The sequence below is a fragment of the uncultured Clostridium sp. genome, from assembly GCF_963515715.1.
Lineage (GTDB): Bacteria > Bacillota > Clostridia > Clostridiales > Clostridiaceae > Clostridium_AW.
Window position 1 is genome coordinate 1 of record NZ_CAUPZS010000030.1, and the last position, 53055, is coordinate 53055.

Genomic DNA, 53055 nt, shown 5'->3' on the forward strand with positions numbered 1-53055 from the left:
CAAGAGCATTCTTCGTACTACCAATAGTTGGTGCATTCTTAATTGACTTTACAAATTCACTTATTATAACAGCTTTTGTAAACTTCTTTAAATAAATAAAAAATAAAAGAACCAATGAAAAATTGGTTCTTTTATTTTTTATTAATAATTTATTTCATATCCATTTTTATAGGTTGACATAGCAATTTCTTTATCTTCTTTAAATACTTTTTCATTTTCATATTGTAAATTTTTATTTGCAACAGCAAGCATTAATTTTATTCTATTTAGCTGATTTACTTCGCTAGCACCTGGATCATAATCTATTGCTGCTATGTTGGCCCCCGGATAAATGGTTTTAAGCTTTTTTATCATACCTTTGCCAGTTACGTGATTAGGCAAACATGCAAAAGGCTGCATACAAATGATGTTTTTAACTCCACTTTCTATAAGTTCCATCATTTCCGCTGTGAGTAACCACCCTTCACCTGTCTGATTTCCAACAGAAACAACTGAAGATGCCATTTCCGCTAACTTATTTACTCTTTCAGGTTCATGAAATCTTTTACTATTATTTAATGCCTTTCTCATATGCTTTCTATACAGTTCCATAGTTTTTATTGCAAAGTTCGAAATAAACTTTGCTGTTCTAGTACCAGAAAGGTTGGAATATTTATAGTTAGAATTATATGCACAATACATAAAAAAATCTAACAAGTCAGGCACAACAACCTCCGCACCTTCATTTTCTAAAATATCTATTACATCATTATTGGCAGTAGGGTGAAATTTAACTAATATTTCTCCAACTACTCCTACTTTAGGTTTTAATATATTATTCACTTCTAAGTTATCAAAGTCCCTTACTATGTTATATATATTTTCTTTATATAATAATATATTTCCATTTCGTACATTTTCCTTGCATTTTTCCATCCAACTATCATAAAGAGCATTTGCAGAGTTTGATATTTTTTCATAAGGTCTAACTTTATATAGAACCCTCATAAGTAAATCTCCATAAACTAGTGCCATTAACCCCTTATTTACTAATGGTAATGATAACTTGAATCCTGGATTTTTTTCTAATCCAATCACATTAGCAGATATTATAGGAACATTTTCAAATCCAGCCTCTTTTAAGCCTTTTCTTAAGAAACCAATATAATTTGTAGCTCTACATCCCCCTCCTGTTTGGGACATAACTACGGAAGTATTATTAATATCATATTTACCAGATTTCAATGCTTCTATTATTTGTCCTATAACTATAATAGATGGATAACATGCATCATTATTTACATACTTTAACCCTTCTTCAATAGCAGCTTTATCAACAGAAGGTAATATATCTAAATTAAATCCTGAAGAATTAAAAGCTTCTTGTACTAGTTCAAAATGTATAGGAGCCATTTGAGGACATAATATGGTATGATTTTTTTTCATTTCCTCGGTAAATATTATTCTTTTCCTTGGTTTTGTAATCCTACTAGGAGAGAATCCATTTTTATCTCTTTCTTTAAGAGCTGCAATTAAGGATCTTATTCTAATTTTAACTGCTCCTAAATTACTTCCTTCATCAATCTTAAGAACTGTATATATTTTTCCAAAAGAATTTAATATTTCTCCAACTTGGTCCGTTGTTACGGCATCTAAACCGCATCCAAAAGAGTTTAATTGCACCAACTCCAAATTTTTTTGTCTTGCTACAAAGCTAGCTGCAGCATATAATCGAGAATGATACATCCACTGATCTACAACCCTTAAAGGTCTTTCTATTTCTCCTAAATGGGCTATAGAATCCTCTGTTAAAATGGCTATTTTAAAGGAATTAATCAACTCTGGTATACCGTGATTTATTTCTGGATCAACATGATAAGGTCGTCCTGCTAAAACTATTCCTTTTTTGCCTGTGTTTTTTAAATATTCTATTACCTCTTCTCCCTTTTTTCTTATATCTTCTTTAAATCTTTTATCTTCTTTATATCCTTCTGAAACCGCCTTTGCTATTTCATCCTTAGTTACACCTAAATCCATAAACTCTTCATATAATCTATTTATTAATTTCTTTTCATTATTTATTGGCAAGAATGGATTCATAAAATTTATATTTTTTTCTTTTAATATATCCATATTGTTTTTTATTACTTCTGGATAAGAAGTCACCATAGGGCAATTGAAATGGTTATTAGCTTCTTTGATTTCCTTTTGTTCAAACGGTATACATGGATAAAATATAAAGTCTACTCCTTTATCAACTAAACTATTTATATGCCCGTGAACTAATTTGGCAGGGTAGCAAGCTGACTCTGATGGTATGGTTTCCATGCCTAATTCATATATTTTTTTTGAAGAGATAGGAGATAATTCAACTCTATATTTCAATTTGGTAAAAACAGTAAACCAAAACGGGTAATTCTCATACATATTTAATACTCTTGGTATACCTATTACCCCTCTTATTCCTTCACTTTTAGATAGAGATTTATAGCTAAATAATCTTTGCAGTTTATATCTGTATAAGTTAGGTATTTCTTCTTTAGTTGTCTCTTTACCTGCCCCTCTTTCGCACCTGTTTCCAGATATAAACTCCCTTCCATCTCCAAAATCATTTACTGTCAACATACATTGGTTGCTACATAACTTACATCTTCTCATAGTAACTGTTACATCAAAATTCACTAAATCTTTAATTGTAGCCAATTTAGATTTGTATCCATCCACATATCTTTCCTTAGCAATTAATGCCGCTCCAAAGGCACCCATTAATCCTGCTATATTAGGTCTAACAGCTTCAGCCCCAGAAATTATTTCAAAGGCTCTTAACACAGCATCGTTATAAAAAGTTCCCCCTTGAACAATAACCTTTTTTCCCAAATCCTCTGGATTTTTAATTCTTATAACCTTATATAAAGCATTTTTTATTACTGAATATGATAATCCTGCTGATATATCTCCTATAGTTGCCCCTTCTTTTTGGGCTTGTTTTACTTTTGAATTCATAAACACTGTGCATCTAGATCCAAGATCTACGGGATTTTTACTTAACAATGCACTTTGGGCGAATTTTTCTATATCCAATTTTAAAGAATGCGCATAAGTTTCAATAAAGGATCCACAGCCTGAGGAACAAGCTTCATTTAACATAATGCTGTCGATTACTCCATCCTTAATTTTTAGACATTTCATATCTTGCCCACCAATATCTAGTATAAAGTCTACCCCTGGTAAAAAAAATTCAGCTCCTTTGTAGTGGGCTATGGTCTCTACTTCACCTTCATCTATTAATAATGCCTCTTTAATCAATCCTTCTCCATACCCTGTAACAGTAGAGTTTACTATCTTCACATCATTTGGCATTATACTATACAATGTCTTTAAAACATTTATAGTAGATTTAAGTGGATTACCTTTATTACTTCCATAATAGGAGTATAGTAATGCCCCTTCATCATCAATCAATACTACTTTAGTAGTAGTTGATCCTGCATCTATTCCTAGATAACTTTTTCCCTTATAATTTCTTAATTCTTTATTTTTAATTTTATGGCTATCATGTTTTAGTTTAAAACTTTTTAATTCATCTTCGTCTTTAAATAATGGAGATAATGCATTGATATGTTCGTTTATTTCACATTTCATATTCTCGAGTTTATTTAAAAGTTCTTTAAAAATAATAGGTGTTTCTTCTTTTGAAGACATTGCCGCTCCTATAGCAACAAATAATTGAGAATTTTCCGGAAAAATCACTTGTCCTTCTTTTAAATTTAAGGTCTCTATAAATCTTTTTCTTAATTCAGATAAAAAATATAGAGGGCCACCTAAAAAAGCAACATTCCCCCTTATTACCTTGCCGCAAGCGAGTCCACTTATGGTCTGATTCACAACAGCTTGAAATATTGATGCAGCAATATCCTCCCTAGCAGCTCCTTCATTTAACAGTGGCTGAACATCTGTTTTAGCAAATACACCACATCTGGCTGCAATAGGATATATGGTTTTATATTCTTTTGCCAATTCATTTAATCCTTTAGCATCAGTTTGGAGCAATGCAGCCATTTGATCGATGAATGCCCCTGTACCTCCAGCACAAGTTCCATTCATTCTCTGCTCTACCCCTCCTCTAAAAAATGTTATTTTGGCATCTTCTCCACCTAACTCTATAGCCACATCTGTCATAGGTATGATATTTTCAACCGTACTTGTACAAGCTATAACCTCTTGAATAAAAGGAACATCTAGCCACTCAGATACTGCTAAGCCACCAGACCCTGTCACTTTTATTGTAACGCTTTTTTCATTAATAAAATCATATACTTCATTCATAATTTTATTAATAGTGTTTTTAATGTCTGAAAAATGTCTTTCATATTTGCTATAAACAATTCTGTCATTACTGTCTAATATGACAACTTTAACGGTAGTTGATCCCACATCTAGACCTAAATGTAATAATTTTTCCATAATGCTATCACCTTTTATCAATATAATTATATAGAATATATGAAAATCACCATATATATAAAATATATGGCTATTATATACTTTGAAGAATATTTAATCAAATGACAGTAATGATGGATTAATCATTAATAAGCTTATAAGTTCATGCTTTTTATGATAAATATACATCCATCTATTATAATCTTATTCTTGCTTTTATTATTTAAATTTTTCTTTATTTTACTTATACATTTTATTCGCTAAATCCTAATATATACCACAATTATAACCCATTATCTATAATATTAAAAGTCTTTAACAATATCTTAACATCTCTCATATACTAGAATATAATTCCTTTAATTCTAAAAAGATGGGAGTTGAATTAAATGAAAGTAGAAATTAAAGATGTTTATATGAACTATCATACCCTGAAAAATTCCACAAGAGCATTAGACAATATTACTTTTTCAGTAGATAGCGGAGAATTTGTAAGCATAGTAGGTCCCTCAGGATGTGGGAAATCTACTATTCTTAATATTGTAGCTGGTTTATTAAAGCCTTCTTATGGAGAAGTATATATAGATGGTGAATTAGTTACTACCGTATCTCCTAAAATTGGGTATATGTTTCAAAAAGACCAGCTATTTGAATGGTTAACCGTATTTGATAATGTAACTCTTGGGTTGAAAATTCATAAAAAATTAACGGATGAAAATAGACTAAAAGTAATGGGACTACTAAAAAATTATAACCTATGGGAATTTAGAAATCACTATCCAAAAGAACTATCTGGCGGAATGAGGCAAAGGGCAGCTCTTATTAGAACTCTAGCTCTAAATCCGGATGTATTGTTGTTGGACGAACCTTTTTCTGCTTTAGATTATCAAACACGTCTTAATGTAAGTGACGAAATATATGAAATTTTGAAAAATGAAAAAAAGACCGTAATTATGGTAACTCATGATCTATCTGAAGCTATTTCCATGTCTGATAGAATCCTAGTACTTACAAATAGGCCGGCAAAAATAAAAACAGAATTTAAGATGAATTTTTGTATAGACAATATATCTCCTTTAAAATGTAGAGAAGCTCCAGAATTCAGAACTTATTTTAACCAACTATGGAAGGAGTTGAATTCTCAAGTATGATCGATTTTAAAAAAGAACATGAAAACTTCGTTAGCAGCGTAAAAAAAAGAAATTTAAGTATTATTATGGTAAGAATATTACTGCTCATATGCTTCTTTTTACTTTGGGAGATTTCAGGAAACTTAAAATGGATCGATCCATTTTTGACTAGTACTCCCTCAAGAATGTGGAAAAGCCTTATAAAAATTTATGATGAAGGCACATTATTTTTGCATATTTGGGTAACTTGCTTCGAAACCATATTAGGCTTTTTATTAGGAACCTTACTAGGAACTTTTGTGGCTATACTTTTATGGTGGTCTGATTTTTTATCAAAGGTATTAGATCCCTACTTAGTTGTATTGAATGCTCTTCCTAAGGTAGCTTTAGCCCCAATAATAATCTTTTGGGTGGGAAATGGTACGAAAGCTATAATTTTAGTTGCCTTATTAATCTCCATAGTAGTAACAATAATTGGTGTGTTAAATGGCTTTAAAGAAGTTGATGAAGATAAAATTAAACTATTAAAAACCTTTGGCGCTTCTAAATTACAAATTTTGATACATTTAATAATTCCTGCATCTATACCAACTTTAATATCAGCTCTAAAAATAAACGTTGGACTTTCTTGGGTAGGTGTAATAATGGGAGAATTTTTAGTAGCCAAAGAAGGGTTAGGATTTCTTATAATTTTTGGTGGACAAATATCTCAATTAGATATGGTTATGATGAGCATCATAATACTATCAGTAATTGCATATATAATGTACGAAATAGTAGCATTTATAGAAAAAAGACTAATTAGGGGACAGTAAAATGTATTTACATGTATATTAATTTATTATCTGGATAATATCTCTAATGAATATTCTTATCTATATAACAATATAATTTACAATAACGAATAACTTCTAGAAAATTAAGGGAGGTTTCCAGATGAACTTTTTTCAAAAAGCAAATGATTATTATAATTTAAAGGATTATAAAAAGGCTATACTCCTATATCAAAAATCCATTGAAGCAAAAGAAAATGAAGCTGCTTCAATGTACAACTCTGCTGTTTGTTTTATTAAACTAAAAGAATATACTGAAGCCATTCCCCTTCTTAAAAAAGCTATCTCTTTAAAAGAAGATAGTAAATATTATTTTAATTTAGGTTACTGTTATGCTATGACAAGAGATAATAAAAAGGCTTTAATATATTTTAATACCGCATGGGCCCTAGACAATGAAGATGAAGATTGCGAAAAAGCTATAAATTTAATAGTTAATAGTTATAAAAATAATCCTAAAAAAAGATAAGCTTGTGAAGAAATCGCTTCGCAAGCTTATTTTTCCCATTCTCCTGCAGTTTTTGATGCTCTGTGATCTGCGTCAAAATTTTTATTATCAAAATAATTGCCGCCCTTATAAAAAGTCACATCAACATTTATCCATCTATCCTCTTCTGGAATATATATCTGATTCCAAGCATGATTAACCCAACTAACTCCATTGAATCCTTCCCCAGTTATTAGTCTTACTTTCATACCATTTGCTCTACCCATTGCCACAAGCAAGCAGGCATAATCAAAACATATACCTTTTTTGCTTTGAAAAGCGTATATGGCACCAGATTTAATATTAAAGTCACCGTCTAACACTTTTTCAGCCTTATCATAATCATAAGATATATTGTTTCCTATCCAATTATATATTATTTTAGCCTTGTCTATTGTGTCAGTTTCTTTAGATACTAGATTTTTAGAAAAAGTATCGATATCATCATTTGATTTAATTCCTTCATTTAAAGTTATTCCATTATAATAAACTATAGTTTTATTATTGACTATATCCTTTGAGTTCTCTTCAACTACTATTTTTAATGAATTATTTATCATACTTGGAAGCTTTCTTGCTAACTTTGATTTAGTAACGGGTATAACAACTTTATAGCATACATAGTTATAAGTTTTTGATGAACTTAAGTATTGGTTAAACATGGCATTATTATAAAATAATGATGTTAAATTTAGCACTAAAGTTATGAATAGCAAATAAGCTATTGCTCTAGGTAACTGAAATACTGCTCCCGCTAAACTTCTAAATACATTACTTTTTCTTTTTAAAAAAGTCTCAACATTATCTAGTAGTGGATAAAAAGTAAAATCATTAAATAGGTGCAAAATTAAAAATGTAATTTTATATAAAATAAGCATTAAGATTGGTATTAGAATCATATATACTATAAAAGGTTTGTCTTCTATATAATTAATTAGACCTTGTGGAATCAACTCATAGATCGCCCTATACACGCCATCATCGTGTTGGATAAATATTTTCCTTCCATAATATATACCTAAAAAAAGTGATAAAATAAAGGAAAGGGTTCTATTTAATTCTTCTATATCTATTTTCAAGTCTTTAGAAGAAAATTTAATCAATAATCCTTTTACAATTGGATATAAAAATATTAAAACTAATAAGGCTGTTATAGGATTAATATTCGGCATCTAACCACCTCAATCATAAAAATCCATTTTTAAAGTTTGATTTAAAGCTCCTTTTATAATATCCCAACTATATCCTTTTCTAAACAGATAATCTCCTAATTTTTTATATATAATTCTCCTGTCATTTTCTGTTTTCATTAGTTGGTTATATTTTTTTTCCGCTAGTTTTAAAATAGCTTCCTCTTGAAATTCTGAATCCACTTCATCAATTTTCTTATTTATTATTTCCTCTTTAATACCTTTAGATATTAAAGCAAATTTTATTTTATTTACCCCTTCTTTTACTATCTTTTCCTTAATGTACATTTGTGCATATTTATCATCATCAATAAAATTATATTCCTCTAAAAAATTTATTACCCTATTTATAGTTTTAGCGTCATACCCCTTCCCTAATAGTTTATCATATATTTGCTTTTGCGTTTTGTAAGTTTTTCCCAAAAACCTCAAACTATCGCCTTTGCATTTAACATAGTTATCTTCTTCTATGATTTCCTCCAAATTTTGTAAATTTATATTTTCGCCTTGTTTAAGCTTGAACCTATACACTATTTCAGCACTACATGCAAAAGAAAATTCATCATCTATATATACATTTACTCTATTCTTATTTCTTTTGCCTACTTCAATCTTAGTAACTACCCCATAGTATCTCCTCCTTGCCTTTCCTTAACTTTCCTTTTGTAAAATATGAATAGTAGGATGATTTAGCACTTTTTTGCTTATATCATATATATCTTCTTTCTTAATATTTTCTAATTCTTTCATATCTTCTATGAAGCCGTGAATGTTATCTCCATCTATCATTTGGTGGATAACGTAATTACTTAAGTCCGTAGGATCCTCTAAAGTAAATACAACTCCAGTTTTCAAAACTTTTTTCATAAGTTCTATGGTATTATCGTCAAATAAAATATTCCACTTCTTTATATCTTCTATACAACTTTCAATTACTTCCATACTTTCCTTTAACTTATCTTCTTCTACTGATGTATATATATATAAAGTTTTAACATAATTTGTTGTATCTAAACTAGTATATACGTCATATGCCAATCCTTTTTCTTCTCTTAACTTCCTAAATAATATTGAATTATTGCTATCCCCCAACTTATGGTTTAATACTCTTAAAGCCAATTCTTCCTTTTTACTTAACCCGTAAAAAGTATATAAATATAGAATAGTACTCTGCTCAATGTCCTTCTTGTGTGAAATAAACGTATCCTCTATATTTTTTTCTATTATGCTATCTTTTAAAGGAATTTCTCCTTCTTTCCAATCTCCAAAATAGTTCTCTATAATTTCACATACATATTCATGCTCATAAGGTGAAACTATAGTTATACAACAGTTATTGGCAGTGTAATGAGTATTGTAAAATTTTAACAAATCCTCTCTACTAAAACTTTTTACATGTTTTTCTGTTCCTAATATATCATATTTAAGTGGACTATTTTTGAATGCTACTTCATTCATTCTTCTAAAGCTATAATCTTCAATGTCATCTTTACTTGTCCTAATTTCAGCTAATATAACTCCTCTTTCCTTTTCTAATTCCACTTCTGGAAAAACAGATTGTTTTATCATATCACTCAATATTTCTATTGAATTATTAAATTCTTCTTTAAGAGCAGTAATGCTATATACAGTACAGTTATGATCCGTATAGGCATTGTACTCTCCTCCTAAAGCTTCTAAATCATTATTAAGCTTTTCATTATCCCTATTTGTAGTTCCTTTAAATAACATGTGCTCAACAAAATGAGAAATACCCTTTTCTGATTTTGTCTCAAATAAGGATCCAACCTTTACTCCTGCATGTATTGAAAAGATTTGAGTTTCTTTTTTTATAGTTATCAACTCAACTCCATTAGATAATCTATATTTATTTGAATCAAACATTAAATACTCTCCTTTAGAAAAAATAATATACTTAGATTATTATAATTTATATTTGGCTAAAATAAAATAATTAATAAAAATTTGACTAAACTATTTTCATGTATTAAAATGTACACGTATTCTTTAAAAGAATATGGACAGTTCGTAACCATCCTGTCCCTAATTAAAACTATGGAGGAGGAAACTTTACATGAAAAAAAACACTAAAAATTTAGCAATCAGTTCTCTTATTGCTGCAATTTATGCAGTAATAACAATGTATTTGACTTATCCCATGAGCTACCAAGCCTCTCAATTTAGAGTAGCAGAAGCTTTAACAGTGCTACCTTTTTTCTCATCAGCTTCAATTTATGGACTTTTTATAGGTTGTCTTATATCAAATTTATTGAGTCCAGTAGGACCCTTAGACATTATCTTTGGTTCTCTTGCTACTTTACTATCGGCTATCCTTACCTATTATATAGGTAAAAGTAATTTAAAGTATAAAAAATATTTAGCTCCTTTACCACCTGTGGTTCTTAATGCCATAATAGTTGGCCCTTTATTACATTATACTTTAAAATGGCCCTTATTACTAACAATGCTTCAAGTTGGCTTGGGACAATTATTGTGCTGTTATGGATTAGGTCTTCCGCTATTATTTGCTATTGAGAAAAACAGTGAAATGAAAAAAATATTTACTTAATATAAAAAAGGATTGATTACTATGACTAAAATATCTTTTAAAGGGAGTGCAATGCTTAATCCCGTTCCTGCGGTTTTAGTTACTTCTAGAAATAAAGATGGTAAAGATAATGTATTTACTGTAGGATGGGTAGGAACTGCCTGCACACATCCACCTATGATAACCATATCTATAAGACCTGAGAGGCTTTCTTATGAATATATCAAAGAAACTAGGGAGTTTGTAATTAACTTACCTACTAAATCTCTGGTAAAGGAAGTAGACTACTGCGGAGTAAGATCTGGTAAAAATATAGATAAAATAAAGCATTTAAACCTCACCTTAGAAAATGCCGATACTGTAAATGCGCCTATTATTAAAGAGTGTCCTATTGCCCTTGAATGTAAATTAAAAGAAATAATACCATTAGGATCTCACCATTTATTTTTAGCTGAAGTATCCTCTGTAAGCGTAGAGGATAGCTTAATAGACGATAAAGGGAAAATACATTTTGAAAATGTAAATTTAATATGCTATTCTCACGGTGAATATTTTCCTATTCCTCAAAAACCTATTGGTAAATTTGGTTTTTCAGTACAAAAACGAAAGAAAAAATAATTTAATTCTTTATACACTCCATTTCTCATAAAATAAATTAGGAGGGATGGAGATGTCAAAATTCAAAAAATTACTATTAATTTTACTTTTTATACTGCTAATTGAGATAATATTAATATACTTAGGATATAAAAATTCAAATAAACATATAAATACAATTTATTTATGTAAGCTGATAAGGTTTTAAAACCTTCAATCCCTTCTCTTAAAATAGAATGAACAGTATAGTTTTACACATACTGTTCATTCTACTATTTAGAGAAAAATACCACTTTAGCTTCTATTTTTTTTCTATCCAATTCTAATAACACATAGGAATACCATCTTTCTTTTAACTTTCTAGTGGGAGATCCAGGGTTTATCATTAGAATTTTATTTCTTGTTTTAATAATAGGTTGATGACTATGACCAAATATTATAATATCTATCTTACTATCCTTAAATTCATTGTATGCCCTATCCATAGCAGTTTTTTTATCTCCATGGCCATGATACATTCCTATTTTATATCCTTCAATATTTATTATGGCTTTTTCTCTTAAATACTCTCTTACATTACTACCATCGTTATTACCATAAACCCCAGCAAACCTTTTTTTCTTTTCAATATTTTCTATTACATTAATAGAATTAAAGTCTCCTACATGGATTATCATATCTACATCACTGAAATATCTATCGATTATCTTCAAGATATCCTCACTGCGTTTAGTAAAATGCGTATCAGATATAACTCCTATTTTCAAATAACCACCTTCTATTAAAATATATGACAATATATCTTATGAATTATTGTGGCAATATGATATTGTTATATACTACTTTATTGTAATCCTAAGTTTTCTATTCTTATAACATTTTCAACTTTAATTATATCTTGTGATGAGCTTACTTTGTCCATAGATTTTTTTATATTGCCTTCTTTAGTATTATGAGTTATGAATACTAAAGAAACACATTCTTCTCTTTTTCCCTTTTGTATAACAGATAACATACTCACATTATTCTTTCCAAATATTGAACATATCTCTCCTAAGACTCCTGGCTTATCCTTAACGGTCATTCTAATATAATATTCACATTCTACTTCGTTTATATCTCTTATTTTAGGAATAGTTGCTTCTTTAAACTTTGAATAATATAGAGGATTATCTCTATTTTTTAAAATAGAAACAATATCTCCTACAACTGCGCTTCCTGTAGGTAACTCACCAGCTCCCCTTCCATACAACATCAGTTCTCCTACTGCATTACCCTTTATCAGTACTGCATTAAAAGAGTCATTTACATTGGCTAAGGGGTGGTTAGCTGATACCATTGTAGGATGTACTCTTAATTCTAGTTCTCCATCTACATTCTTTGCTATTCCTAATAGTTTTACAACATAACCTAACTCTTTTGCATATTCAATATCTATAGGTTTAATACTTGTTATTCCTTCTCTATGAATATAATTTACATTGACTATATTATCAAAAGCTAAGGATGATAATATACCTAGCTTGTACATTGCGTCAAATGCTTCTACATCAGAAGTTGGATCTGCCTCTGCGTATCCTTTTTCTTGGGCTTCTTTGAGAGCTTCTTCAAAGCTTACTTTTTCTCTAGCCATTTTACTTAAAATATAATTTGTAGTTCCATTAATTATTCCTATAATTTCTTCAATCTTGTTAGCCACTAAATTTTCATTTAATCCATTTATTATTGGAATTCCTCCACCTACGCTTCCTTCATAAAAAAGCATTACTCCTTCTTCTCTAGAAGTTCTTAAAAGTGTGCTACCCTTAGTTGCCACAGCCATTTTATTTGCTGTAACTACGTGCTTTTTCTTCTTCATACTTCTTATCATATAGTCTACTGCCGGTTCTATTCCCCCTATTACCTCTACCACTATATCTATACTGTCATCTTCTAATATTTCATTAAAATCAGTAGTTAGTATATCCTTCGATACATTTACTTCTCTTTGTTTATCTATATCTTTTACTAATATTTTGCTTATACTAACTTCATAGCCTGATCTTTTTTTCAATTCAGTACTATTCTCTTCTACTATCTTCCAAACTCCTCTTCCTACATTTCCAAATCCTAAAAGCCCTATATTTACTTTTTTCATTTCTATCCCCCCATACTTTTAATTAAATGAATTATATATAGCTCTTATAGCTCTTTCAAAATCGCTATCTTCTATTCCAATAATTATATTGATTTCGCTTGACCCTTGGCTTATCATCCTTACATTTATATTTTCCTTGGCTAATGTCATAAAAATTTTAGCTGATGTACCAATGGTTCTGGACATACCCCTTCCTACAACAGCAATTAACCCCATATGTGGGTGAATTTCCAGTGAATCTGGACGACATTTTAACTCTATTTCCTTTAATATTCTATTTAATTTCCCATCAAGTTGATTTTGTGCAATTACAAGGGATACTGTATCTACTCCTGAAGGCATATGCTCAAAGGATACATTATTATCCTCTAAAATTGACAATACTTTTCTACAATAGCCTTGTTCTACATTCATCATACTCTTTTCAACGGTTATTACTGCAAAATCTTTTTTACCCGCTATGCCAGTTATAGTGCCACTATAACTAACTGGATCTAAATCATCGATTATTAATGTTCCCTCATCTTCTGGCCTATTAGTGTTTTTGATATTTATTGGTATTCCTGCTTTTCTCACTGGGAAAATAGCATCTTCATGGAGTACTGTTGCTCCCATATAAGATAATTCTCTTAATTCTCTATAACTAATCTCCTTAATATTTTTAGGATTTTCTACAATTCTAGGATCAGCCATTAAGAATCCTGAAACATCTGTCCAATTTTCGTACAAACTTGCTTCTACTCCTCTAGCCACAATGGCTCCTGTAACATCTGATCCTCCTCTTGAAAAGGTCTTTACTTCCCCATTAGGCATTGATCCGTAAAATCCAGGTATAACTGCCTTTTCCACCTTATCAAGCCTTATATATATTTCTTTATTAGTTCTCTCTTCGTCGAAAATACCGTTAGGCTTGAAAAAGATTATTTCTACTGGATCAATGAACTCATATCCTAAATACTTTGCCAGTATAAGTCCATTTAAATATTCTCCTCTGCTAGCAGTATAGTCTTCTGAAGCTCCTTTTTTTATTTTATCTTTTATTTCATCCAAATAAGTTTGAATATTTAAATCTATATTCAATTCTTTTACTAAGTGCCAATATCTATTTCCTATAATTTCAAATATATAATCAAAAGAAATATTTTGCTCAGCATGGGTGTGACATAAATAAAGTAAGTCAGTAATCTTTTGGTCTTCTTTATGTCTTTTGCCTGGAGCTGAAGGTACAACAAATCTTCTTCTCTCATCTTTTTCTATAATCGATTTTACCTTTTTAAATTGACAACTATCAGCAAGAGAACTTCCACCAAATTTAGCTACAATAATATTTTTCATAAATATTCACCTACACTTCATAAATTTTAATAAACATTTACTCTAGCTCCCAAATGATCAATTTTTAATTCTCTAACCTCCCACTTGTCTTCTAAGGTGATTAGATATTTATTAATTTCTTCTAAAAAGTAGTGGTTACTCTCTTCCACCAAAACCATAATTGTAGGTCCAGCACCACTTAAAAATACTCCTAAGCTATTTAGCTCTTTGCAATACGCCGTTATGCTATCATAATTTCTTATTAGCTTACTCCTATAAGGTTGATGTAATTTATCTTCACAACTAACCCTTAACTGTTCAAAGTTGCCATTTACTAATGAGGATATAGTTAATGCTACTCTTCCAACATTAAAAACTGCGTCTTTATAATCTACTTTACTTGGTAACACACTTCTCGCTTCACTAGTAGATAATTCAAAATCAGGAGTTAGTGCACAAAATTTTATTCCTTCTTTTAAATGTAACTTTTCATAGTATACTTTTTCATTTTCAAATATAGCTGTAGTGATACCGCCAACTATTGCTGGAGTAACATTATCTGGATGACCCTCTATTTCTGTTGCTAGCTTTATTATTTCCTCTTTGCTTAAAATATCTCCAAGAATTCTATTAGCTCCTATAAGTCCCCCTGCTATACAAGTAGCACTACTTCCAAGCCCCCTTGATTGAGGAATATTTCCATGGATTTTAATATTAAATTTTTTGTTTTTATATCCCACTTTATCAAATAGTTTTTTTGCACTTATATAAGCTAAACTATTTTCATCTTTAGGATTTGAATTATCATTTTCTTCTATATATAATTTATTATAAAAATTTAATGCTACTCCTAAGCAATCAAAGCCTGGCCCTAAATTAGCACTAGTAGCAGGTACAATTACTTCCACCATACATATCACCTACACCCTTAAATAATCTTTTATAGTATTTCTCATTTCTTCTTTGTTGCATTTAATTTTATGAACTATATCATCCTTTTCTAATTTTTTTAAAGAAGATGGAACTTCTATTCCAGTGTAGGAAGATAATTTATCCCCTAACTTAAAGGCTTCTAAATTTTCATCAATGCCTAAGGCAATACATATATCCTTAGTAAATTTAAAAGGACTAGCAGTGCTAACTAATACAGTCTTTGTATTATCTTTTTTCCCCTCTTTGTAATCTCTGTAAGCCTTGTATCCTACTGCAGTATGAGTATCTATTAAATATGATTGATTTTCATATATCTTTTTAATAATTTCATAAGTTTCTTCATCTGTTGCAAAGCTTGAATAAAAATCATTTAATGATAACATCATATCCTCTGATAGAGTATACTCACCTTTTTCTTTCAAATTCATCATCATTTTTTCTACTTTTCCCTCATCGCTTATATGGTATAACAATCTTTCTAAATTACTAGAAATAAGAATATCCATAGAAGGAGAAGAGGTTATTTTAAACTCTCTATTCCTATTGTAATTCCCTTTATTAAAAAATTCCCAAAGCACATTATTTTCATTAGATGCGCAAATTAATCTGTTTATTGGTAAACCCATTTGTTTAGCATAATAAGCTGCTAATATATTTCCAAAATTCCCAGTGGGAACAGAAATATTTATACTTTCCCCTAAGGCAATGTATCCTTTTTTCAACATACTTGTATAAGAATAAATATAATAAACTATTTGTGGTAAAAGCCTTCCTATATTTATTGAATTTGCAGAAGACAAAATATATCCATTGTCCTTTAACTCTTTATTGAATTCTCTATCTTCAAATATTTCTTTAACCCCATTTTGGGCATCATCGAAATTACCATTTATACCTACAACTAAAGTATTTTCTTCTTTTTGAGTTATCATTTGAAACTTTTGTATTGGACTGACACCATTTTCAGGATAAAATACTATTATTTTTATTCCATCAACGCCACCAAACCCTTCTAATGCTGCCTTCCCTGTATCTCCTGATGTTGCCGTTAATATGACTACATCTTCCTTTATTCCTACCTTGTTGCAAGCAACCCTCATTAAATATGGCAGTATAGATAGTGCCATATCTTTAAAGGCTAGAGTAGGACCATGGTATAACTCTAAATAGTATTCATCCCCTTTTTTCACTAAAGGACTTATCTCTCTACTTTCAAACTTATTATCATAAGCATTGTTCACACAGTATAATATTTCTTCTTCAGTAAAATCTGTAAGATACTTTTTTAGCACATATACGGCTAATTGTTTATAATCATACTCGATCAATTCATCGAAGGATAAATCTATTTTAGGAAAATATGTTGGAATATATAATCCCCCATCATTAGCTAGTCCATTAATAATAGCCTGAGAAGAACCTACCTCTTCATTTCCCCTAGTGCTTTTATATAAAAGTTTCATTGTTACCACCTCATAATAAATACTTATAGATTATATATTATATTGTTCGCATGGCATAGTCAAGTGTTTTTTATGCAAAAACATATTTATTATAATCATAGGAAGAGAATATTAAAAAGGCATGTAAAGCATGCCTTTTTATATATAGTTTGTTATTTTTTATTCTTGCCTAACTTTTTAGATTCATTTGAGGTACCTATTTCATTTGAAGTTTCCACTCTCATTTTTGCTAGTTCTTTTTTAGTTTTTTGCCCAGCTTTCTTGTTATCTTTACTGTTCTTATTGTTCTTGTGTGCCATTTTATTTCTCCTCTCTGCTTATGATGTACAGTTATAATGTAACCAATATTTAATTTTTTATTAGTTCCTCCACCTTGCCACCATACTCTATTCCAGCGCATACTCCTTTATCTTCATATAAAATTGCCCCTGTTTTATTACATTTAAGTTTTAAATAAACTTCCCCAGTTAATGTTTCTTTAGCTAAAGGTATCATTTTATCTTCTCTTGGGCCATTACATAAAAAATATTTATCTTTATCACTCTTTGCAGTTATATATAAAGAATAATTCTTATTTTTAGTTTCAATAATAAAATCTTCATTGTATCTCCATATTTTTAAATTACTTTGATTAATTGTTGTAAATTTATAAAACTTGTTTCCAATGGATAATCCTATTAAAAATCCATCAAAGCTGCCAAATAAAAATGGTACTTGACCTATAGAGCAGCTTATGGAAGCTTTATTGCTAATGAAATTATTACATTGCATCCATATCCATCCATAAGGAAAATCCCTTCCCCAGTTTTTTTCAATATATCCTTTTCCTCCTGTGAAATCTATATGTTCACCGTTTATATTGAGACATCCTTGAAGATTCATGTCCATAACAGATACTTGACTATAACATTGCATAAATGGTAAATAATTATAAAAACCCATACTTCCAGGATTTATTATCGTATCGGGCCACTTTAAGATATCTTCAAACAAAACTTTTCCTTTAATATCTACATGTTCATTTTTAATATTTAGCTTAATGCCCTTTATAGAAAATATATTTTCTCCAATATTTATTGCAAACTTATCTTCCCTACATTTAAAATTTTTCACCTCATATTTATTGTAATAATATTCCGCTTCTTTTCCATATAATAACTGAATAAATGCATGAGAATAATTTGAATTATTCCCCTTAAAAATTCCTGGAATAAATGAATAGGCTCTTTCCTCTTTACTATCTACTAATTTAAAATACCATCCTTCAAAAAAATTACCTTTTTTACCTTTCCCATGATATAAATCTGGATTCAGCTTTTTCCTCATTAGACTTATCTCCCCATTCTTATGTTATATACATAGTTTTACCAATATACTTTAATATTAATCTTAAGATTGATTAACCTATAATTTTATATAATAAAAAAAGGTGTCTGTAATAGACACCTCTTTTATCCAACAATTAATGGTATAAAGTCATCATCATATTTTTCTAACATATATGAATCATATTTTTTATTTCCCATTAATTTTAATATTATATCTTCTTTTTTATATCCCTCTTTGTGAAGTTTACAGGATTTCATAAGCTTTTTAGCTCTATTCTTATTTATATATAGTACTTCTCCAATTTCTTCAAGGGTGTAATATTCTTTATATAAAATCTCACACAAATGTCGTTGCATTTCCATCTTATAGTGCATATCTACTCTCCAATTTTTGTGAGGGCCATTACCTCCCCTGTGATGCTCAGAACACAAGTATTTATAATTCAAACTAAAGTCTATTCCTCCCTGGCATCTATTAACTATATGATGTATTTCGGCCTTTCTACCGCATACTTCACATTTAGCCAATAAATTCCCTCCTTCTAATTTTATATTTCACTATTATTATACTACTTTTAGTAAGAATTTTAAAATACCAATTATTTCAAATTATCATATACTTCCTTCAAATTTTCCCTCATAGCATCTATATATCTTTTTTCCCCTCTATTTTCTAGAGTGTAAATAACTTTAACTCCAGCACCAACTTCTTTAGCTAAGGTTTCTGAGACCTTTGTACTTATATTTTCTTCAACAAAAATAGTTTTAATTCCATTTTGTTTACAATAGTCCACTAATTCTTTCATTTTTTTAGGAGTTGGTTCTCCTTCCGCAAATACGCCTTCTACACTCCTTTGTTCTAATCCGAAATCTCTACAAAAATAACCAAAAGCTTCGTGTCCAGTAACAAAATTTTTATTTTTCACTGATTGAAATTTAGTTTTATATTCATTTAAAAGCTCACTAACTTCTTTATTAAACTTATTAAAATTTTCTTCATAATAATTTTTGTTATCTCCATCTACCTTAATTAAAGCATCTTTTATATTCTTTGCTTGAACTATGGCAGTGCTTAGCCCTAACCAAGTATGAGGATCATAGCTTCCATCATGATTATGGTCATGGTTATCCTCCTCTTCTTCTGAAACTATTATAGGATCAACCCCTTGAGAGGCTTCAACTATTACTGTATCTTTATCTATTGTTTCTAATAATTTGTCTACCCAATGTTCCATGTTAAAACCATTATAAAGAAATACATCTCCTTGGTTTATATTCATTATATCTTTTGCTTTTAACTCAAAATCATGAGCCTCTCCGCCCTCTGGCACTACTACCTCTATATTTACTTTATCTCCACCTATGTATTCTGTTATCTCCCTCATTGGATTAAATGTAACTATTACATTAACTTTAGATTTATCTTTGTCTCCATTTGACACCTTTTTACTATCACAACCACTTAACGTAAATAGAAATATTGCAATTACTACTAATATAATTTTATTTTTCATCTTATACCACCTTCCGCAAAAACGAATGCAAATGATTTGCATTATTCGCTATATATCATATTATTATTAACTTTTTCCATTGTCAAGTATATAGTACAATTATGTTGCAAATAATTTGCATATGGGTATATAATATTAATGTTAGAATTTTTTACGGAGGCATTTACCATGATAAATATAGATAATTTATGTTTTTCCTATAATGGTTCAAGTCCATATGGGTTAAACGGTATTAATTTACACATTGAAAAAGGATCATATGTATCTATTATTGGAGAAAACGGAAGCTACAAAAGTACTATGCTAAAATTAATATTAGGTCTTATAAAGCCTTGCAAAGGGAATGTAAGTATAAATACCAGTAAAATAGGGTATGTTCCTCAGAGAGCTAACTTCAATACTGATTTTCCAATTACTGTTTATGAAATATTAAAATGTCATGCTGCCAATTTAAAAATAAAAGATAAAAGTGTAATAAATCAATGCTTAAGCCAAATGTGCATATTAAATTTAAAAAATTCTCTTATAGGCAATCTATCTGGTGGACAACAACAGAAGGTTTTTATTTCAAGGGCATTAGTTGGACACCCAGATTTGATTATATTAGATGAACCTTCAACGGGAATAGATTTAAAAAGTCAAGATGAAATATATACATTCCTTAAGGAATTAAACAGAAACCATGGCATTACAATAGTATCTGTAGAACATAATTTTAAAGCCGTAACAGAAAACTCTACTCATATAGTTAAAATGACCAATGGTGAAATGAACTTTTATACTATTGAAGATTTCTTAAGTAGTATAACGGAAAAGTAATTAAGGAGGAATTATGCTACAATATTCTTTTATACAAAATGCTATTATAGCTGCTTTGCTTATTTCTATTATATGTCCTTCTGTGGGAACTTTTTTAGTGTTAAAAAGATACTCTACCATGGGAGATGCACTAGCACATTCTTCCTTTGCTGGAGTTGCCCTAGGACTTGTGTTAAGTTTTAATCCAATACTATCTGCATTTATCTTTACTTCAATTTGTGCCCTGCTAATAGAATTACTTAGGAATTACTATAAGCAATATGAAGAAATTATTTTAGTTATAATAATGACTTTAAGCGTTGGAGTTGCCATAACATTAATAAGTTCTGGTAAAGCAAAGGGAAACGTGAACTCCTTCTTATTTGGAAGCATACTAACGGTTTCTAAAATAGACCTATATACCATGCTCATATTGAGTGTAATTTCTTTTATATTATTATATTATTTATATAATAAGCTATTATATATAACCTTTGATGAAGAAGGTGCAAAAGTTATAGGGATAAATGTTAAATTTGTAAACTATGTATTCTCTTTACTTGTAGGAGCAACCATATCCCTATCCATAAGAATAATGGGTATACTAGTTATTTCTTCTATAATAGCTATACCAGTGGCTACAGCCTTACAATTAAAAAAAGGATTTAAACAAACCTTTTTTCTATCTATCATATTTGGTTTTATTAATATATTGCTAGGATTAATACTATCATTTTACATAGATTGTGCTCCTGGTGGAACCATTGCAATTACATCTGTAATTTTATTATTACTAATAATTATCTTTAAAAGAAATAAAGACTAATTTAAAGTTATATAATAATTATTATTTAAAATTAATTGACTTCAAATAATAATTATTATATAATAGTATAAATAACATTAGAAGGATGGTGTTTATGGATAATATAACTGCTATATTTAAAGATAAAAAATTAAAATTAACCCCACAGCGCATTGCAGTGTATAAATATTTGAAATCTACAAAAGAACACCCTTCTGCCGAAATAATATATAAATCATTGCAAGATGAATACCCTACAATGAGCTTAGCTACGGTATATAAAGCATTAAAAACATTGGTAGAAGTAGGCCTTGTACAGGAGATTAATGTAGGTGAAGGTAATTTTAGATATGATGGAAATATCTGTCCTCATTCTCACATCCAATGTCTTCAATGCGGTAAAGTAGATGATATAGAAATATGTTTTCAGGATTTAAATGAGAAAATCTCTTCTTATACAGATTATGATGTTCTTACAAATCAAGTTTATTTCTATGGAATATGTAAAGATTGCAAACAAAAATAGTGGTAAAATTACCACTATTTTTGTTTATAAACTTCTTTCAATATGGTCTCCCATTCCTTGCCATTATATTTCCCGGATAAAATCTCTTCAATTTTAGCTGTCAATGCAATGTATAAATTTTCAGGTAAATTATAAGAAAATAACACACCGTTTTCATTATTCTCTTCTAAATGTCTTCTAATTGTGGTACCAATGCCTGTAAGGTTTTTGTTTGCCTCTATATTCCCTGTTATATAACCTTTGCCTAAAAGTTTCTTTTGAGTTTCATCACTATATACAAATTTAACAAACTCACCAACTTCTTCGCCATTTCCTCCATTTACAGGTGAACATAGTAAAGCATTAACAATAACTGGAACACTCCCTTTAAATGATACCATAGAATCATAATCTTCTACTAACCCAATATTATATTTATTCAATTCATTATAATAATAAGATGTGGATATAATTAGTGGAATATCTCCATTAACAAATTTTTTTATTGTACCCTCATTACCTAATTCAAAAGTATTTTTATTTATAACTCCTTTTTTATATAAATTCTGTACATCATCTAACAGACTTTGAAATTCTTTTCTTTCCTTATAAAAATCCTCTGAAAAATCATATATACAGTCTATTTTATACATATTTTCTTTATCTCTAACTACTAAAGAGGATATTGCACTATAAATATCTAGATCTTCCGTTAAAATTACAGGTACTCTAATAGATGATTGATTTAAATTTTTAAGAAGCTCGTATAAATCACTTACTTTTGTGGGAGTTGGTAATTTAAGTTTACTTAATTCATCTTTGTTATAAAAAATCTCTATGGTATAGGGAATTATGGACATACCATAATATTTATCACAATACCTTCCATAAGATTTGAATGTATTATAATATTTTTGATTAATCTTATTTTTTTCATAAAAATTTGATAAATCATTTAAATACCCTCTTTTCTGTAACTCTATCATATTATTTCTAGAAGTTATAATTATGTCTCCTATTTTTTCTTTTGACACATCCTCCACATTTTTTATTCCATTGGAGTTATTAATTTTCACATTAATTTTAGGGTTTTCCTTCTCGAATTCTTCCACTAAAAATTTTATTGTATTTAAACTGTGTTTATCTTTTATGTCAATGAATATATTTAATTCTTTCTCATTTTTTTTATTTTCTCCTTTATTTTTACATCCCCAAAAATTAAAACTAAATATAAATATTATAAACAAACATAAAATTTTTTTATAATTTATAGCCTTTAGTTTATTAAACATATATCTCACCCCAAAAGTTTATTTATCTTATTTTGTGCAAAACAAAATAAATATATAATCCTTTTGAACAATTTATAATTATAAAATAAAGGCAAAAAAAACAAATGGGACCATATGGTCCCAAGGGGGATGGGGGGTTCTAGCATCAAATAAAGTTATGTGACTCTATTTAGTGCCATGGAGATTTTATCTCCATTTTCATTTATTATGATAACCACTTTATAAAGTTTTATTCATTATTTTCATTTATTTTATAAATATTTAAAATATTTTTTGCTTGATTCACTATATCTTCCTTTAATGATTGAGGTTCTAATATCTCAGCTCCATAACCAAAGCTCAATATCCATTTTTTCACACTGTCTATTTCATAAATGTACATAGTTAATATTATATCTCCATTATCTAGCTCTTCTATTTTTTGAGAGCTACACCATCTGCTATTTTTTATATATTTATTGTAGTCCTTAGTGAATTTTATTTTAACAAATATTTTTCCTTTATCAAAAACTCCCCAATTTTCCATCATAAATTCTTTTAGTGAAAAATTTCTTGGCTTTATATAAATATCTTGTGTAGGGGTAAAATTAATTATTTTATCAATTTCATAAGTATTAACTTTATCTGATAGCTGAGAATAAGCTATTAAAAACCATTTTCCTTCCTTAAATAATAATGAATATGGATCTATTTTTTCCTCTATGGAATATTTTTTCACCATTTTAAAATATTCTACCTTAATACTTTTCCCTTTTTCTATGGATTTATTTATCATAGTTATTTTCTCTTCTAAATTGATTTTATCTCCAAACTCCTCTATATTTAAAAAATTTTTTTCAAGTAGATTTTTTAATTCATAATCTTCTTTAAAGGAAGAATTTTTAATCTTGGATACAGCATTAGTTAAATAATTTTTAAACGGCAAATCACTATTTTCACATATATTTTCCATAGCAATTAAAGCCTGTAATTCTTCCATTGTCAGTTTAGGAGGCCTGATATATACGCTATCGTCTATATAAAAACCACCGTATCTTCCTTTTATGGTATGCACTGGAATATTTGCAGCATTTAAATTATTTATATATCTATATATAGTTTTTTTATCTACTTCTAAAATTTCAGCTAATTCTGAAGCTGTAGCAGTTTTTTTATACTGTAAATTAATAAGTAATTGAATTAAATGACCTAATTTAGACATATTTAATACCTCCTAAGTTTCTATATAGATAAGTCGTTATTAAACTTATATTTTTAAGTAATTTTTATGATTTTTAAAAATTTCTATAATATTTTTCAAATTTCTATAGTGTTTTTTTGAAAATATTATATTTTTATGAAAAAAACTTGTAATATTTATTTATTTACTTAAATATAAATATTTAAGGCCACTAAAAGGAGGTATTGTTATGTTCATGTCAAATGACCGTGATAAAAATATAAATAAAATAGAAACCTTAATAGGAGAAGGTTGTAGTATTACAGGTTCCTTAAAAGGTGAAAATCTATTGAAATTAAATGGATACTTAGAAGGTAATATTATATGGCAAGATGATGTCTTAATTGGAACTACAGGATATTGTAAGGGAGATCTTATATGTAAAAATGCATACATAAATGGTAAGATTGAAGGTAACGTAACTTGTGAGGGCATATTAACAATAGAAGATACCGGACAAGTTATGGGTGATATATCAATTAGAAATATAATTGTAAAAGAAGGCGGATTATTAGACGGGAAATGCTGCATAATAAAGTAATAGAAAGACCTCTGTCTTTCTATTAAATAACTTTATTTAGTTAATAATCTTCCAATTGAATATAATTGTATTATTCTATCAACAATTGCTCCTCTTTCTGCATTTACCATAGGTTTTATTGCATATAGTAGTTCTAATGTCTGATCATTACTGTTATTTTTTGAATTTATGTTACTTTCAACTGCTCTATTGTTTACTGGGTTGGATGAATTACCTAAATTACCTAAATTACCTAAATCCCCTAAATTCCCTAGATTAAAATTAGCCAGTAAATTTGATAGCTGTTCTTGATCTATATTATTTAACATATCCATTATATTATTGCCGTTGTTACCGTTGTTACCATTATTATCATTAATAAAATCTCCATTGTCTCTATTTCTACCGTCTCTACTATCGCTATCTCTATCTCTGCCTCTATCTCTGTCTCTGCCTCTATCTCTATCTCTATCTCGTTTATGTTTCTTCTTCGACATCTTCCCCCTCCTCTACTAAATGGTTATATTTATTATAAGGAGGGCAAAATGCCCTCCATTAAATTTTCTTAGCAACAAAAGTTACGTCTTCCGCCGCAGCAGAAATCAAAGTTATTTCCACAACAAACTAGTAGGAAGAATGCGATTATGAATAATAAGCTATTGTCTATTAAACACTCTTCACGCTCCTCGTCATGGCGACGTCTTCTGTTACAACTAAATTGTAGAACTATTAATATTAATATTAACAGACCGCTACCTGTGCCACCACATGATCCGCCAAATCCACCAAATCCATCAAATCCATCAAATCCTCTAAATGAATCACAGCAGCAGCGAGATCTACGTGAACAACAACATCTTCTTTTTGACATGCTAAACCCCCCTTTCTTTTGGGCAATGGTTATTTTTGTTTTCTATTCTTCAACTTCAGTCCCTAAACTATCAGCATCTAAACTTAAGATATTTCTACTAAAATCGTTGTCTCTTATACAATCGTCGTCTCTTCTTCTGCAATCGTCGTCTCTTCTGCATGAGCAGAATACTAATAATAGTATTACTATTATGAATATGAAGTTACTACCTAAGAATCCACTTCCACATCCGCTTCCAAATCCAAATCCGCTTCCAAATCCAAATCCACTTCCACATCCAAAGCCGCTTCCAAATCCGCAACCACGTCTTCTACAGCAACATTCGCAGCAAGGGTCACAGCAGCATTCGCAACAACATTCGCAGCAAGGGTCGCAGCAACATTTACAGCGTTTGCGTCTTTTTCTTTTTCTTTTTCTTCTGCAGCAACAATCATCACATCCACATCTGTCACATCCACAGCCGTCAAATCCAAATCCGTCAAATCCACAGCCGTCAAAACCTTGATTACAACCGCAGCCTAATAGTAGTAGCAATATTATTATAAATATGATCGAGCTGCCTCCAAAATTTCCAAAGTCTCCAAAGCCTCCAAATTTTCCAAAGTTTCCTAAGTTTCCTAAGGCGTCTAAAGATCCTTTTGGCAATTTTAGATTTGTATTTTCATCTCCAGCAAGTAATCCATTTAATAGGCTGTTGAAATCCACTATACCTCCTCCTTTCAGAAGACTCTTTGTATTTCTTTTGTTTCTAATATATACTATTCTGTTTTTTCTATTTTGACACACAAAAAAATAAAAAAAATAAAAATAGATGAAATTAATTTCATCTATTTTTATTCTTTAAATTGATTAACCTAATTTTTGAAATAAGATTGTAAAAGCCGATATTGAATTGAAGAATCCATGATTAAACACCGCATACCAATATCCATGTTTATGAATTAAGTAACAGTTAAATAATCCTATCCAAAATATTGCTGGAAATGACTTTAAATTAAAATGTACCATACTAAAAATTAAACTAGTTAATATGGAAGATATATATATACCCAATCTGTGCTTAAATATTTTTTCAAAAAGTAACCATCTAAAAACAAATTCCTCAACTATTGGTGCAAAAATAACTATTATAGGCATATTTATAATATATCTTTTTAATGATAACTCTGTCATTCTAGTTATTACTTCTTGCTCTTTTATGGGAATCTTAAAATTATAAAATACACTTAAAGCAACTATAGCTATAATCAAGGTACAAATATAAGATAATATAGAATATTTTATAGCCTTAAATAATTTGAAATCATTAAGACTAAATCCATAATCATAATAATCCTCTTCCCACTGCTCTCTTATATATTTAATACATATTAATACTAAAATAAAAGGTAATAAGTTCTGTGTAAATAGACTAAGAACTAAATATATAATACTCATAATAAAAAGTAGAAATTTACTTCTACCTTTACTTGTCCAAAAAACCCAAAATACTGCCAATGGAGGTATATAAAGTACTACAAAAACAATAAGATTTTTAATAAGATTTAAATACACTTATATCACTTCCTTAAGAAATATAAAATATGGCATGTAATACTAATCTTTTGTATTACATGCCGGTTAAAACTTAGCTTAATGATGAAAAAATATTTGTTAATAGCTCTTCTTTACCTTGTTTTTTCAAAGTAGAATGATAAATAATTCTATCATCACTTATTTCCAAGGTTTCTTTTATTATTTTTTTACTTTGAGCTAGCTCATTCTTATTTAATTTATCGCTCTTAGTAGCCACTACTATGTAATCATATCCATAATGTTTTATCCAACTATGCATAATTCTATCATCCTCTGTTGGCTTATGTCTACAATCAACTAACAATACCATTTTTTTTAATTGAGGTCTATTATTTAAATAGGTTTCAATTGTCTTTCCCCAAGTAAGTTTTTCTTGCTTTGAAACTTTTGCATATCCGTATCCAGGAAGATCCACAAAATAAAAATCATTATTTATTAAAAAAAAGTTTATTAGTCTAGTTTTACCAGGTGTACCACTTACTTTAACTAATTTTTTTCTATTAGTTAAGCTATTTATTAATGAGGATTTACCTACATTAGATCTTCCAACAAAAGCAATTTCAAGCCTCTCATCTTTAGGATATTGTGAGGGAGTCACCGCTGATGTGATAAATTCAGATTGCTTTATTTCCATTTTCATCCCTCCATTTTATTCTACTAAAGCATTTTTTAATACTTCTTCTACATTATCTACTACAATAAATTTAATATTATTTTTAATAGTTTTAGGTATTTTTAATAAATCCTTTTCGTTTTCTTTAGGTATTATAACAGTATCTATTCCTGCTCTAAATGCTGCAAGACTCTTCTCCTTTAAACCACCAATAGGCAATGCTCTGCCTGTTAAAGTTACTTCTCCTGTCATAGCTACATTATGTTTTACTTTTTTACCACTTAATGCTGAAACCATAGCTGTCACCATAGTTACACCTGCTGAAGGACCATCTTTAGGTACCGCTCCTTCAGGGGCATGAATGTGAATATCCTTATTTTTATAAAATTCCGGATCTATATCATATCTGCTAGCATTACTTCTTACATAACTATATCCAGTTCTCGCAGATTCCTTCATCACGTCCCCTAGTTTACCTGTTAATTCTAATTTACCTGTGCCTGCCATTACTGTTACTTCTACTGGAAGAGTATCTCCACCATAACCAGTCCAGGCCATTCCCATAACTACACCTACTTGATCTATTTTATTAGTCTTTTCGTAAGTATATACCACTGGCCCTAAATACTTTTGCACACCATTAACATTTATGCTTATTTTTTCTTTATTCTTTTCAACCATTTCAGCAATTGCTTTTCTTGTAACAGAGGCAATTTTTCTTTCCAAGCTTCTTACTCCTGATTCCCTTGTATAGCCATCTATAATGAATTCTATGGCTGGATCAGATATTTGAATCTTATCTTCGTCTATATTATGTTCTTTTAGTTTCTTAGGCACTAGATGTCCTTTTGCAATATGTAATTTTTCTTCTGAAGTATATCCTGACACTTCTATTACTTCCATCCTATCCATTAATGGTCTCGGAATAGTATCAAGTGTATTAGCAGTAGTTATAAATAATACATTAGACAAATCAAAATCAAGCTCTAAATAATGATCCCTAAAAGTACTATTTTGCTCGCTATCTAAGACTTCTAAAAGGGCATCTGCAGGATCTCCTCTAAAATCATTACTCATTTTATCTATTTCATCCAATAAAAATAATGGATTCTTTGACTTAGCCTGCTTTAATCCATATATTATTCTTCCAGGTATAGCTCCTACGTATGTTTTTCTATGCCCTCTTATCTCAGCCTCATCTCTAACTCCGCCTAAAGACATTCTAACAAAATTTCTATTTAGAGCATGTGCTATGGATTTAGCTATAGAAGTTTTACCAACCCCTGGAGGTCCCACAAGGCAAAGTATAGGTCCTTTTAATGAGTTACTCATTTTCTTTACTGCTAAAAATTCAATTATCCTATCTTTTACATCTTCTAAGCCATAATGCTCTTTTTCTAGTATTTCTCGTGCTCTTTTTATGTCTAGATTTTCTTCTGTCTCCGCATTCCATGGCAAATCTAAAATCCAATCTAAATATGTTCTTATAACTCCACCTTCTGCAGAGTAGGAGCCACTATTTTTAAGTCTGTCTAATTCATATAAAGCTTTTTCTTTTACTGTTTTAGGTAACTTAGACTTATTTATTTTTGTTTTATATCTAGCTATCTCTTTTTTATCTTCGTCATCTTCCCCTAATTCTTCCTGAATTGCTTTTAGCTGTTCCCTTAAGTAGTATTCCTTTTGAACCTTATCTATTTTGTTTTTTACTTTTGTTCCTATTTTTCTTTCTATTTTTAAAAGATCTACTTCATTATTTAAAAACACCAAAAGTTTTTCTAATCTTTCTTCGATTAAATAGGATTCTAATAACTCTTGCTTTTTATCTCCTTTTAAAATTAAATAGGAACTTATAAGATCTGCAAATCTTCCTGGGCTTTCTACATCATCTATTGAAACTAATGTTTCTGAAGGTATGTTGCCAGATAACTTCATATATTCATCAAAGGTTTTTCTAAGCGAACGTAAAAGCGCTTCACATTTGTTTCCTTCATCACATATGATATCTTCTAGCTTTTCTATTTCTGCTTTAAAGAAAGGCTCCCTTTGTATATAATTATTTATCTGAGCTCTATTTTCCCCTTCAACCAGTACTCTCACTGTATCTCCAGGTAGCTTTAATATTTGTTTTATATTACAAATAGTTCCAACTTGGAATATATCTTTTTCTTCTGGCTCTTCTACTTTAGCTTCTTTTTGAGCTGCTAAAAATATTTTCTGTCCATTTAACATAGCTTCTTCCAAAGCTAAAATAGATTTTTCCCTTCCCACATCAAAATGCATTACCATATAAGGAAATATGGTTATACCTCTTAAAGGAATTAGAGGAAGAACTATTAGTTCTTTTTCCATGTTTTTCCCCTCACTTTACATAATGTACTAATATTTATAGTTAGACTAATATATTATAACCATAAAAGTATTTTTTTTCAACGAAAAAACAAATCAAAATTTCTCTTTTCTTTATTATTAAATTATAAAATCTCCTTTAAAAATTTAAGGAGATCTTATTTATTGTAAAAAATTTACTGAACTTTTAAAGCAGTAGCTGCTAAAACTTCACTAGATATTTGTAGAGATGAATTTTTAACTTTATTTTCACATTGAATCAACGACATTTCTAATACTTCATGTATATCTTTTACTGCTATAACTTCAGCCCCTTCAATGTTTTTAAAACTATCCTGCCAATTATCATGTGGTATTATTATTTTTTTAGCCCCAGCTTTTATAGCTGCTTGTATTTTGCTGTTTACTCCTCCTACTGGTCTAACTTCTCCATAAAGTGATATCTCTCCTGTCATAGCAACTTCATTATGTACAGGCACTTTATTTACAGCACTGTAAATTGCTGTAGCCATACTTATACCTGCAGATGGACCGTCCACTGGTACACCACCTGGAAAGTTAACATGTATATCATATTCAAAAAAGTTTATATCAAATACATTTTGAAGAGCTGTTAAAACATTCTCAAAGGAACATCTTGCCGTACTCTTTCTTCTAATCTTTCTATCATAGGCACTTACTTGTTCTTCTTCAACAATTCCTGTAACATTTAATTCACCCTTACGTATATGGCTTCTTTTAGCTGTTACCTCTATCTCCATAACTGTACCCATATTTGCTCCATAAACAGCCAATCCATTTACATATCCTATTCTTGGTTCTTCATGAATTTTTATTTCTGGTCTTGGTGAATAGTGACCATTTTCTATTATCCATTCTACATCTCCAATGGTTATATCTTTTCTACCATCATGTAATGCTATTCCTGATGCAAGTTGTACGAGATTTACTGCATCCCTACCATTATTACAATACCTTCCTATGGTTTTACAAGCTTTTTCTTCTAATGAATAACCTATTTTTTCTGTAGCATTTTTAGCTATAATTTCTATTTCTTCTGGCAGCAGAGCTCTAAAAAACACTTCTACACATCTTGAACGAATAGCAGGAATTATCTCCTCTGGATTTCTTGTAGTAGCCCCTATAAGTCTAAAGTCTGCTGGTAACCCATTATCAAATATATCTTTTATATGTAGTGGCATATTAGGATCCGCGGCATTATAATAGGCACTATCTAAGAAGACTTTTCTATCCTCTAATACTTTTAGTAACTTATTCATCTCTATAGGATGCAGTTCTCCTATTTCATCAATAAATAATACCCCTCCATGAGCTTTAGTTACAGCTCCTGGTTTTGGCTGAGGTATTCCTGCCACTCCTAATGGACCTGCTCCTTGATATATAGGATCATGAACAGACCCTATTAAAGGATCTGCGATTCCTCTATCATCAAATCTAACCGTAGTAGCATCTATTTCTACAAATTTTGATTCCTTATTAAAAGGGGAATATTCTCTTAGCTTTGCATCTTCTAATACTAATCTAGCCGCAGCAGTTTTCCCAACTCCTGGCGGCCCATATATTATTACATGCTGAGGATTGGGGCCACATAAAGCAGCTTGCAATGCTCTTATCCCCTTTTCTTGCCCTATTACTTCATTGAATGAAGAAGGTCTGCTCTTCTCTGTTAATGGCTCAGAAAGCTTTATATTCCTTAGCTTTTTAAGATTATCCATTTCCTTTTTACTTTCTTTATTAACAATAACTTTACTGCTTTGCTGACCCTTTAATGCATTAAAAAAATATAATCCCATAATTATAGTAATTATGAACTGAACAACTACAATTACATTTGTCATACAATTATCCTCCCATCTAAATGCTTAGTAAACTATTCTTTATTATGTACAATTTTCCCACTTCATATTCCAAATGAAAGGATAAAAAAAGAATAGGAATTTTCCTATTCTTTAAGCAGTTTCTGGTCCTTTTTTAGTCCTAGCTTTTTTAGTTTTAATTGGCGCCCTTTTTCCATCTTCTGAATGAGTTAACTCAGGATTTTTATTTTCTACCGTATCCTCATTAACTGTAACTTTTATTATGCTTTCTTCTGATGGTATTTTAAACATTATATCCTTCATTATATCTTCAAGTATTGCCCTTAGTCCTCTTGCTCCCGTACTTCTCTTTATCGCTTCTTCTGCAATAGCTTCTAAAGCTTCATCTTTAAATTCTAATTCTACATTGTCAATTTCAAATAATTTTTTATATTGTTTAACAAGAGCATTTTTAGGTTTACTTAATATACTTACAAGTGCATCCTTATCCAATGCGGATAATGTTACTATTATTGGAAGTCTTCCGATAAATTCAGGGATTAATCCAAATTTCAACAAATCTCCTGGCATTATTTCTTTTAGGAAAGTTCCCACATCCTTTTGATTTTTGGATAAAATATCAGCTCCAAAGCCAATTGAACTATTTCTTGTTCTTTTTTCAATTATTTTATCCACACCATCAAATGCTCCACCGCAGATAAATAATATGTTTGTGGTATTTATCTGAATAAATTCTTGATGAGGATGCTTTCTTCCACCTTGAGGTGGTACAGAAGCTATTGTTCCTTCCAATATTTTTAATAATGCTTGTTGTACTCCTTCACCAGATACATCTCTAGTAATAGAAGGATTTTCTGATTTTCTTGCAATTTTATCTATTTCATCGATGTATATAATTCCTCTTTCTGCCTTCTCTATATCGTAATCTGCATTTTGTATTAGCTTTAAAAGTATATTTTCTACATCTTCTCCCACATAACCTGCCTCAGTTAATGTTGTAGCATCTGCAATTGCAAAAGGAACATTTAAAAACTTTGCTAGTGTTTGTGCTAACAATGTTTTACCTGAGCCAGTTGGTCCTAGCAATAATATGTTACTCTTTTGAAGTTCAACATCATCGGAAAAATTAGAAGCATTTATTCTTTTATAGTGATTATAAACCGCTACCGCTAAAGCTTTCTTTGCATCATCTTGACCTATGATATATTGATCTAAATAATTTTTAATTTCCATAGGCTTTGGTAGTGATTCCATTTCTATATTAATATCTTCTTCGAACTCATCACTTATAATCTCTGAACAAAGCTCTATACATTCATCGCATATATAAACGCCTGGTCCTGCTATAAGCCTTCTAACTTGGTCTTGTGTTTTACCACAAAAAGAACACTTTAATTGTTTTTTATCATCGATTTTGGCCATATTCACACCTCACAGTAAAGGTTATTTTTTCTTAATCATAATTTCATCTATCAGACCATATGTTTTTGCTTCTTCAGCATCCATAAAGTTATCTCTTTCTGTATCTCTTTCTATAACTTCTAATGGTTGACCTGTATTTTCACTTAATATAGTATTAAGTTTCTTTTTAGTTTTTAGAATTCTATCTGCATGAATTCCTATATCAGTAGCCTGACCTTGGAAACCACCTAGTGGTTGATGAATCATTATTTCACTATTTGGCAATGCATATCTTTTTCCTTTCGCCCCAGCTGAAAGTAAAAATGCTCCCATTGAAGCTGCCATTCCAACACATATTGTCACTACATCTGATTTTATATATTGCATAGTATCATATATTGCCATGCCTGCTGTTATTGAACCACCGGGACTATTAATATATAGTTGTATATCCTTATCTGGATCTTCTGATTCTAAAAACAGCAATTGAGATACAACTAAACTAGCTGTTACATCATTTACTTGATCTCCTAACATTATAATTCTATCTTTTAAAAGTCTAGAATAAATGTCATAGGACCTTTCTCCTCTATTAGTTTGTTCAACAACTATAGGAACTAAACTCATAATTCTCTCCTCCTTTTTAGTCTCAATTGAACTTTAGTATATAGTTTCTTTATTAATATAATACGTAATTATTGTATAAATTATATTAATTAATATAATTAAAATTTAATTGCCAGAAATCCTCCTGGCAATTATCATATATTATGCTATAACTTTACTGTTGTCAACTAGTAATTTAACTACTTTTTCATTTATTACATCTAATTTTAATAAGTTTTTCTGAGCGTCCATTATTAGCTTTGCAGTGTTTTCTACTTCTTTATCACCATATTGTTTAGCCATTTCTTGAGCTCTGTCCATCATTTCTTCTTCTGTTGCTTCAACTTTTTCTGCTTTAGCTATTTCTCCAAGAACTAATTCTGTCTTTACTCTCTTAACAGCAGCATCATTCATGTATTCTCTTACTTTTTCTTCACTGCTATTAGTGTATTGATAATATGTCTGTAAGTCTAATCCTTGATATTTTAATCTCATTTCTAGGTCTTTTAGCATATTATCTATTTCATTATTTACCATTACTTCTGGTATTTCAATTTTTGCATTTTCACAAGCAAGGTCTATAACAGCTTCTTCAAATTCTCTCTTAGCTCTTGCATTACCTTCTTCTTCCATTTTCTTCTTCATATCTGCTTTAAGCTCATCTATAGTATCAAATTCAGATACTTCTTTTGCAAACTCGTCGTCAAGTTCTGGTAATTCTTTAACTTTTATTTCTTTAATCTTAACTTTAAATGTAGCAGGTTTTCCGTTTAAATCTTCTCTTCCATATTCTTCTGGGAAGTTAACATTAACTTCTTTTTCTTCTCCAACTTTCAAACCTACTAATTGTTCTTCAAAATTACCGATGAAAGTTCCTGATCCTATTTCAAGGCTATAATCGGATCCTTCTCCGCCTTCAAATGCTACTTCATCAACAAATCCTTTAAAATCTATAACTGCTATATTTCCTTTTTCTACTTCGCCTTCTTCTTTTGTAGCTATTCTTGCATTCTTTTCCTGCATATCCTTTAAGCTATTTAAAACTTCTTCTTCATTTGCTGGATAGCTGTTCTTTTTAACTTCTAATCCTTTATATTCTCCTAGTTCTACTTCTGGAACTACTGTTACATTTGCTGTATATATGAAGTCTTTTCCTTCTCCAATTTGAACTATTTCTATTGCTGGATAATCTACAGGCTTTATATCATGTTCTTTTAATGCTTCTGGATATGTATCATCACAACAAATGTTTATTGCATCTTCGTAAAAAACTCCTTCTCCATACTGTCTTTTTATAATGTTCATTGGAGCCTTACCTTTTCTAAATCCAGGTATATTGAAGCTTTTAGCATTCTTTGCATATGCTTTCTTCATAGCTTCATTGAATTTTTCACTTTCTACAGTTATTTCTAACTTAACTATGTTCTTTTCTATTTTTTCCATAGTAGCCTTCATTGTATTATTCCTCCTAAACTAACTAATTGCTTATATTAACCTAAATATTATAACACATATTTAAAGTTATTAACATATAAGTGAAAACAATTAATGCTAAATTTACAATTAAATTAGCATATTAATTTATAATTATATAGGAATAAATTATATTTTACAAATGATTTTTTATAAATTAAGTAAAGTTTTTACATGGATCATTTATTAATTAATAAAGTCATAAATTAACACTGTACTATTTTATTAATTCACCACTAGGCTTTAACGTGGCTTTTTCTCCATCTACAATTATACCCAATCCTTCTTCATTTAATCTATCTAATTTTATATCATTTCCTTCTGCATTTTGAACATACCTATGGATATTATTTTGTAAATTTACAATCCATATGTATTGTTTATCTTTATTAAGCCAAGGTAATTGAGTTACATAGGCTATGTTATCCTCATCTATAAATTTAGGAGAAGAACACCATATATAATTAGGATTTGCATTCAATTGTTCTTCTCTTGTTATGGAAAACTCCCCGCTAGTAGATGTATATCTAGCATTAGTTATATCCACAACTTTTCCTTCAATATTTATACGATAAATTCTTTGAACCTTTGAATCATATATCGTCATTAGTTTAGCTGAAGGACTTATATCATATATAACCTTGCTATCCAATGGATATATATATTTAAACTTTTTATCTTTGTCATTTGTTTCATATATGATTTTTACGCTTTCTCCATCACTTAGTTTAAAGTCATATCCTTCTTCTTTTTTAGTTTCCTCTTTATTTTCATTATTATCTTTACTATTATTATCTTTATTATCTTTACTATCCTTATTTTCTTTATCTTTTTCTGTATTATCAGTAGTAAGAGTGTTTTTACTTTCTTCTTTGTTTTTTTCTGTATTGATCTTATTTTTAGATAGAATACTTTTTATGTCAACACCTCGGTAAAACCAAGCTCCTACTACAATAAGCAAAATCGCTAAAAATGTTACAATGATTCTTATCCTTCTTTTTTTCATCTTTTCTTCATAATCTTTACTGAAAATACTTGGTTTTCCCACACTAATTCCTCCTAACTACCATAATAAAATTTATAGAAGTCATATTTATTATAACTCAATTATTCTAGAATTAATAATAATTTTTTGTAAATAATACGTATAATAAATAAAAAAAAGGGAATTCATAATCCCCTTATTTTTTATTAGTTAAAATATTCCTTCATTGTACTATAACTTATGGAAGTATTGTACTTAGCTGCCATATCTACTACAGTTAAGTATGCTTTTGCCGTATCCATACATGTAAATGTAGGTACCTTGTATTGTGCACAAGTTCTTCTTAATTTAAACCCTTCCCTATAGAGTTCATTTCCTCTAGTAGGTGTATTGATAACTAATTTTATTTCCCCGTTTTTTATCATGCTTTCACCCTGGATAAAATCCGCCTCTTCACAAGCTACTCCATTTTCTATTAGATATCTAGCTGTACCAGGGGTAGCATATATTTTAAATCCAAGGCTTATATATCCTTTTAAAACATCTACGCTTTCCAGTCTATGAACATCTTTTAAAGAAACATATAAACTTCCTTCATTATGAACTGGAATTCCTGCGCCCACAAAACCTTTATATAGGGCTTCTTCTAAACTTTTACCAATCCCTAATACTTCACCAGTAGATTTCATCTCCGGTCCTAAATATATATCTGCATTATTCAACTTCTCCCCTGAAAAAACCGGTACCTTTACTGCATATAAGTTTTTAGTTGGAGCTAATCCCACCCCATAACCACATTCTTTCAAAGTTTTTCCTAATTTAATTTGTACAGATATATTCACCATTGGTATTCCTGTTATTTTACTTAATATAGGAACAGTTCTAGATGCTCTTGGATTCACTTCAATTACATATACCTTTTCTCCATCATATGCGTACTGTATATTTAATAGACCCCTTATATTAATTCCTGTTCCTATTTTTCTTGTATATTCTACAATCTTATTAATTACTTCTTCCTTTAAGCTCAGTGTAGGGTATACTATCATACTATCTCCTGAATGAACCCCTGTCCTCTCCATATGTTCCATAATACCAGGTATGAGTATTTCCTCACCATCACATAAAGCATCTACTTCAATTTCAATACCTTTTATATATCTATCAATAAGTATTGGATGATCCATGGATAGACTTACTGCTTCCTTTATATACTTTTCAAGGCTTTCTTCGCTGTATACAACTTCCATCGCCCTTCCACCTATTACATAAGATGGCCTTACTACTACAGGATATCCTATTTTTTCTGCTGCTTTATAAGCTTCTTCTTCATTTGTAACTGCAACCCCTTCTGGTGAAGATATATTTAATTCATCTAAAAATTCTTTGAACTTATCCCTGTCTTCGCCTAAGTCTATTCCTTGAAATGAAGTTCCTAAAATTTTAACCCCTCTTCTATTCAATTCCTCAGCAAGGTTTATGGAAGTTTGTCCTCCTAATTCTAATATTACTCCTTCAACCTTTTCTTCCCTTATTACATCCATGATATTTTCTATATATATTGGTTCAAAATAAAGCTTGTCACCTGTATCAAAATCCGTACTTACTGTTTCTGGATTATTATTTATTATTATTGCCTTATATCCAGCCTTTTTAATGCCCCATATTCCATGAACGGAACAGTAATCAAATTCTATACCTTGTCCAATCCTTATTGGCCCTGAACCTATAATAAGTACTTTTTTATCTTCTGTAATTATATTTTCATTATCCACTTCGTAAGAGGAGTAGTAGTATGGCGTACTTGATTTAAACTCCCCTCCGCAGGTATCTACCATTTTATATACTGGATGGAGTGCATATTCCTCTCTTAATTTTTCAACTTCTTCTGTGGATATTCCCTTTAGTTCACTTATGAATTTATCTGTAAATCCAAGTTCCTTAATTTCTCTTAAAAGTTCTTTACTTAAGCTTTCTTTCTCAAGCCTTTTTTCCATATTGATTATATTTTCTACTCCATTTAAGAACCATAAATCAATTCCTGTAACTTCATTTATTAAATTTTTACTTAACCCTTTTCTTAACCCTTCTGCTATAGCAAATACTCTTCTATCATCTGTTAGTTTAATTATTTCTAGTAGTTCTTCTTTATTTATGTTCTCTAACTCTTTCATTTTCAAAGAGGTGAACTTACCATCTAGTGATATGATTCCCTTTAATAAAGAATTTTCAAAGGACCTACCTATGGACATAACCTCTCCCGTTGCCTTCATCTGCGTACCAAGAGTTCTTTCCGCCTTTGTGAATTTATCAAAGGGCCACTTTGGTATCTTAGTAACCACATAATCTACAACTGGTTCAAAACAAGCACTAGAGCTTCCTGTTACAGAATTCTTTATTTCATCTAAGCTATACCCTATTGCTATTTTAGCTGCAATTTTTGCTATTGGATATCCAGTAGCTTTAGAAGCTAGGGCACTTGATCTACTTACCCTTGGATTTACCTCAATTACTATATACTCCATGTCTGTAGGATGTAGAGCAAACTGCACATTACATCCACCCTCTAACTTCAAACTTCTAATTATATCTATAGAAGATTTTCTTAGCATTTGATATTCTTTATCTCTTAAGGTTTGGCATGGTGCTACCACTATACTATCTCCAGTGTGAATACCTACTGGATCAAAGTTTTCCATACTACAGATGATTATACAATTATCCTTCTTATCTCTTATAACTTCAAACTCTATCTCTTTCCATCCTGCCACACTTTGTTCCAACAATATTTGATTAATTGGGCTAAGTTTCAATCCTAATTTACATATTTCCCTAAGTTCTTGAAGGTTGCTTGCTATTCCCCCTCCAGTTCCACCAAGAGTGTAAGCTGGTCTTATTATAACTGGGAAGCCATACTCTTCTACAAAATCCTCACATTCCTCTATTTTTGTAGCTATTATGCTCATAGGAATTGGCTCTCCTATTTCTAGCATTAAGTTTTTAAATTCTTCCCTGCTCTCAGCTTTTTTAATAGCTTCAGAATTTACTCCGAGCATTCTTACATTATATCTATCTAAAACTCCACTATCTTTTAGCTCCATAGCTAAGTTAAGAGCTGTTTGCCCCCCAAAGCCTGCGAGTATCCCCTGTGGTCTCTCTTTTTCTATTATTTTCTCTAAGGTTTCTTCATTTAAAGGCTCTATATAAATCTTATCTGCTATATGATCATCCGTCATTATGGTAGCTGGATTGCTATTAACCAATACTACTTCTATTCCTTCTTCTTTTAGCGCCTTACAAGCCTGTGTTCCAGAATAATCAAATTCCGCTCCCTGCCCTATTATAATTGGGCCTGATCCTAATATTATTACCTTATTTAATGTTTTATCAAATGGCATAATCCTTCCTCCTTAAGCACTCTTTTTAACTTTATTTATCTCTATATTCTTAATGAAATTATGAAAAAGATAATCTGTATCCTCTGGACCTGCTGATCCTTCTGGATGGAATTGAACTGAAAACACTGGCAAGTTCTTATGCTTTATCCCTTCCACTGTATTATCATTCAAGTTATAGTGAGTTACTATTATACTTTTATCCTTTATACTTTCTCTATCCACCGCATAACTATGGTTTTGAGAAGCTATAAAGGTCTTATCTCTTTCCACATCATAGATTCCATGATTTCCACCTCTATGACCATATTTCATCTTATAGGTATTGCCTCCTAGTGCTAAAGCTATTATTTGATGTCCCAAGCATATGCCAAAGGTTGGATACTTCTTTATTATGCTTTTTACAGCTTTAACAGTATCCTTTAACACTTCAGGATTCCCTGGCCCATTGCTTAAAAAAATGCCATCTAAGTTTAACTTATCTATTTCCTCGAAGGTTGTATTCCATGGAAGTATTGTTATATTACAGTTTAACTTTTTAAATTTCTCTATAATATTACCCTTAATTCCAAAGTCCATTACCCCTATTCTAGGTCCCGTTCCTTTGATTTCCTCAATAGATTTCCTGCTAACCATTTCTACAAGGTTTAAGTCCCAATGGTAGCTATCTATATTGTTTTTAAACTCTTCTACACTTATTTCTTTACTAGATATGACACATTTCATTGTGCCAGCATCTCTTATTTTTTTAGTTATGCTTCTCGTATCCACTCCATGTATTCCAACTACATTCATTTTCTTCAGGAATTCATCTATACTTTCTTCGCTCATATAGTGGGATGGAATATTGCATAGGTTTCTTATAACTAACCCCTTTGCATATATTTTATTGCTTTCCATATCAAAGCTATTTATACCGTAGTTACCTATATTAGGGTAGGTCATATTTATTATTTGTCCAGCATAAGAAGGATCTGTCAATATCTCTTCATAACCTGTCATAGCAGTATTAAAGACTATTTCTCCTGTTATAGTACCTTCTTTACCAAATATACTTCCTTCATAAACACTTCCATCTTCTAAATATAAAAATCCTTTCATTTTCATCACCTCTTATTAAATTTTAAGGTGAGGAAAAATGGATTCATTCCAAATTCCCTGACCTTTTTAGCCTCACTGGACTAATTAAAAGGATATTATTATTACTTTGTATTTCTGCTTCCTGGTTTAACATGGGGTATTCCTTTTTTACATAATGGACATTCTTCTTTTTCATAGGATTTAACATCTATTTTCACAGCACTATATACTGGAAAAGGCATTTCTACCCCTTCATCCCTTCTATCTACTATGCAGCACAATCCTACTACTACCCCTCCTAATTCTTCTATAAGCTTAACAACTTCTAAGGAAGACTTTCCTGTAGTTATAACATCTTCGGATATAATTACCCTTTCACCCTTTTTTATCTCAAATCCCCTTCTCAAAGTCATAACTCCATTTTCTCTTTCTGAAAATATTCCTGGTTTCTTTAGCTGTCTAGCCAATTCGTAAGCTACCACAACTCCGCCCATCGCTGGCCCCACTACTAAATCCAAGTCTACGTTTTTTAATTGCTCGCTTACTGTTTTTAATACCTCTTCTGCCTTATCTGAGTATTGTAACAACTTTGCGCACTGACAATATTTATCACTATGTCTTCCTGATGATAGTAGAAAATGTCCTTCTAAAAGCGCTTCACTTTCTTTTAAAATCTGAATTATTTTGTTTTCCATAATTAAACCCTCCTAAATTATTCCTCTTATTTCTTCTAAACTCTTTATACCTTGAGTTTTCATGTAACTTTCTATTCCCTGAATTATTGTAAGCCCTGCATTAGGATCTATAAAATTAACTGTCCCTATTTGTATTGCAGTAGCTCCTGCCATTATAAACTCAATGGCATCTTGCCAGTTCATTATTCCACCCAATCCAATTACAGGTACATCTACTGCCTTGCATACTTCATATACCATTCTTAAAGCAATTGGCTTTATTGCTGGCCCTGATAGCCCTGCTGTTATATTGTTAAACACAGCTTTTTTATCCTTTATATCTATTGCCATAGCTTTGAATGTGTTTACTAAGGATAGTCCATCTGCTCCAGCTTCACAGCATTTATACGCCATATCTACAATATCTTCTGCATTAGGGGATAACTTAACTATTAATGGTTTATTGCATATATTCTTAACTTCCTTTACAACTTCATATGCAACTTTTGATTTTATACCAAAGGCCATGCCACCTTCTTTAACATTAGGACAAGATATATTTAATTCGATCATATCTACATCTGTTTTATTTAAAAGCTCTATCCCCTTTAAATAATCCTCTATTGTTCCACCGCCTAAGTTTGCAAGTATTACTGTTTCAAGTTTCTTCATCTTTGGATATTCATATCGTATAAACTCATCCACGCCAGGATTTTGTAGCCCTACGCTATTTAACATTCCTCCTGTAGTTTCAAAAACTCTCAATCCATGATTTCCACTCTTCTTATTGATTGTTAGACCTTTTGTGCTTATCCCCCCTAGTTTAGATGCAGGATAAAACTCATTGTATTCCTCTCCAAAACCAAAGGTACCAGAAGCTGCTATTACTGGATTCTTTAAATCTACTCCACATATGTTTACCTTCATATTATTCCTCTAGCTCCTCTCCTAAGAAAACTGGTCCATCTTTACAAGTTCTTTTATATCCATCCTTAGTTTTACATGTGCATACTAAGCATGCTCCAACTCCACAGGCCATATGCTTTTCTAGTGATACATAGAGAGGTATTGATTTTTCTTTACATTGCTTTATTAACTTATTCATCATTATTTCTGGACCGCAGCTTAAAACTACATCATAATCTTCTACATCTATATAATCAGTTACATAACCCTTTTCCCCTTCTTCTCCAGTTTCTGTAACTATTACACTCTTCTTTATATAAGGTGAAAAACTATTTACTGAGTAGGACTCATCTCTAAAGCCTGCGTAAAGATGAACCTCACACCCCTCTAATCCTTGTGTTAAATAACGCATTGGAGCTATTCCAATTCCTCCAACTACTATAGCAACTTTTCCCTTTATCTTCTCCATTGGAAATCCGTTTCCTAGGGGACCTGTCACCTTAACCCCATCTCCCTTTTGGAGCTTTTTTAATATCTCAGTACCTCTACCTACTATTTTATATAAAAAACTTATGCCTTCTCCATCTATTGAATAAATACTTATTGGCCTACTAAGTAAAGGTTCATTTTCCCATGCCCTTAACATATAAAACTGTCCTGGTTTTCCTTGAAATTTCCCTGAAAGTTTAAGTTCCCATATCCCATTACAGATTTCTTTGTTATACAAAACCTTCTCTTCTCTATACTCCATGATCTTATCCTTTCTTCTTATTATTATTTTTTACAATGCATCAAGATAGAATCTCTCATGTTTATTGCTTCTTTTCTTGAGTAATCTTCGAAATGATTAAATTCTCCACCAGCTCTCTTATAAGCTAAGAGTATTCCTCTTGAGGAATTCACAACCCCACCATTTCCATTCTTTAAATACAGCGCCACATCTTCTGCTCTTCCCCCTTGAGCACCATATCCAGGTATTAAGAAGAAGGTATTATTTAATTTATTTCTTATGCTCAATGCTTCATCCACATGAGTACATCCTACAACTCCACCTAAAGAACTATACCCATGCTCACCCATGCATTCTTTTCCAAGGGTATTTACTTTTTCCCCCACAATCTCATAAACTTTTTCATTATTATGAGTATCTAAGTATTCTATATCTTTAGCTCCTTCATTTGATGTTCTAATTAGTGCAAAGAGTCCCTTTTCCTTATTCTTTAAGTATGGAAGATATGGCTCTATACTGTCCATTCCCATATAAGGATTTAGCGTTATAAAATCCGTTTGGAAATCTCCTTCAAAGTGGGCTTTAGCATACATTTTTGCAGTATCTGCTATATCCCCTCTTTTTATATCTGAAATTGCTAAAATATTTAAGTTTCTAATATATTCTAAGGTTTTCTTATAAGCCATTAATCCTTCTAATCCTAAAGCTTCATAATATGCGATTTGTAGCTTGAAGCATGCGGCTACATCTTTTGTAGCATCTATTATCTTTTGATTAAATCTAAATATTGCTTCTCCCTCTGATTTATATTTATTTATAAATTCTTTAGGTAGATAATCTATTGATGTATCCAATCCTACACATACATGTCCTCTTTTCTCTACACTCTCATATAGTCTATCTATAATCATCTGCAATCCTCCTTGATACTCTCATATACTATTCTTCCACTCTTTATAGTTTTTAATATTTCACCATAAAACTTCATACCTGTAAAAGGTGTGTTTTTTCCCTTTGAGATAAACTCTTCTCCCTGTACTTCTATTTCCTTTTCTAAATCTACCAGCACTAAATCTCCCTCGACACCTATTTTTATTTCTCCTTTATTAAGCCCCATAATTCTGCTAGGATTCTTAGACATAACCTCTGATAGTTTATTTAGGCTTACTTTTTTTTCTGCAACTAGCTTTGTATAGCATACTAAAAAAGCTGTCTCTATGCCGGAGATACCTGGCGCACCCTTTAATTTATCCTCAAAACTATGAGGTGCATGATCTGTAGCTATACTATCTACCCATCCTTCTTCTATGGCTTTTATTAGAAAATCTACATCTGCTTTTCTTCTTATTGGAGGATTCACCTTATAATTTATATCATCCGTTAATGCTATATGGTGTGGTGAAACTTCGCAGGTTACATTATACCCGCCCTTTTTAGCTTCTATTATATATTCCATGGCTTCTTTAGTGCTTACATGGGCTATATGAACGGGACAACCTGTATATTTAGCTAGAGTTACATTTCTCCATGTCATTGTATTCTCTGCTAATCTCGTATCTTCTGCTACCAATTCTTCATTTTCACAGTGACACATTACAGTTATATTTTTAGCTTTTGCTTTTACCATAGCATTAAGCATTATATTGCTATTCATTACTTCTTTTCCATCTTCAGATATAATCTTTACCTTATCATCTAAAGAATCTATGTGACTTATTGTCATACCATCAAAGTCCTTTGTAATTGAAGCTATTTGATGAATATCTACTAAATTAACCTCTTTTCCTTTGGCCAATATATGATTTATTATTTCCATATCGCTACATACTGGGTTTGTATTTGCCATTAAATTTACTGCTGTATATCCGCCCTTCACTGCTGCTTTACTTCCGCTTTCAATGTCTTCTTTGTAGGTAAAACCCGGTTCTCTAAAATGTACATGTAAATCTACGAAGGAGGGCATTAAAACTTTACCTTCTCCATATATCACTTTACAGTCTTTTTTTATATCCTTACCTATTTCATCAATTACCCCATCTTTTATATAAACGTCCCCATAAAAATCTTGAGACCAATCTACAATCCTTGCTCCTTTTATTAACAATTCCATAGATAATCCACCTCAACTTTATAAACTTCTTCACAATATTCACATTTATACTCACCTTTTTTTCTATCAACTAAGTGAAATGTGTGTGGTATATATTTTTCTACTGAGGTTATACATCTTGGATTTTTGCATTTTAGTAAGCCCTCTACCTTAACTGGAAGATGAAGATTTACCTTCTCTTTTATATTTTCATTTTGAATTATATTTATGGTAATGTTTGGATCTATAAGCCCTAATACCGTAAAATCTATGTCTATATTATTCTCAATCTTTATAATATCTTTTTTCCCTAACTTTTCGCTATATACATTCATTATTAAAGCTACGGAGTAGTCCGCCTTACCTAACTCCAAATAATTGTAAATTTTTATCCCATATCCTGATTTAATGTGGTCAATTACTATTCCATTTTTTATGCTAGTTACCTTTAACATTACATCACCCCCAAAAGCTTTAGTATCAATGCCATTCTCACATACATTCCATACTGTGCTTGTTTAAAGTAGCAAGCTCTAGGGTCTTTATCTATTTCGTAACTAATCTCATTCACTCTTGGTAGTGGATGTAGTATATTCATATTTTTAGGTGCTTTTTTAATTTTTTCCTCATCTAATATATAACTATCCTTTAATCTTATATAATCTTCCTCGTTAAAAAATCTTTCCTTTTGTACTCTAGTCATATATAGGATGTCTAGCAAAGCAATTACTTCTTCTAAATTTTCTCTTTCATCATATTCTATATTGTTTTTCTCCAATATTTCTGTTCTTATATAATTTGGAATTTTTAATTCTTCTGGTGAAACCAAAATCATTTTGTTATTCTCATAGCGAGATAATGATTTGATTAAAGAATGTACCGTTCTTCCGAATTTTAAATCTCCACAGAAGCCAACGGTTAAATTTGATAAGCTGCCTTTTAAGGATTTAATAGTCATTAAATCTGTAAGGGTTTGAGTTGGATGTTGATGACCACCATCTCCTGCATTAACCACAGGTATGGATGAATACATGGATGCAATTTTAGGTGCACCTTCTTTAGGATGTCTTATAACTGCTATATCAGCGTAACAAGATATAGTTCTTATTGTATCTGCTATACTTTCTCCTTTTGACACAGAAGAAGAACTTGCTTCAGAAAATCCTATAACCTTTCCGCCCAGTCTCATCATAGCTGCTTCAAAGCTTAATCTAGTTCTTGTGCTTGGCTCATAGAATAGAGTAGCAAGAATCTTACCTTCACAAAGCTTTGAGTATTTCTCTGGATTTAGGTATATATTTTCAGCAAGTTCTAATAAATTTTCAGTTTCTTTAATTGTTAGATCCATAGGATCTATTAAATGTCTTCCCTTTAACATTATTACTCCTCCTTTTTAGTCTCTCTGTACTAACTTAAAGGTAATAAAAAAATGCCTTCCTCAAAGGAAGGCATAGATATACTTATACCAATATATAAATTATATACTATCCACCGCTTTCCTTTTAGGTCTCACAGGACCTCTTTTAAAGGCAACATATTGTTTTTTCTGTTACTTATAATAACACTGTTTTCTTTTATAGTCAATTGTTTTTTTATCTCTCTTCCCTAAAGTAAGAATCTCCTAAGGACTTAGGTGGAGAATTTTTAGAGTTTTTATTTATGGATATCATAACCATTACCAATATTGTAATTATATAAGGAAACATATCTATTATATACTGAGAAATGTGTATGCTTGAACCTTGAAGTCTAAAGCCTATAATATCAAGTCCCCCAAATAAATAAGAACCAAGTATTGCCTTATAAGGGTTCCAAGCTACGAATATAACTAGTGCAACAGCTATCCATCCTCTTCCTGCTACGATGTTTTCCTGCCAAGCTGGAACATAAACTAAGGATAAGTAGGCTCCTCCCACTCCGCAAAGGGCTCCCCCTAAAAGAACATGAAGGTACTTATATAAGTTTACATTTATACCTGACGCATCAGCACATTTAGGGTTTTCCCCTACAGATAAAAGGTTTAATCCCTTTGAAGTGTTAAACATATAAATTCCAAGTATTATTGCTGTAATATATCCTAAATAAACAAATAAATCCTGGGTAAATAATATTTGTCCCACATAAGGTATTTTGCTAAGTATTGGTACTGCTATAGGCTTGAAAAACTCTTTTATATTCTCTGATACTACATTACCAACTAAACTTTTACCCACAAAACTAGACAATCCTGTACCAAATATAGTTAAAGTCAACCCTGAAACTACTTGATTTGTTCTAAGCGTTATAGTTAAAAAGGCATAAATAAGACCACCGAACAATCCAGCTATGGCAGCTCCTAATATCGCTAGAATTGGATTATTGGTTTTAATACCTACCATAAATCCAAACATCGCTCCCATAGTCATCATACCTTCTAAGCCTAGGTTTAAGTTACCTGCCTTTTCACATATTATTTCTCCTAAAGTTGCAAATAAAAGCGGAGTACCTGCTACAACGGCTGCATGTAAAAATGATACATATGTGTTCATTTAGGCCACCTCCTTTAATGAGGATTTTCTTACCAACTTGTATTTCAAGAAAAATTCACTGCCAAGTATAAAAAATAATATTGTTGATTGCATTATTAATGCCACAGCCTCTGGTATATTAAATGCTGTTTGAATAAAAGAACCACCTTCTACTAATGCAGCAAACAAAATTGATACCCCTAGCATGACGATAGAATTTAAATTGGATAACCAAGCTACTATTATAGCCGTATAACCTACTCCACCTGAAACTTCTATTGATAGGGTGTTACTTACTCCAGAAGCTTGTATCATACCTACTAAGCCACATAGACCACCGCTCAATAACATAGCAGATAGCAATGTATTTTTTATATTAACTCCTGCATATAGGGCCGTTTTTTCACTTTCTCCTAAAACAGAAATTTCATAACCTTTCTTTGAACGAGTCATAAAAATATACATAAATATAACTAATAATAAGGCAATTATCCATCCAATATGAATGCCTAAAAACTCAGGCAATATTGCATTATCACTGAAGTTTGGTATTTTAGGAAATCCCTGTGCCTTAGGATCCTTCCATGGCCCATATTGTAAATAAGTAATAAATTTAAGAGCAATGTAATTCATCATCAATGTTACAATAGTTTCATTTGTATCCCATTTTCCTTTTAAAATAGCTGGTATTAAAGCCCACATAGCTCCTCCTACAATTCCAGCTAAAATCATAATAGGAAGAAGTAAAAATGAATTCATTTCTGGAAACTTTAATGCAAAGTAGGAAGATAAAAATGCCCCCATTATTATCTGTCCTTCTCCACCTATATTCCAAAACTTCATCTTAAAAGCTACGGATATTCCTAGGGCTGATATTAAGAGAGGAATAGCTTTTACTATGGTTTGTCTAAAACTATAGCTTGAACCAAAAGCCCCTTTAATCATAGTTCCATACACACTTAAAGGGTTAAAACCTAAAAATGCAATAAAAAGTCCTATAGCTAGAAAAGCAAGTATTATAGAAATAGCTCTTACCATAAATGCTTCTTTATTTGTAACTTCACCTTTTTTTACTATTCTAAACAACCTTGATCTCCTCTCTTTCTATTGTGGCTCCCCCCATAAGTAATCCTATTTTTTCTTTTGTGGCTTCAAAGCTCATCAATTCTCCCTTGATTTCACCGTTACACATAACAAGAATTCTATCACACAACTGTATTAATACATCTAGGTCTTCCCCTATGTATAATACTCCAACGCCTCTTTTCTTTTGATCATTGATTAAGTTGTATATAGTGTAACAGGTGTTTATATCTAAACCTCTAACTGGATATGCCATAATAAGCAAGCTAGGATTCATATCTAATTCTCTTCCTAGTAATATCTTTTGAATATTTCCACCGGATAAATTTTTTATTGGGTGATAAATGTCAGGAGTTCTTATGTCCAACTCTTCTTTTATTTGATTTGCTTTATCTACAGTTTCTTTTTTATTTATAAGTAAGCCTTTTTGATGATGATAGGATTTTAAAAGTAAGTTATCTACCATGTCCATAGAACCTACCAATCCCATTCCTAACCTATCCTCAGGTATAAAGCTCATGCTTACTCCTTTGTTTATTATTTCCCTTGGAGTCTTTCCGATTATATTTTCATTATCTACTATTATTTCTCCATTTTTAACTGGGGTAATTCCAGCTATAGCTTCACAAAGTTCTTTTTGCCCACTTCCTGCTATGCCTGCAATACCAACAACTTCCCCGGCCTGTATACTAAAGCTTATATTTTTCAGCACTTCAATTTTATCTTCATTATATAAAGATAGGTTTTTTATATTAAGAATTTCCTTGCCTCTCTTTATTTTATCTTTCTTTATAGAAAGTTCTATTTCTTCACCAACCATTAAAGTTGCTAATATTTTAGGATTAGCTTCTTTCTTTTCGATTGTAGTTATTACTTCCCCTTTTCTTAAAACTGTTATTTTATCACATATACTCATAACTTCTTCCATTTTATGAGATATGAATATAACAGCACATCCATTTTCTTTCATTTTATTTATAATATTAAATAACTTTTCTACTTCTACTGGTGTAAAAACTGTGGTTGGTTCATCTAAAACTAAAATATTTGCCCCTCTGTACAAAACCTTTAATATTTCAATTATCTGTTTTTCTCCAACGGACATATCTTGAACTTTTTTTGTTAAATCAATATTTATATCATATTTAGAACAGATATCATTAATTTTATTTCTTATGGATTTCCAGCTTACAAAAATACTATTTTTTTGCCCTAATATAATATTTTCTTCTCCGCTCATATTATCAACTAATTTGAAATGTTGATATATCATACCAATACCAGAGTGTATAGCATCTATTGGAGAGGTAAATTGAACTTTTTTGCCTTGGATATAAATAGAACCGCTATCAGGAGTATAGACCCCTGATAGCATATTCATTAATGTACTTTTTCCTGCACCATTCTCCCCTAGAAGAGCGTGTACTTCTCCTCCATATACAGAAAAATTTATATTATTGTTTGCAACTACTTTGCCGAAAGTCTTGCTGATATTTTCCATTTTTATAAAAGGTGTTTTTTCTTTCATTTCCTCACCTATTCCTATTGATTTTGTAATTGTCCTTCTACTCCCTGTACAAACCAGTTGAACTGTAATAACTCTTCATCTGTCATTACTTTTCCTTCTTCTACTACAACTTTTCCACTCTGATCCTTTAATGGCCCAACAAATATTTTATTTTTACCGGATATTATATCTTCTTTAGCTTTTTCTACTTCTTCTTTCGCACCCGCTGGAGCATTTTCTGTTAATTCTGCTAATCCAACTACGTCATCAGATAATCCCTTCCAATAACTTTCTGACTTCCAATTTCCTTCTTTAATAGCTTTAACTTGACTAACATAATAAGCTCCCCAATTAAATACTGCTGAAGTCATATATGCCTTTGGAGCTTTATCTTTCATATCTGTGTTGTATCCTATTGAGAAAGCACCCTTTTCTTCTGCAGCCTGCTGAGGTCCAGCTGTATTTTGATGCTGTGCTATAACGTCTGCTCCTTCATCAAGTAATGCTTTTGCCCCTTCTTTTTCTTTAGCTGGATCATACCAAGTATTTGTCCACTTTACTGCTACCTTAGCCTTTGGATTTACAGATTGAACTCCTAGTGTAAAAGCATTAATTCCTCTTACAACTTCCGGTAATGGGAAAGCTGCAACATATCCTATTTTATCAGTGTTAGTTTTCATACCTGCAACTATACCTGATAGGTATCTTGCTTCATATATTCTTCCAAAGTAGCTTGACATATTTTCAGAAGTTTTATTACCTGAGCAATGAAGGAATTTAACATCTTTATGTCTTTTAGCCGCTTTTTCCATAGCATCCATGTAACCAAAGCTTGTTCCTATTATTACATTGGCTCCTTGGCTAATCATATCTTCAATTACTTTTTCAGCTTTTGCTGTATCTTCAGGAACAGATTCTTTATATATAGTCGGTACATTTAACTCTTTTTCTAAATATAATCTTCCTTGGTCGTGTGCATATGTATATCCACCGTCTGTAGTAGGTCCTACATAAATAAATCCTACTTTTATTTCATCTTTATTTCCCTTTCCTTCCTCTCCACTTTTATTTCCGCAACCAGAAAATAATGTTATTACAATAGTAAAAATTAATAATAAAGAAATTCCTTTAAGCTTTTTCATATTCATTTCCCCTTTCTTACTTAAAAATATTTATAAATTAATCAAAAATAACTTCACCATTTTTCATACCTTCAAGAATTGCCAGGGACTCAAGCTGTATTCCTTCCTTTAATATCATTTCCCTTCCACCTTGAAACTTCTTTTCAATTGCAATGCCAACTCCGCTTATTGAACAGTTAGCTTGTCTACAAATATTTATCATTCCTGCTACAGCACTTCCGCTAGCTAAAAAATCATCTATAATTAAAACACAATCATCTTCATTTAAATAATTCTTAGAAACCCTTATATAGCATTCCTGCTCTTTAGTAAAAGAATACACTCTAGCTTCGTATATATCCCCGTCCATACTATTAGGCTTTTGCTTTTTTGCAAATACTACAGGTATATTTCCAAAGTGTTGAGCTATAATGCAAGCTATACCTATTCCTGAACTCTCTACTGTAAGTATTTTATTTATTTTCTTGTCTTTAAATCTTCTTTTAAATTCTTTTCCCATTTCACTGAAAAGTTCTACATCTAATTGGTGGTTTAAAAAATTATCAACCTTTAAAATTCTATCTTCTATTATTACTCCTTCATTTTTTATCTTATCCTTTAATAATTGCATAATATCTTTCCTTTCTAAGATTCAATAATGATTTTTAAATAAAATATAAACTCCCTTGTTTTTGACAAGGGAGTTTATAAAGATCTATTATAAAAAAATAACAAACCATCATAAAGCCCCATAGCCCCGCAATTTTTGGTTGCATGGTAGAAACGCTTAGACCATATTACTAAGCATATATGAGTGCGAATGTTTTTATTTTTTTCCGAATCAATATTCGTTGTCCATATTCATTGCTAATATGATATACTATATCATATTAAAAAGCAACACCTATTTGCAAAATGATATAAACAACTTTTTTTCTTGCATTTTTATTGTAGCTAATCTATGAGTCATCGTAAAATATGTAAAAAACAAGACATTGCAAAACATTTCTATTTTGCAATGTCTGTCGTATATCAACCTTACGTAATACCTTAATTTATATTGGTGCGCCCAACAGGAGTTGAACCTGCGACATCCGGATTCGAAGTCCGTCACTCTATCCAGCTGAGCTATGGGCGCTTAAAGCCCTAAAAATTGTTAAATTTTGGAGCGGGTGAAGGGAATCGAACCCTCACAGCCAGCTTGGAAGGCTGGAACT

Annotated in this window: 48 protein-coding genes, 1 tRNA gene, 1 pseudogene and 1 riboswitch; of the genes and pseudogenes, 9 read left to right on the plus strand and 41 right to left on the minus strand. The window is 30.6% G+C overall.

What is annotated here, in order from left to right; genetic code table 11:
- Positions 1–141: 141 nt before the first annotated feature.
- Positions 142–4443 (minus strand): acyl-CoA dehydratase activase-related protein, encoded by a 4302-nt coding sequence (locus RYO54_RS16715; protein WP_315121330.1) that lies wholly within the window; start codon positions 4441–4443, stop codon positions 142–144.
- Between the two features lie 368 nt (positions 4444–4811).
- Between RYO54_RS16715 and RYO54_RS16720 the strand changes: the two genes are divergently transcribed.
- From RYO54_RS16720 to RYO54_RS16730, 3 genes are all read left to right on the plus strand, one after another.
- Complete coding sequence (locus tag RYO54_RS16720; protein WP_315121333.1) at positions 4812–5573, plus strand: ABC transporter ATP-binding protein; 762 nt, start codon at positions 4812–4814, stop codon at positions 5571–5573.
- Positions 5570–6367 carry an ABC transporter permease gene (locus RYO54_RS16725; protein ID WP_315121336.1) on the plus strand — a complete coding sequence of 266 codons (798 nt, stop codon included), beginning with the start codon at positions 5570–5572 and terminating at the stop codon, positions 6365–6367. Before RYO54_RS16720 ends, RYO54_RS16725 begins: the two co-directional genes overlap by 4 nt.
- 121 nt (positions 6368–6488) lie before the next feature.
- Entirely contained in the window at positions 6489–6854 is a 366-nt protein-coding gene (locus RYO54_RS16730; protein ID WP_315121339.1) for a tetratricopeptide repeat protein, read from the plus strand.
- A gap of 26 nt (positions 6855–6880) precedes the next feature.
- On the opposite strand, the gene RYO54_RS16735 is transcribed toward RYO54_RS16730, so the two are convergent.
- From RYO54_RS16735 to RYO54_RS16745, 3 genes and pseudogenes are all read right to left on the minus strand, one after another.
- Positions 6881–8044, minus strand: coding sequence for a transglutaminase-like domain-containing protein (locus RYO54_RS16735; RefSeq protein ID WP_315121341.1), 1164 nt, complete (start codon positions 8042–8044; stop codon positions 6881–6883).
- A gap of 9 nt (positions 8045–8053) precedes the next feature.
- Positions 8054–8677, minus strand: a pseudogene (recX, locus tag RYO54_RS16740) (recombination regulator RecX); the annotation flags it as partial.
- Positions 8678–8713: 36 nt separating this feature from the next.
- Positions 8714–9946, minus strand: a complete 1233-nt coding sequence (locus tag RYO54_RS16745) for a pitrilysin family protein (RefSeq protein ID WP_315121343.1) — start codon at positions 9944–9946, stop codon at positions 8714–8716.
- 190 nt (positions 9947–10136) lie between these two features.
- Here RYO54_RS16745 and RYO54_RS16750 point away from each other — a divergent pair, with 190 nt between their 5' ends.
- Both RYO54_RS16750 and RYO54_RS16755 read left to right on the plus strand, forming a co-directional pair.
- Positions 10137–10631: a QueT transporter family protein gene (locus RYO54_RS16750; protein ID WP_315121346.1), complete on the plus strand. Its 495-nt coding sequence runs from the start codon at positions 10137–10139 to the stop codon at positions 10629–10631.
- 21 nt (positions 10632–10652) lie between these two features.
- Positions 10653–11228, plus strand: a complete 576-nt coding sequence (locus tag RYO54_RS16755) for a flavin reductase family protein (protein WP_315121349.1) — start codon at positions 10653–10655, stop codon at positions 11226–11228.
- Between the two features lie 251 nt (positions 11229–11479).
- Here the strand turns inward: RYO54_RS16755 and RYO54_RS16760 are convergent, their stop codons facing one another.
- The 9 genes from RYO54_RS16760 to RYO54_RS16800 all read right to left on the minus strand — a co-directional run bounded on the left by RYO54_RS16760 (position 11480) and on the right by RYO54_RS16800 (position 19896).
- Complete coding sequence (locus RYO54_RS16760) at positions 11480–11974, minus strand: metallophosphoesterase family protein (RefSeq protein ID WP_315121352.1); 495 nt, start codon at positions 11972–11974, stop codon at positions 11480–11482.
- A 77-nt stretch (positions 11975–12051) separates the two neighbouring features.
- Positions 12052–13344, minus strand: a complete 1293-nt coding sequence (locus RYO54_RS16765; RefSeq protein WP_315121355.1) for a homoserine dehydrogenase — start codon at positions 13342–13344, stop codon at positions 12052–12054.
- 18 nt (positions 13345–13362) lie between these two features.
- Entirely contained in the window at positions 13363–14679 is a 1317-nt protein-coding gene (locus RYO54_RS16770) for an aspartate kinase (RefSeq protein ID WP_315121358.1), read from the minus strand.
- Between the two features lie 26 nt (positions 14680–14705).
- Positions 14706–15569: a homoserine kinase gene (thrB, locus tag RYO54_RS16775; RefSeq protein ID WP_315121360.1), complete on the minus strand. Its 864-nt coding sequence runs from the start codon at positions 15567–15569 to the stop codon at positions 14706–14708.
- 9 nt (positions 15570–15578) lie between these two features.
- The gene (thrC, locus tag RYO54_RS16780) at positions 15579–17054 is read right to left on the minus strand and encodes a threonine synthase (RefSeq protein WP_315121362.1); all 1476 of its coding nucleotides are present in this window, start codon (positions 17052–17054) and stop codon (positions 15579–15581) included.
- Between the two features lie 152 nt (positions 17055–17206).
- Positions 17207–17353 carry a small, acid-soluble spore protein, alpha/beta type gene (locus RYO54_RS16785; protein WP_315121366.1) on the minus strand — a complete coding sequence of 49 codons (147 nt, stop codon included), beginning with the start codon at positions 17351–17353 and terminating at the stop codon, positions 17207–17209.
- Positions 17354–17402: 49 nt separating this feature from the next.
- The gene (locus RYO54_RS16790) at positions 17403–18380 is read right to left on the minus strand and encodes a tocopherol cyclase family protein (protein ID WP_315121369.1); all 978 of its coding nucleotides are present in this window, start codon (positions 18378–18380) and stop codon (positions 17403–17405) included.
- A gap of 125 nt (positions 18381–18505) precedes the next feature.
- Positions 18506–18910, minus strand: a complete 405-nt coding sequence (locus RYO54_RS16795) for an HNH endonuclease (RefSeq protein ID WP_315121372.1) — start codon at positions 18908–18910, stop codon at positions 18506–18508.
- A gap of 71 nt (positions 18911–18981) precedes the next feature.
- Positions 18982–19896: a metal ABC transporter solute-binding protein, Zn/Mn family gene (locus RYO54_RS16800; RefSeq protein WP_315121374.1), complete on the minus strand. Its 915-nt coding sequence runs from the start codon at positions 19894–19896 to the stop codon at positions 18982–18984.
- Positions 19897–20064: 168 nt separating this feature from the next.
- On the opposite strand from RYO54_RS16800, the gene RYO54_RS16805 reads away from it, so the two are divergent.
- The 3 genes from RYO54_RS16805 (at position 20065) to RYO54_RS16815 (ending at position 22025) form a co-directional block, all read left to right on the plus strand.
- A complete protein-coding gene (locus tag RYO54_RS16805; RefSeq protein ID WP_315121377.1) occupies positions 20065–20715 on the plus strand; it encodes a metal ABC transporter ATP-binding protein in 651 nt (216 codons plus the stop codon).
- Positions 20716–20728: 13 nt separating this feature from the next.
- Entirely contained in the window at positions 20729–21520 is a 792-nt protein-coding gene (locus RYO54_RS16810; protein WP_315121380.1) for a metal ABC transporter permease, read from the plus strand.
- A gap of 94 nt (positions 21521–21614) precedes the next feature.
- Positions 21615–22025 (plus strand): Fur family transcriptional regulator, encoded by a 411-nt coding sequence (locus RYO54_RS16815; RefSeq protein WP_315121382.1) that lies wholly within the window; start codon positions 21615–21617, stop codon positions 22023–22025.
- A 14-nt stretch (positions 22026–22039) separates the two neighbouring features.
- On the opposite strand, the gene RYO54_RS16820 is transcribed toward RYO54_RS16815, so the two are convergent.
- Positions 22040–23296 carry an ABC transporter substrate-binding protein gene (locus RYO54_RS16820; protein WP_315121385.1) on the minus strand — a complete coding sequence of 419 codons (1257 nt, stop codon included), beginning with the start codon at positions 23294–23296 and terminating at the stop codon, positions 22040–22042.
- A gap of 229 nt (positions 23297–23525) precedes the next feature.
- The gene (locus RYO54_RS16825) at positions 23526–24497 is read right to left on the minus strand and encodes a transcriptional regulator (RefSeq protein ID WP_315121386.1); all 972 of its coding nucleotides are present in this window, start codon (positions 24495–24497) and stop codon (positions 23526–23528) included.
- A 208-nt stretch (positions 24498–24705) separates the two neighbouring features.
- Between RYO54_RS16825 and RYO54_RS16830 the strand changes: the two genes are divergently transcribed.
- Positions 24706–25056: a polymer-forming cytoskeletal protein gene (locus RYO54_RS16830; protein WP_315121389.1), complete on the plus strand. Its 351-nt coding sequence runs from the start codon at positions 24706–24708 to the stop codon at positions 25054–25056.
- Between the two features lie 32 nt (positions 25057–25088).
- Here RYO54_RS16830 and RYO54_RS16835 read toward each other — a convergent pair whose 3' ends face one another.
- The 26 genes from RYO54_RS16835 to RYO54_RS16960 all read right to left on the minus strand — a co-directional run bounded on the left by RYO54_RS16835 (position 25089) and on the right by RYO54_RS16960 (position 52976).
- Positions 25089–25532: a hypothetical protein gene (locus tag RYO54_RS16835; protein ID WP_315121391.1), complete on the minus strand. Its 444-nt coding sequence runs from the start codon at positions 25530–25532 to the stop codon at positions 25089–25091.
- A gap of 68 nt (positions 25533–25600) precedes the next feature.
- A complete protein-coding gene (locus RYO54_RS16840; RefSeq protein WP_315121393.1) occupies positions 25601–25906 on the minus strand; it encodes a hypothetical protein in 306 nt (101 codons plus the stop codon).
- A gap of 42 nt (positions 25907–25948) precedes the next feature.
- The gene (locus RYO54_RS16845; protein ID WP_315121396.1) at positions 25949–26611 is read right to left on the minus strand and encodes a hypothetical protein; all 663 of its coding nucleotides are present in this window, start codon (positions 26609–26611) and stop codon (positions 25949–25951) included.
- Positions 26612–26755: 144 nt separating this feature from the next.
- Entirely contained in the window at positions 26756–27343 is a 588-nt protein-coding gene (locus tag RYO54_RS16850; RefSeq protein ID WP_315121399.1) for a CPBP family intramembrane glutamic endopeptidase, read from the minus strand.
- A gap of 190 nt (positions 27344–27533) precedes the next feature.
- The gene (gene yihA / locus RYO54_RS16855) at positions 27534–28115 is read right to left on the minus strand and encodes a ribosome biogenesis GTP-binding protein YihA/YsxC (RefSeq protein ID WP_315121402.1); all 582 of its coding nucleotides are present in this window, start codon (positions 28113–28115) and stop codon (positions 27534–27536) included.
- Between the two features lie 15 nt (positions 28116–28130).
- Positions 28131–30446 (minus strand): endopeptidase La, encoded by a 2316-nt coding sequence (lon, locus tag RYO54_RS16860; protein ID WP_315121405.1) that lies wholly within the window; start codon positions 30444–30446, stop codon positions 28131–28133.
- Positions 30447–30619: 173 nt separating this feature from the next.
- Positions 30620–32302 (minus strand): ATP-dependent protease LonB, encoded by a 1683-nt coding sequence (lonB, locus tag RYO54_RS16865; RefSeq protein WP_315121408.1) that lies wholly within the window; start codon positions 32300–32302, stop codon positions 30620–30622.
- Between the two features lie 111 nt (positions 32303–32413).
- Positions 32414–33703, minus strand: a complete 1290-nt coding sequence (gene clpX, locus RYO54_RS16870; protein ID WP_315121411.1) for an ATP-dependent Clp protease ATP-binding subunit ClpX — start codon at positions 33701–33703, stop codon at positions 32414–32416.
- A gap of 21 nt (positions 33704–33724) precedes the next feature.
- Entirely contained in the window at positions 33725–34336 is a 612-nt protein-coding gene (gene clpP, locus RYO54_RS16875) for an ATP-dependent Clp endopeptidase proteolytic subunit ClpP (protein WP_315121462.1), read from the minus strand.
- Positions 34337–34450: 114 nt separating this feature from the next.
- Positions 34451–35743, minus strand: coding sequence for a trigger factor (gene tig, locus RYO54_RS16880; RefSeq protein WP_315121414.1), 1293 nt, complete (start codon positions 35741–35743; stop codon positions 34451–34453).
- A gap of 235 nt (positions 35744–35978) precedes the next feature.
- Positions 35979–36809, minus strand: coding sequence for a hypothetical protein (locus tag RYO54_RS16885; protein ID WP_315121417.1), 831 nt, complete (start codon positions 36807–36809; stop codon positions 35979–35981).
- Positions 36810–36952: 143 nt separating this feature from the next.
- Complete coding sequence (gene carB, locus RYO54_RS16890) at positions 36953–40144, minus strand: carbamoyl-phosphate synthase (glutamine-hydrolyzing) large subunit (RefSeq protein WP_315121420.1); 3192 nt, start codon at positions 40142–40144, stop codon at positions 36953–36955.
- Between the two features lie 12 nt (positions 40145–40156).
- On the minus strand, positions 40157–41242 hold the full coding sequence (carA, locus tag RYO54_RS16895) for a glutamine-hydrolyzing carbamoyl-phosphate synthase small subunit (protein WP_315121423.1): 1086 nt from the start codon (positions 41240–41242) through the stop codon (positions 40157–40159).
- 101 nt (positions 41243–41343) lie between these two features.
- Positions 41344–41916, minus strand: a complete 573-nt coding sequence (gene pyrE, locus RYO54_RS16900) for an orotate phosphoribosyltransferase (protein WP_315121426.1) — start codon at positions 41914–41916, stop codon at positions 41344–41346.
- A gap of 12 nt (positions 41917–41928) precedes the next feature.
- Entirely contained in the window at positions 41929–42822 is an 894-nt protein-coding gene (locus tag RYO54_RS16905; RefSeq protein ID WP_315121428.1) for a dihydroorotate dehydrogenase, read from the minus strand.
- Position 42823: 1 nt separating this feature from the next.
- A complete protein-coding gene (locus RYO54_RS16910) occupies positions 42824–43552 on the minus strand; it encodes a dihydroorotate dehydrogenase electron transfer subunit (protein WP_315121432.1) in 729 nt (242 codons plus the stop codon).
- A 23-nt stretch (positions 43553–43575) separates the two neighbouring features.
- Positions 43576–44442 (minus strand): orotidine-5'-phosphate decarboxylase, encoded by an 867-nt coding sequence (gene pyrF / locus RYO54_RS16915; RefSeq protein WP_315121435.1) that lies wholly within the window; start codon positions 44440–44442, stop codon positions 43576–43578.
- A complete protein-coding gene (locus RYO54_RS16920; protein WP_315121438.1) occupies positions 44439–45641 on the minus strand; it encodes a dihydroorotase in 1203 nt (400 codons plus the stop codon). The genes pyrF and RYO54_RS16920 overlap by 4 nt, the downstream gene beginning before the upstream one ends.
- Positions 45629–46075, minus strand: coding sequence for an aspartate carbamoyltransferase regulatory subunit (locus RYO54_RS16925; protein ID WP_315121441.1), 447 nt, complete (start codon positions 46073–46075; stop codon positions 45629–45631). Before RYO54_RS16925 ends, RYO54_RS16920 begins: the two co-directional genes overlap by 13 nt.
- Positions 46075–46998 carry an aspartate carbamoyltransferase gene (gene pyrB / locus RYO54_RS16930; protein WP_315121444.1) on the minus strand — a complete coding sequence of 308 codons (924 nt, stop codon included), beginning with the start codon at positions 46996–46998 and terminating at the stop codon, positions 46075–46077. Before pyrB ends, RYO54_RS16925 begins: the two co-directional genes overlap by 1 nt.
- 214 nt (positions 46999–47212) lie before the next feature.
- Complete coding sequence (locus RYO54_RS16935; RefSeq protein WP_315121447.1) at positions 47213–48148, minus strand: ABC transporter permease; 936 nt, start codon at positions 48146–48148, stop codon at positions 47213–47215.
- The gene (locus RYO54_RS16940; protein ID WP_315121451.1) at positions 48149–49213 is read right to left on the minus strand and encodes an ABC transporter permease; all 1065 of its coding nucleotides are present in this window, start codon (positions 49211–49213) and stop codon (positions 48149–48151) included. It lies immediately after the preceding gene.
- A complete protein-coding gene (locus RYO54_RS16945) occupies positions 49206–50738 on the minus strand; it encodes an ABC transporter ATP-binding protein (protein WP_315121454.1) in 1533 nt (510 codons plus the stop codon). Before RYO54_RS16945 ends, RYO54_RS16940 begins: the two co-directional genes overlap by 8 nt.
- A gap of 14 nt (positions 50739–50752) precedes the next feature.
- Complete coding sequence (locus tag RYO54_RS16950) at positions 50753–51859, minus strand: BMP family ABC transporter substrate-binding protein (protein WP_315121456.1); 1107 nt, start codon at positions 51857–51859, stop codon at positions 50753–50755.
- A 37-nt stretch (positions 51860–51896) separates the two neighbouring features.
- The gene (locus tag RYO54_RS16955) at positions 51897–52469 is read right to left on the minus strand and encodes a xanthine phosphoribosyltransferase (protein WP_315121459.1); all 573 of its coding nucleotides are present in this window, start codon (positions 52467–52469) and stop codon (positions 51897–51899) included.
- 101 nt (positions 52470–52570) lie between these two features.
- A riboswitch (purine riboswitch) is annotated at positions 52571–52672 on the minus strand.
- A 227-nt stretch (positions 52673–52899) separates the two neighbouring features.
- A tRNA-Arg gene (locus tag RYO54_RS16960) sits at positions 52900–52976 on the minus strand.
- Between the last annotated feature and the right edge of the window lie 79 nt (positions 52977–53055).

Bases quoted from the DNA above. Each gene is read 5' to 3' on its own strand.
- RYO54_RS16815 (WP_315121382.1), top strand. From the start codon at position 21,615: ATGGATAATATAACTGCTATATTTAAAGATAAAAAATTAAAATTAACC.
- RYO54_RS16715 (WP_315121330.1), bottom strand. From the start codon at position 4,443: ATGGAAAAATTATTACATTTAGGTCTAGATGTGGGATCAACTACCGTT.
- RYO54_RS16945 (WP_315121454.1), bottom strand. From the start codon at position 50,738: ATGAAAGAAAAAACACCTTTTATAAAAATGGAAAATATCAGCAAGACT.
- RYO54_RS16805 (WP_315121377.1), top strand. From the start codon at position 20,065: ATGATAAATATAGATAATTTATGTTTTTCCTATAATGGTTCAAGTCCA.
- RYO54_RS16755 (WP_315121349.1), top strand. From the start codon at position 10,653: ATGACTAAAATATCTTTTAAAGGGAGTGCAATGCTTAATCCCGTTCCT.
- RYO54_RS16800 (WP_315121374.1), bottom strand. From the start codon at position 19,896: ATGAAAAATAAAATTATATTAGTAGTAATTGCAATATTTCTATTTACG.
- RYO54_RS16850 (WP_315121399.1), bottom strand. From the start codon at position 27,343: ATGAGTATTATATATTTAGTTCTTAGTCTATTTACACAGAACTTATTA.
- RYO54_RS16785 (WP_315121366.1), bottom strand. From the start codon at position 17,353: ATGGCACACAAGAACAATAAGAACAGTAAAGATAACAAGAAAGCTGGG.
- pyrE (WP_315121426.1), bottom strand. From the start codon at position 41,916: ATGGAAAACAAAATAATTCAGATTTTAAAAGAAAGTGAAGCGCTTTTA.
- RYO54_RS16725 (WP_315121336.1), top strand. From the start codon at position 5,570: ATGATCGATTTTAAAAAAGAACATGAAAACTTCGTTAGCAGCGTAAAA.
- RYO54_RS16935 (WP_315121447.1), bottom strand. From the start codon at position 48,148: ATGAACACATATGTATCATTTTTACATGCAGCCGTTGTAGCAGGTACT.
- RYO54_RS16790 (WP_315121369.1), bottom strand. From the start codon at position 18,380: ATGAGGAAAAAGCTGAATCCAGATTTATATCATGGGAAAGGTAAAAAA.
- RYO54_RS16825 (WP_315121386.1), bottom strand. From the start codon at position 24,497: ATGTCTAAATTAGGTCATTTAATTCAATTACTTATTAATTTACAGTAT.
- tig (WP_315121414.1), bottom strand. From the start codon at position 35,743: ATGAAGGCTACTATGGAAAAAATAGAAAAGAACATAGTTAAGTTAGAA.
- pyrB (WP_315121444.1), bottom strand. From the start codon at position 46,998: ATGTTAAAGGGAAGACATTTAATAGATCCTATGGATCTAACAATTAAA.
- RYO54_RS16950 (WP_315121456.1), bottom strand. From the start codon at position 51,859: ATGAAAAAGCTTAAAGGAATTTCTTTATTATTAATTTTTACTATTGTA.
- carB (WP_315121420.1), bottom strand. From the start codon at position 40,144: ATGCCATTTGATAAAACATTAAATAAGGTAATAATATTAGGATCAGGC.
- RYO54_RS16835 (WP_315121391.1), bottom strand. From the start codon at position 25,532: ATGTCGAAGAAGAAACATAAACGAGATAGAGATAGAGATAGAGGCAGA.
- RYO54_RS16910 (WP_315121432.1), bottom strand. From the start codon at position 43,552: ATGGAGTATAGAGAAGAGAAGGTTTTGTATAACAAAGAAATCTGTAAT.
- RYO54_RS16770 (WP_315121358.1), bottom strand. From the start codon at position 14,679: ATGAAAAATATTATTGTAGCTAAATTTGGTGGAAGTTCTCTTGCTGAT.
- lon (WP_315121405.1), bottom strand. From the start codon at position 30,446: ATGGAAAAAGAACTAATAGTTCTTCCTCTAATTCCTTTAAGAGGTATA.
- carA (WP_315121423.1), bottom strand. From the start codon at position 41,242: ATGAAAGGATTTTTATATTTAGAAGATGGAAGTGTTTATGAAGGAAGT.
- RYO54_RS16720 (WP_315121333.1), top strand. From the start codon at position 4,812: ATGAAAGTAGAAATTAAAGATGTTTATATGAACTATCATACCCTGAAA.
- RYO54_RS16820 (WP_315121385.1), bottom strand. From the start codon at position 23,296: ATGTTTAATAAACTAAAGGCTATAAATTATAAAAAAATTTTATGTTTG.
- RYO54_RS16840 (WP_315121393.1), bottom strand. From the start codon at position 25,906: ATGTCAAAAAGAAGATGTTGTTGTTCACGTAGATCTCGCTGCTGCTGT.
- pyrF (WP_315121435.1), bottom strand. From the start codon at position 44,442: ATGATTATAGATAGACTATATGAGAGTGTAGAGAAAAGAGGACATGTA.
- RYO54_RS16925 (WP_315121441.1), bottom strand. From the start codon at position 46,075: ATGTTAAAGGTAACTAGCATAAAAAATGGAATAGTAATTGACCACATT.
- RYO54_RS16765 (WP_315121355.1), bottom strand. From the start codon at position 13,344: ATGAAAAAAGTAAATATAGGGCTTTTAGGATTTGGAAATGTAGGAAGA.
- RYO54_RS16920 (WP_315121438.1), bottom strand. From the start codon at position 45,641: ATGGAATTGTTAATAAAAGGAGCAAGGATTGTAGATTGGTCTCAAGAT.
- RYO54_RS16750 (WP_315121346.1), top strand. From the start codon at position 10,137: ATGAAAAAAAACACTAAAAATTTAGCAATCAGTTCTCTTATTGCTGCA.
- clpX (WP_315121411.1), bottom strand. From the start codon at position 33,703: ATGGCCAAAATCGATGATAAAAAACAATTAAAGTGTTCTTTTTGTGGT.
- RYO54_RS16730 (WP_315121339.1), top strand. From the start codon at position 6,489: ATGAACTTTTTTCAAAAAGCAAATGATTATTATAATTTAAAGGATTAT.
- lonB (WP_315121408.1), bottom strand. From the start codon at position 32,302: ATGACAAATGTAATTGTAGTTGTTCAGTTCATAATTACTATAATTATG.
- thrC (WP_315121362.1), bottom strand. From the start codon at position 17,054: ATGAAACTTTTATATAAAAGCACTAGGGGAAATGAAGAGGTAGGTTCT.
- yihA (WP_315121402.1), bottom strand. From the start codon at position 28,115: ATGGAAATAAAGCAATCTGAATTTATCACATCAGCGGTGACTCCCTCA.
- RYO54_RS16745 (WP_315121343.1), bottom strand. From the start codon at position 9,946: ATGTTTGATTCAAATAAATATAGATTATCTAATGGAGTTGAGTTGATA.
- RYO54_RS16830 (WP_315121389.1), top strand. From the start codon at position 24,706: ATGTTCATGTCAAATGACCGTGATAAAAATATAAATAAAATAGAAACC.
- RYO54_RS16735 (WP_315121341.1), bottom strand. From the start codon at position 8,044: ATGCCGAATATTAATCCTATAACAGCCTTATTAGTTTTAATATTTTTA.
- thrB (WP_315121360.1), bottom strand. From the start codon at position 15,569: ATGGTGGAAGTAATTGTACCTGCTACTAGTGCTAATTTAGGGCCAGGC.
- RYO54_RS16955 (WP_315121459.1), bottom strand. From the start codon at position 52,469: ATGCAATTATTAAAGGATAAGATAAAAAATGAAGGAGTAATAATAGAA.
- RYO54_RS16905 (WP_315121428.1), bottom strand. From the start codon at position 42,822: ATGAAGGTAAACATATGTGGAGTAGATTTAAAGAATCCAGTAATAGCA.
- RYO54_RS16810 (WP_315121380.1), top strand. From the start codon at position 20,729: ATGCTACAATATTCTTTTATACAAAATGCTATTATAGCTGCTTTGCTT.